The 57,671-nt window shown below is 41.5% G+C and carries 48 protein-coding genes, 1 tRNA gene, 1 pseudogene and 1 riboswitch (2 of these 51 cut by a window edge); of the genes and pseudogenes, 31 read left to right on the forward strand and 19 right to left on the reverse strand.

What is annotated here, in order from left to right; translation table 11 throughout:
* A protein-coding gene (locus OQ279_RS06210) for a M3 family metallopeptidase (protein WP_266068985.1) crosses the window boundary here: on the forward strand, positions 1 to 508 show its end. Its footprint begins 1,679 nt before the window's first position; the window shows 508 of its 2,187 coding nt (coding positions 1,680-2,187); its start codon lies off the left edge, out of view; its stop codon occupies positions 506 to 508.
* Between the two features lie 55 nt (positions 509 to 563).
* On the opposite strand, the gene OQ279_RS06215 is transcribed toward OQ279_RS06210, so the two are convergent.
* The 4 genes from OQ279_RS06215 to OQ279_RS06230 form a co-directional block, all read right to left on the reverse strand.
* Complete coding sequence (locus tag OQ279_RS06215; protein WP_266068986.1) at positions 564 to 1,997, reverse strand: phytoene desaturase family protein; 1,434 nt, start codon at positions 1,995 to 1,997, stop codon at positions 564 to 566.
* Positions 1,997 to 2,866, reverse strand: a complete 870-nt coding sequence (locus OQ279_RS06220) for an SDR family oxidoreductase (RefSeq protein ID WP_266068987.1) — start codon at positions 2,864 to 2,866, stop codon at positions 1,997 to 1,999. The genes OQ279_RS06215 and OQ279_RS06220 overlap by 1 nt, the downstream gene beginning before the upstream one ends.
* A gap of 74 nt (positions 2,867 to 2,940) precedes the next feature.
* Positions 2,941 to 3,159, reverse strand: a complete 219-nt coding sequence (locus OQ279_RS06225; RefSeq protein WP_266068988.1) for a hypothetical protein — start codon at positions 3,157 to 3,159, stop codon at positions 2,941 to 2,943.
* Positions 3,160 to 3,346: 187 nt separating this feature from the next.
* Positions 3,347 to 3,490 (reverse strand): hypothetical protein, encoded by a 144-nt coding sequence (locus tag OQ279_RS06230; RefSeq protein ID WP_266068989.1) that lies wholly within the window; start codon positions 3,488 to 3,490, stop codon positions 3,347 to 3,349.
* Between the two features lie 222 nt (positions 3,491 to 3,712).
* Between OQ279_RS06230 and OQ279_RS06235 the strand changes: the two genes are divergently transcribed.
* The 3 genes from OQ279_RS06235 (at position 3,713) to OQ279_RS06245 (ending at position 6,525) form a co-directional block, all read left to right on the forward strand.
* Positions 3,713 to 5,077: an MATE family efflux transporter gene (locus tag OQ279_RS06235; RefSeq protein ID WP_266068990.1), complete on the forward strand. Its 1,365-nt coding sequence runs from the start codon at positions 3,713 to 3,715 to the stop codon at positions 5,075 to 5,077.
* A gap of 114 nt (positions 5,078 to 5,191) precedes the next feature.
* Positions 5,192 to 5,476 (forward strand): hypothetical protein, encoded by a 285-nt coding sequence (locus OQ279_RS06240; RefSeq protein ID WP_266068991.1) that lies wholly within the window; start codon positions 5,192 to 5,194, stop codon positions 5,474 to 5,476.
* 176 nt (positions 5,477 to 5,652) lie between these two features.
* Positions 5,653 to 6,525, forward strand: a complete 873-nt coding sequence (locus OQ279_RS06245; protein ID WP_266068992.1) for an aldose 1-epimerase family protein — start codon at positions 5,653 to 5,655, stop codon at positions 6,523 to 6,525.
* A gap of 274 nt (positions 6,526 to 6,799) precedes the next feature.
* On the opposite strand, the gene lpdA is transcribed toward OQ279_RS06245, so the two are convergent.
* Complete coding sequence (gene lpdA / locus OQ279_RS06250; RefSeq protein WP_266068993.1) at positions 6,800 to 8,206, reverse strand: dihydrolipoyl dehydrogenase; 1,407 nt, start codon at positions 8,204 to 8,206, stop codon at positions 6,800 to 6,802.
* Positions 8,207 to 8,434: 228 nt separating this feature from the next.
* Positions 8,435 to 8,893, reverse strand: a complete 459-nt coding sequence (locus OQ279_RS06255) for an Lrp/AsnC family transcriptional regulator (RefSeq protein ID WP_266068994.1) — start codon at positions 8,891 to 8,893, stop codon at positions 8,435 to 8,437.
* Positions 8,894 to 9,051: 158 nt separating this feature from the next.
* Here OQ279_RS06255 and OQ279_RS06260 point away from each other — a divergent pair, with 158 nt between their 5' ends.
* The 13 genes from OQ279_RS06260 to ribB all read left to right on the forward strand — a co-directional run bounded on the left by OQ279_RS06260 (position 9,052) and on the right by ribB (position 21,764).
* Positions 9,052 to 10,275, forward strand: a complete 1,224-nt coding sequence (locus OQ279_RS06260; RefSeq protein WP_266068995.1) for an aminotransferase class V-fold PLP-dependent enzyme — start codon at positions 9,052 to 9,054, stop codon at positions 10,273 to 10,275.
* Between the two features lie 235 nt (positions 10,276 to 10,510).
* Positions 10,511 to 11,161 carry a deoxyribose-phosphate aldolase gene (deoC, locus tag OQ279_RS06265; RefSeq protein WP_266069072.1) on the forward strand — a complete coding sequence of 217 codons (651 nt, stop codon included), beginning with the start codon at positions 10,511 to 10,513 and terminating at the stop codon, positions 11,159 to 11,161.
* Positions 11,158 to 11,856, forward strand: a complete 699-nt coding sequence (gene deoD / locus OQ279_RS06270) for a purine-nucleoside phosphorylase (protein WP_266068996.1) — start codon at positions 11,158 to 11,160, stop codon at positions 11,854 to 11,856. The genes deoC and deoD overlap by 4 nt, the downstream gene beginning before the upstream one ends.
* A gap of 204 nt (positions 11,857 to 12,060) precedes the next feature.
* A complete protein-coding gene (gene nhaC / locus OQ279_RS06275) occupies positions 12,061 to 13,542 on the forward strand; it encodes a Na+/H+ antiporter NhaC (RefSeq protein WP_266068997.1) in 1,482 nt (493 codons plus the stop codon).
* 140 nt (positions 13,543 to 13,682) lie between these two features.
* Positions 13,683 to 14,321 carry a peroxiredoxin gene (locus tag OQ279_RS06280; RefSeq protein ID WP_266068998.1) on the forward strand — a complete coding sequence of 213 codons (639 nt, stop codon included), beginning with the start codon at positions 13,683 to 13,685 and terminating at the stop codon, positions 14,319 to 14,321.
* A gap of 13 nt (positions 14,322 to 14,334) precedes the next feature.
* Positions 14,335 to 14,646, forward strand: coding sequence for a thioredoxin family protein (locus OQ279_RS06285; RefSeq protein ID WP_266068999.1), 312 nt, complete (start codon positions 14,335 to 14,337; stop codon positions 14,644 to 14,646).
* On the forward strand, positions 14,627 to 14,875 hold the full coding sequence (locus tag OQ279_RS06290) for a DUF6952 family protein (RefSeq protein ID WP_266069000.1): 249 nt from the start codon (positions 14,627 to 14,629) through the stop codon (positions 14,873 to 14,875). The genes OQ279_RS06285 and OQ279_RS06290 overlap by 20 nt, the downstream gene beginning before the upstream one ends.
* A gap of 129 nt (positions 14,876 to 15,004) precedes the next feature.
* Positions 15,005 to 15,505 carry a thiol peroxidase gene (gene tpx / locus OQ279_RS06295; protein WP_266069001.1) on the forward strand — a complete coding sequence of 167 codons (501 nt, stop codon included), beginning with the start codon at positions 15,005 to 15,007 and terminating at the stop codon, positions 15,503 to 15,505.
* Positions 15,505 to 15,873, forward strand: coding sequence for a diacylglycerol kinase (locus OQ279_RS06300; protein WP_266069002.1), 369 nt, complete (start codon positions 15,505 to 15,507; stop codon positions 15,871 to 15,873). Before tpx ends, OQ279_RS06300 begins: the two co-directional genes overlap by 1 nt.
* A gap of 224 nt (positions 15,874 to 16,097) precedes the next feature.
* Complete coding sequence (locus OQ279_RS06305; RefSeq protein ID WP_266069003.1) at positions 16,098 to 18,479, forward strand: FtsK/SpoIIIE family DNA translocase; 2,382 nt, start codon at positions 16,098 to 16,100, stop codon at positions 18,477 to 18,479.
* Positions 18,480 to 18,496: 17 nt separating this feature from the next.
* Entirely contained in the window at positions 18,497 to 19,141 is a 645-nt protein-coding gene (lolA1, locus tag OQ279_RS06310) for an outer membrane lipoprotein periplasmic chaperone LolA1 (protein WP_266069005.1), read from the forward strand.
* A gap of 4 nt (positions 19,142 to 19,145) precedes the next feature.
* Entirely contained in the window at positions 19,146 to 20,597 is a 1,452-nt protein-coding gene (locus tag OQ279_RS06315) for an LptF/LptG family permease (protein WP_266069006.1), read from the forward strand.
* 30 nt (positions 20,598 to 20,627) lie between these two features.
* Positions 20,628 to 21,764 (forward strand): 3,4-dihydroxy-2-butanone-4-phosphate synthase, encoded by a 1,137-nt coding sequence (ribB, locus tag OQ279_RS06320; protein ID WP_266069007.1) that lies wholly within the window; start codon positions 20,628 to 20,630, stop codon positions 21,762 to 21,764.
* On the opposite strand, the gene OQ279_RS06325 is transcribed toward ribB, so the two are convergent.
* On the reverse strand, positions 21,761 to 22,390 hold the full coding sequence (locus OQ279_RS06325; RefSeq protein ID WP_266069009.1) for an NAD(P)H-dependent oxidoreductase: 630 nt from the start codon (positions 22,388 to 22,390) through the stop codon (positions 21,761 to 21,763). The genes ribB and OQ279_RS06325 overlap by 4 nt on opposite strands.
* A 450-nt stretch (positions 22,391 to 22,840) precedes the next feature.
* On the opposite strand from OQ279_RS06325, the gene OQ279_RS06330 reads away from it, so the two are divergent.
* Complete coding sequence (locus OQ279_RS06330; RefSeq protein WP_266069011.1) at positions 22,841 to 23,908, forward strand: helix-turn-helix domain-containing protein; 1,068 nt, start codon at positions 22,841 to 22,843, stop codon at positions 23,906 to 23,908.
* Here the strand turns inward: OQ279_RS06330 and ligD are convergent.
* Both ligD and ku read right to left on the reverse strand, forming a co-directional pair.
* Positions 23,905 to 26,328 carry a DNA ligase D gene (gene ligD, locus OQ279_RS06335; RefSeq protein ID WP_266069013.1) on the reverse strand — a complete coding sequence of 808 codons (2,424 nt, stop codon included), beginning with the start codon at positions 26,326 to 26,328 and terminating at the stop codon, positions 23,905 to 23,907. The genes OQ279_RS06330 and ligD overlap by 4 nt on opposite strands.
* Positions 26,328 to 27,107 (reverse strand): non-homologous end joining protein Ku, encoded by a 780-nt coding sequence (gene ku, locus OQ279_RS06340; RefSeq protein ID WP_266069015.1) that lies wholly within the window; start codon positions 27,105 to 27,107, stop codon positions 26,328 to 26,330. The genes ligD and ku overlap by 1 nt, the downstream gene beginning before the upstream one ends.
* A gap of 232 nt (positions 27,108 to 27,339) precedes the next feature.
* On the opposite strand from ku, the gene OQ279_RS06345 reads away from it, so the two are divergent.
* From OQ279_RS06345 to OQ279_RS06355, 3 genes are read left to right on the forward strand one after another with little or no spacing between them, the layout of a single operon-like run.
* Positions 27,340 to 28,197 (forward strand): SDR family NAD(P)-dependent oxidoreductase, encoded by an 858-nt coding sequence (locus OQ279_RS06345; protein WP_266069016.1) that lies wholly within the window; start codon positions 27,340 to 27,342, stop codon positions 28,195 to 28,197.
* A 3-nt stretch (positions 28,198 to 28,200) separates the two neighbouring features.
* Complete coding sequence (locus OQ279_RS06350; protein ID WP_266069017.1) at positions 28,201 to 28,860, forward strand: flavodoxin family protein; 660 nt, start codon at positions 28,201 to 28,203, stop codon at positions 28,858 to 28,860.
* Positions 28,861 to 28,893: 33 nt separating this feature from the next.
* Positions 28,894 to 29,250: a phage holin family protein gene (locus tag OQ279_RS06355; protein WP_266069018.1), complete on the forward strand. Its 357-nt coding sequence runs from the start codon at positions 28,894 to 28,896 to the stop codon at positions 29,248 to 29,250.
* Positions 29,251 to 29,470: 220 nt separating this feature from the next.
* On the opposite strand, the gene OQ279_RS06360 is transcribed toward OQ279_RS06355, so the two are convergent.
* Entirely contained in the window at positions 29,471 to 30,553 is a 1,083-nt protein-coding gene (locus tag OQ279_RS06360) for an NADH:flavin oxidoreductase/NADH oxidase (RefSeq protein WP_266069019.1), read from the reverse strand.
* 186 nt (positions 30,554 to 30,739) lie between these two features.
* Between OQ279_RS06360 and xseA the strand changes: the two genes are divergently transcribed.
* The 5 genes and pseudogenes from xseA (at position 30,740) to xth (ending at position 35,626) form a co-directional block, all read left to right on the forward strand.
* Complete coding sequence (gene xseA, locus OQ279_RS06365) at positions 30,740 to 31,990, forward strand: exodeoxyribonuclease VII large subunit (protein ID WP_266069020.1); 1,251 nt, start codon at positions 30,740 to 30,742, stop codon at positions 31,988 to 31,990.
* Complete coding sequence (gene xseB, locus OQ279_RS06370) at positions 31,990 to 32,190, forward strand: exodeoxyribonuclease VII small subunit (protein ID WP_266069021.1); 201 nt, start codon at positions 31,990 to 31,992, stop codon at positions 32,188 to 32,190. The genes xseA and xseB overlap by 1 nt, the downstream gene beginning before the upstream one ends.
* Positions 32,191 to 32,327: 137 nt before the next feature.
* Entirely contained in the window at positions 32,328 to 33,464 is a 1,137-nt protein-coding gene (locus OQ279_RS06375; protein WP_370866506.1) for a GAF domain-containing sensor histidine kinase, read from the forward strand.
* A gap of 415 nt (positions 33,465 to 33,879) precedes the next feature.
* A pseudogene (locus OQ279_RS06380) lies at positions 33,880 to 34,853 on the forward strand (PQQ-dependent sugar dehydrogenase).
* Positions 34,850 to 35,626, forward strand: a complete 777-nt coding sequence (gene xth / locus OQ279_RS06390) for an exodeoxyribonuclease III (protein ID WP_266069024.1) — start codon at positions 34,850 to 34,852, stop codon at positions 35,624 to 35,626. Before OQ279_RS06380 ends, xth begins: the two are co-directional and overlap by 4 nt.
* On the opposite strand, the gene OQ279_RS06395 is transcribed toward xth, so the two are convergent.
* The 4 genes from OQ279_RS06395 to OQ279_RS06410 form a co-directional block, all read right to left on the reverse strand.
* Positions 35,593 to 36,504, reverse strand: coding sequence for a hypothetical protein (locus tag OQ279_RS06395; protein ID WP_266069025.1), 912 nt, complete (start codon positions 36,502 to 36,504; stop codon positions 35,593 to 35,595). The two genes, xth and OQ279_RS06395, sit on opposite strands and share 34 nt — an antisense overlap.
* Before the next feature lie 143 nt (positions 36,505 to 36,647).
* Positions 36,648 to 37,604, reverse strand: coding sequence for a methylenetetrahydrofolate reductase [NAD(P)H] (gene metF, locus OQ279_RS06400; protein ID WP_266069026.1), 957 nt, complete (start codon positions 37,602 to 37,604; stop codon positions 36,648 to 36,650).
* A gap of 41 nt (positions 37,605 to 37,645) precedes the next feature.
* Positions 37,646 to 40,837 carry a vitamin B12 dependent-methionine synthase activation domain-containing protein gene (locus OQ279_RS06405; protein ID WP_266069027.1) on the reverse strand — a complete coding sequence of 1,064 codons (3,192 nt, stop codon included), beginning with the start codon at positions 40,835 to 40,837 and terminating at the stop codon, positions 37,646 to 37,648.
* 3 nt (positions 40,838 to 40,840) lie between these two features.
* Positions 40,841 to 41,860 (reverse strand): homocysteine S-methyltransferase family protein, encoded by a 1,020-nt coding sequence (locus OQ279_RS06410; RefSeq protein ID WP_266069028.1) that lies wholly within the window; start codon positions 41,858 to 41,860, stop codon positions 40,841 to 40,843.
* 49 nt (positions 41,861 to 41,909) lie between these two features.
* Positions 41,910 to 42,011, reverse strand: a riboswitch (SAM riboswitch).
* A gap of 236 nt (positions 42,012 to 42,247) precedes the next feature.
* Here OQ279_RS06410 and OQ279_RS06415 point away from each other — a divergent pair.
* The 5 genes from OQ279_RS06415 to OQ279_RS06435 all read left to right on the forward strand — a co-directional run bounded on the left by OQ279_RS06415 (position 42,248) and on the right by OQ279_RS06435 (position 49,879).
* Positions 42,248 to 42,332, forward strand: a tRNA-Ser gene (locus OQ279_RS06415).
* Between the two features lie 243 nt (positions 42,333 to 42,575).
* Positions 42,576 to 43,814 (forward strand): site-specific integrase, encoded by a 1,239-nt coding sequence (locus tag OQ279_RS06420; protein WP_266069029.1) that lies wholly within the window; start codon positions 42,576 to 42,578, stop codon positions 43,812 to 43,814.
* 146 nt (positions 43,815 to 43,960) lie between these two features.
* Positions 43,961 to 44,272 carry a DUF6660 family protein gene (locus tag OQ279_RS06425; protein WP_266069030.1) on the forward strand — a complete coding sequence of 104 codons (312 nt, stop codon included), beginning with the start codon at positions 43,961 to 43,963 and terminating at the stop codon, positions 44,270 to 44,272.
* Positions 44,273 to 44,352: 80 nt separating this feature from the next.
* Positions 44,353 to 48,699, forward strand: a complete 4,347-nt coding sequence (locus OQ279_RS06430) for a CusA/CzcA family heavy metal efflux RND transporter (protein ID WP_266069031.1) — start codon at positions 44,353 to 44,355, stop codon at positions 48,697 to 48,699.
* 4 nt (positions 48,700 to 48,703) lie between these two features.
* Positions 48,704 to 49,879 (forward strand): efflux RND transporter periplasmic adaptor subunit, encoded by a 1,176-nt coding sequence (locus OQ279_RS06435; protein WP_266069032.1) that lies wholly within the window; start codon positions 48,704 to 48,706, stop codon positions 49,877 to 49,879.
* Between the two features lie 455 nt (positions 49,880 to 50,334).
* Here OQ279_RS06435 and OQ279_RS06440 read toward each other — a convergent pair whose 3' ends face one another.
* From OQ279_RS06440 to OQ279_RS06460, 5 genes are all read right to left on the reverse strand, one after another.
* A complete protein-coding gene (locus OQ279_RS06440; RefSeq protein ID WP_266069033.1) occupies positions 50,335 to 50,976 on the reverse strand; it encodes a M48 family metalloprotease in 642 nt (213 codons plus the stop codon).
* A gap of 67 nt (positions 50,977 to 51,043) precedes the next feature.
* Positions 51,044 to 52,069, reverse strand: coding sequence for an SGBP N-terminal domain-containing protein (locus OQ279_RS06445; RefSeq protein WP_266069034.1), 1,026 nt, complete (start codon positions 52,067 to 52,069; stop codon positions 51,044 to 51,046).
* 84 nt (positions 52,070 to 52,153) lie between these two features.
* The gene (locus tag OQ279_RS06450) at positions 52,154 to 53,470 is read right to left on the reverse strand and encodes a RagB/SusD family nutrient uptake outer membrane protein (protein WP_266069035.1); all 1,317 of its coding nucleotides are present in this window, start codon (positions 53,468 to 53,470) and stop codon (positions 52,154 to 52,156) included.
* 9 nt (positions 53,471 to 53,479) lie between these two features.
* Positions 53,480 to 56,773 carry a SusC/RagA family TonB-linked outer membrane protein gene (locus tag OQ279_RS06455; RefSeq protein WP_266069036.1) on the reverse strand — a complete coding sequence of 1,098 codons (3,294 nt, stop codon included), beginning with the start codon at positions 56,771 to 56,773 and terminating at the stop codon, positions 53,480 to 53,482.
* On the reverse strand, positions 56,774 to 57,671 hold the final stretch of the coding sequence (locus tag OQ279_RS06460; protein ID WP_266069037.1) for a zinc-dependent metalloprotease. Its footprint extends 1,652 nt past the window's final position; 898 of the gene's 2,550 nt are visible here — the last part of the coding sequence; its start codon lies beyond the right edge, outside the window; the stop codon is at positions 56,774 to 56,776.

The raw sequence follows: 57,671 nt of genomic DNA on the forward strand, positions 1-57,671 counted from the left end.
TTTGGTGCATCACGAGACAGGAGAACCTATCCCGCAGGAACTGGTGGAAAAGATCAAAAAAGCTTCCACTTTTAATCAGGGATTTGCAACCACCGAATTCCTTGCTTCTGCTTTGATGGATATGAAGTTGCACACCACAGATCCTTCAGAAATTGATATGGATACTTTCGAAAAAGAGACTCTTGATGAACTCAATATGCCTTCTGAAATTGTAATGAGGCACCGTACGCCCCATTTTGGGCACGTATTCTCGGGCGAAGGTTATGCTACCGGTTATTACGGCTACCTGTGGGCTGATGTTTTAACTTCGGATGCTGCGGAAGCTTTTAGAGAAGCACCGGGCGGATTCTATGATGAAAATGTAGCTGCAAAACTGGTGAAGTATTTATTCGCACCACGTAATGCAATGGATCCGGCTGAAGCTTATCAGCTCTTTAGAGGAAGAGATGCAAATATTGATGCGCTAATGAGAGACAGGGGCTTCCCTGTTCCTTCAACTAAAGAATAGCAACAGGATTTTTCTTAAAAACAAAATAGGCCGGAAATGATTCCGGCCTATTTTATTATAGCAATTCGCTAAAATGATCTTTGAGTGCTTTTTGAGCCGCGTGAAAGCCGCACATACCATGAACGCCACCACCAGGAGGCGTAGATGAAGAACAAATGTACACCCGTGGATCTGGCGTAGCATAAGGAGATATTTTGGCCACAGGCCTCGTGAATAGCTGTGTTATATCCTGTCGTCCTCCATTGATATCCCCTCCCACGAGATTAGGATCAAACTGTTCGAGTGCCACTGTGTTCATCGCCGATCTTTCCAGGATAGTATCTTTAAAACCCGGAGCAGCACGTTCAATTTGATTTTCTATGATCTCTGTATAATCGGTGGTATCGCCGTTGGGGACGTGAATATACGCCCAGGCCGTGTGCTTACCTTCGGGCGCCCGCGTGGAATCAAAAGGGGTATGTTGGGCAACAAGCACATAAGGAGTATCGGTCATTTTTTTGTCGTGAATGCCTTTTTCAGACTCTTCAATTTCCTTCTGAGAAAATCCTAGATGTATAGTTGCGGCTTTTCGGCATTTTTCACTGGTAAAAGGAATAGGTTCACTAAGCGCCCAGTCCATTTTGAAAACACCGGCACCATATTTATAAGCCTCCAGCCGCTTGCGGTAAAGAGAATTAAAATTAAGCCCCTTGATCTTCAGCAGCTGTTTTGGGGTAAGATCAAAGAGATAAGAATACGCATTGGGCAGGTCGCGAATATCGTTTACCAACTGGTCACAGTAGATCTCACCGCCCAGAGATTTATAGTGCTGTACTAGGGCATCAAAGAAATTCCCAGCTCCTCCTTTTGGAAAAGGCCAGTTATATTTATGCGCACTGGTGGTGAGCACCAGTCCAAAAGAAGCCGAGATCAAAGTGTTTAGAGGAAGTGTGGAATGAGCGGCCGAGCCGTAAAAAAACATCTTCGTTTTCTCATTTTTAAAGTATTTATCCGCAATCATTTTTGCTGAAGGCAAAGCTTTGAGTCCGAACTTCATAAATTGCAAAGGATGATCGGGAATGCCCAGTGGCCCCAACAGGTCTTCATTGAGCTTATCCCAATTCTCCAACAAAGGATTGATAAGGTTGAGATAGGCATCCTGATCTTCTCCCAACTGTGCGGCCGTGGCTTGAATATCTTTGTAGCAGGCATAAGCTGTACCATCATCAAAAGGATGAGCATAGGCAACTTCGGGAAAGACCCACTCCAGGCCGTACTGCTGCAGGGGCAGATTCCGGAAGAAAGGAGAGGCCAGCCCCAGGGGCATAATAGCCGAACCTACATCGTGCTTAAAGCCCGGGAGGGTTAACTCCTTTGTTTTAGTGGCACCACCGGGTACCGCTGCCTGCTCAAAAATGGCAGTTTTTAATCCTTTTTGCTGTAATCTTATGGCTGCAGCTATGCCATTGCTTCCGCAACCAATAATTATGGCATCATATTTTTTAGACATTATGGTAAATCTTTTTCCAGGTCGAGGCTGTTGAGATACTCTTCAAAGGTGATTTCACCATTCTTCTCTCCAACCATATCATGAGTAGTTACAAATTTGAAGTAATGAAGTTTAGCCGAAATATCATCATCTACCATTTCGGGAAGAAACATCCCCCATTCAGCGATCTTTTCGGGAACGGGGATCACCTTCCCTCCCACTTTTTCGGCAACCATATCGGCCATTTCCCTGCGGGTATGTATCAAAGGACCTCCCACTTCTTTTAATTCGGGCCCTTCCTGTAAATATTTCACCACAACTTTAGCCAAATCTTTTTGATGGATACTGTTGGTTTTAGCCTCCCCATCACCTACAATGGGAATGACTTTTCTTTTGGCCATTATGGCAAGGTCATGGAGACCCGAATAAAACCCAACCGGTCTTATAATGGTATGATCAAGGCCAGAAGCTTCGAGCGCATCTTCAAACATCTTGTGAGATTTGGCCACTTCATATTCCAGCGCTTTTTCGGCACCTTTAATAGAAACATAAATAAATCGTTTGACACCATTTTTAATGGCATCATCAAGAATATTGGAATTTGCGTAAAAATCATTCTCCACGAATGATTTGCCCCGGTTGGTAAATAAACTAACACTTTTCCCCAGGGTAGAGATCACTATAGAAACATCTTTTGTAATGTCTTTAATCACATCATTACCTTCACTGGCATCGGCTTTCCAAATATCATTCGTATAAGGAGAGACCTCTTCGGCCCCATCTTCAGAATGTACCAGTGCTCTAACATCTTTCCCCTGTTGGTGTAGTAATTTAAGGACTTCAAGCCCCAGGGCACCGGAAGCTCCGGCTAATAGAATTTTCTCCTCCATGACTATAAGCTTTCTTCCTGAAATTACAGGAAATAATCTGAAGAAGGTCCGGAATTTAAAGGATTAACAAAAAATTAGAGCGTTACCCTGCTCGCTTTCTCCCGCTCCATTTCACGCCTGCAAAATACTTTTAGTTGTTCTTTTGCTTTAATAAGTGATAGTTTCTTGCGATGTACACAGGTCACCCGCTCGGGTTTTTTGGAATTGATCAATTTAGAAAGGGTAGCTTTTTCTGAAGAATTCAACAAATCAAGATGAGGCTTCATCAATTTGTAGATAGTAATGGCATCCATAATTGATTTTTTTCTAGCAACTGCTAATAGGTTGTTCCTAAAGGTAATAAAAATTAGGAACATGAGGAAGCACACGCTACAGAGATGCTTCTAAAGAAATAAGAAAAAGAATAATGGTAAGGAAAAATCAGGCACAGAAAACATCACCCTCAAAAGAAGGACCTCTTACACCTTTGTAAATTTTCTATTATCCTGCAATTTCCAAAATGACTAAAACTATGGCGAAAATGGCGATCAAAAAGATCATTCCAAGTACTATAGCAATTATCACCTTTTGGGTAGTAGAAAACTCGACGGTGTAATTATTCCAGATGTTTGTTAGTGCGCTCATAGGTAACGGAGTTTTATAATTCCAAATACAACCTACACATAACTTACTGTGCTTCTTAAATTTACAACAAAAAATTTGCTTTAACAACTAAATATTAAGAAGACGCCAGGTTTAAATATCAGGGATAATTCTCTATCTTTTCCAGGTGCTGTTTTTGAGCTTAAAAGGAATTATTAAAGTTTTAGCATAAAATAGCATCTGCCTGCCGTATTTTTGTAGCACATGAATCAAAAAAGGAAATATACCGAAGGAGGGATCTTTACGTCCCTTTTCCACCTCGCCGTTCCTATAATCCTGGCAAACATACTCCAAACCGCTTACCAGCTAATCGATACCTTTTGGCTGGGTAGACTGGGTGCCAATGCTGTTGCTGCAGTAAGCATCAGTTTCCCCCTGTTATTCCTGGTGTTGTCTCTGGGCTCGGGCTTAACCTTGGCGGGAACCGTGCTGGTCTCTCAATATTATGGTGCCGAAGATCAAAAAAGAGTAGATTTTAATTCATCGCAGACCATTTCCCTTATCTTTTTTATATCTCTATTCCTTTCGGTGTTGAGCTATTTTGCAGCTGCACCGCTCATGAAACTCATTGGTGCAGGCCCTGAAATCCTGGAAGATTCAGTGAGTTACTTTCAGGTCTCATCCATTGGATTTGTGTTTCTCTTTATGTTCTTTTCCTTCCAGTCGCTCATGCGCGGGATAGGAAATGTGATGCTGCCCGTTTATATCGTACTATTTACCGTATTCCTGAACCTTATCCTGGACCCGCTATTTATCTATGGATACGGTCCCATACCCGGATATGGGGTAGCTGGGGCGGCAGTTGCAAGTATTATTACCCAGGCACTTTCAGCAGTCATAGGCCTGTGGATCCTTTTTAGAGGCAGGAGCGGAATCAGGATTCATTTTAACCAGATGAGACCTCATATTTCTACCTTAAAACGGATTGTCAATCTTGGAATTCCTGCCAGTATAGAACAATCTACCAGGGCCCTGGGAATGACCTTTATGGTAGTGCTTGTAACGGGCTTTGGAAGTGAAGTGGTGGCAGCCTACGGGATTGGCGCCCGAATTTTAAGCTTTATCATTATCCCGGCACTGGGGCTCGCCATTGCCACCACCTCTCTCGTAGGACAAAACATTGGGGCCATAAAAATTAAACGGGCAGAGCAGGTTGCAAACTTAAGTAGCAAAATCGCCTTTTTTGGCCTAACAGGCATGGGAGTTCTCATGTACTTCTTTGCTGTTCCCATCACAGCTTTCTTTATTCCAAATGACCCTGAAGTAATTAATGATGCCGCATATTTCATAAAGATTATGGCACCCAGTTTCGGACTTTTAGGCGTACAGCAGGTTTTAAACGGGGTTTTTAATGGTGCAGGATTCACCAAAGCCTCAATGCTCATTTCAATCCTCAATCTCTGGATCATCAGGTTTCCTGTGGCTTTTATGCTTTCGCACAAAACCAACCTTAGCTACGAAGGGATCTGGTGGGCGTTTCCAATTTCGAACCTCATTGCTGCCCTTGCCGCTTTTATTTACTTTAAACGGGGTTACTGGAAACTGAGACTGTATAAGAAGAGAAATTAACAGCAGCCCCGATTCACAAGAGCTTAACAATTATATTTTTTTGCTGTTAAAAGTCTTTTGGTTCCGTTCCAAAAATGAGAATTTAGAGTTATAATCAACTTAAAATCAGCAAACATGGCACAGTCAGATTCTAAGACCACAAAAGATCATAACACCATTAAAAACTGGACCGAAGAAAGAGACGGAAAACCTGCAGTGGTAGAAAGTGCAACCAACAGTAGTGAAGGCGGGGGTTTACTCCGCATCAATTTCCCCGGTTATGCAGAAGATAATCTCAAAAATATCTCGTGGGAAGAGTTCTTCAGGATATTCGACGAAAATGATTTACAATTCCTTTACCAGGAAAAAACCAAAGATGGTGGAGAAAGTAAGTTTTTCAAATTCGTGAGCGACAATTAATAAAAAACTCTGGAAAAGGTCAAAGAGAAAAACCTATTCAGAATTGGATAATTCAGGAACTCAGAAAACCATTTTTTTCTACTGAAGAGAACTTCTGAAGACTTTTACTTCTTAATATAGCACCAATAAGCTAAATTTGATTTTCAATTTTCCTGCTAAGGAATAAGTTACATTTCATGTACAAAATAAAGAACGATCAATTAAGCATAGGTGTACGAAAAACCGGTGCTGAACTCTGCAGCCTGAAAAAGACCGGAAGTGAACTTGAATATCTCTGGCAGGGAACACCCGAAATTTGGGGCGGGCAGGCCCCAAACCTTTTTCCTGTTGTTGGAGGTCTAAAAGAAGATACCTACTTCTTTGAAGGCAGGAAATATTCTTTGCCAAGGCATGGCTTTCTTAGGCTCAATAAAAATTTCAGACTTAAAGAACAGCATGAAAAGCAGCTGGTTTTTGAGCTAAGCTATTCCGAAGAAACCCTGAAAGTATATCCGTTCAAATTTACTTTCGAAATAAGTTTTACCCTCAAAAAAAATAATGTATGTGTTTCTCATCGGGTTCTTAATCTTGATTTGAAGCCGCTCTACTTTTCCCTTGGCGGGCATCCTGCTTTTAATGTCCCGCTCTATGAGGATGAATCTCTGGAAGATTATTTTCTTGAGTTTGATTGTGATATGGACCTTCACAGCTATACCCTCACTAATAAAGGTTTAATCAAAGAGCAGACAGTTGAAGTGCTCAAAAATGATAAAAAGATCCAGCTTCATAAAAACCTTTTTGACCGGGATGCTCTAATTTTTAAAAATATTCCCTCAAAAAGAATCAGCTTAAAAAATAAGTCCGGCAAAAATATTCTTACTGTTGAATATGAAGATTTCAGGCACCTGGGAATATGGGCAAAACCGGCAGCACCTTTTGTTTGCCTGGAACCCTGGCTGGGTTATGCCGATGTTGAAAATACCGATCAGGATTTAAAAAAGAAAGAAGGCATTAACAAATTAATGCCTTCTCAGGAATTTAAAGCTTCTTATTCTATTCAAATAGAATAAAAGGACAAATTATTAATTAGCTTCTGGTCTTCTTTTTGGCGGCTTTAGCGGCACGCTTTTCTTTCAGGCTTAGAACGGGTTCTTTCTTAGCTGAATTCTTTGAAGGCGATTTTTCTTTAGGCATCTTTTTACATATTTAATTTAGTATAAATGTAGTGAAAGAGATGAATCGAAATCAAGCAATTAAAACTTTTTTAATCAGCAGCATATAAAAAAATGATCTCCCAAAAATGGCATTTTTGAGAGATCATTTTGAAAGTTTTGTAAGCTGAATCTATGAATGAATCGGCCTGTTATCGGTAGCTGCAAGGGCAGCTTCTTTAACGGCTTCAGCATAGGTTGGGTGGGCGTGGCTCATTCTTGAAATATCTTCGGCCGAGGCACGAAACTCCATAGCAGTCACAGCTTCAGCAATAAGATCGGCTACCCGGGCTCCTATCATGTGTACGCCAAGTACCTCATCTGTAGCTTCGTCGGAAAGTATCTTCACCATTCCGTCGATATCTCCACTGGCCCTTGATCTTCCCAGGGCACGCATAGGGAATTTTCCTTCCTTATATTTTACGCCTTCTTCTTTTAGTTGTTCTTCGGTCTTACCAACGGCAGCAACTTCAGGCCATGTATAAACCACACCCGGAATTAAGTTGTAATCGATGTGCGGCTTTTGTCCGGCGATAACTTCAGCAACAAGAGTTCCTTCTTCCGAAGCTTTGTGCGCCAGCATTGGGCCTTTGATCACATCGCCTATGGCATAAATGTTCTTTGCTGAAGTTTGTAGCCGGGCATTCACCTCTACCCTTCCGCGGTCGTCAATTTTCACTCCCGCAGCTTCAGCATTAAGTCCTTCGGTATAAGGTTTACGGCCTACAGAAACCAGGCAGTAATCCCCTTTAAATTCTACTTCTTTATCTTTTTTATCCTTGGCTTTAACCACGACTTCATCCCCATTACGCTCTACAGAATTCACCTGGTGCGAAACATAGAACTTCATTCCCTGCTTTTTAAGGCTCCTGGTCAATTCTTTGGCAAGGGCAGCATCCATTGTAGGAATAATACTGTCCATATACTCCACCACCGAAACTTTTGCACCAAGCCTCATATATACCTGCCCAAGTTCCAGACCTATCACTCCGCCACCAATCACTATAAGGTGTTCGGGGATTTCTTTAAGTTCAAGAGCTTCAGTAGAAGTGATGATCTTCTCTTTGTCAAGCTTTATAAATGGAAGGTTGGCAGGCTTTGAACCTGTTGCAATAATGCTGTTTTTTGCTTCAAGAACTTCAGTTTCGCCATCAGATTTTTTGATGTTGATATGAGTTTCATCTTTAAAAGACCCCACACCTTCAAAAACGTCGATATTGTTCTTGTTCATAAGAAACTTTATCCCGTCTACCGTTTGGTTCACCACAGAAAGTTTTCTCTCGATCATTTTTTCCAGGTTCACTTTTACTTCCCCAGGAATTTCAATCCCGTGCTCTTCAAAATGCTTCACGGCATCATCGTAGTGATGTGAAGAATCGAGTAGCGCCTTGCTGGGAATACATCCCACGTTTAAACAGGTGCCTCCAAGACTGGAATACTTTTCTATAAGTGCGGTTTTCATCCCCAATTGCGCGCAACGAATGGCAGCGACATATCCTCCCGGGCCTGAACCTATAACAGCAACATCATATTTGCTCATAAGTAAGTTTTTTGTTGAGTTTTTACAAGAATAACAAAAGTACGACTATTAATGACAAATGAAAAGACTGGATTGTTTTGGGAGATATTAGATGTGAGATATTAGATATTAGATATGAGATATGAGATATTAGATATGAGATGTGAGATAAAGAAAATTTGGCTCCTGAACCTTAAACGTTGAACCTTGAACGTTGAACCTTGAACGTTGAACCTTGAACGTTGAACCTTAAACACTTAACTCGGTGGTGTTTTTAACGGGACTTATAACAAAAGTACTTTGGGTACTGCCAATGTGTTGCAGCGTGGTGAGCTTGTTGAGCATAAACTCCCGGTAAGCCTCCATATCCTTCACCATTACTTTCAGAATATAGTCATATTCACCGCTCACGTGAAAAACCTCCAGCACCTCGGGCAGTTTGGTAACCTGGCTTTCAAAGCCGGTAACATTCCCTTTGGTATGCTGCACCAGTTTGATGTGGCAAAAAGCTGTAAAGGAACGCTCCACTTTTTCGGGTCTTACAAGGGCTACGTATTTGGAAATTACCCCGGCACGTTCCAGTTTCCTTATCCGTTCATAAACAGCAGTAACTGAAAGCCCCAGTTTTCCGGCCAGTTCTTTGTTGGTCTTTTTTGAGTTCTCCTGCAGTAAAGCCAGCAGTTTTTTATCGGTGGGATCGCTAATCATTCCGTAATTTTTTCCTGAAATAATGTATATAAACAAATATATCTGAAATATTATCTAAAAATGTCATTTTTGGCAGATAAATATTCTGTGCAGGAGCATCATCGTTGATTTTATTTCTGAAATTTCTTTTCTTTGGATAGAATAAAAATATAAACATCATGAAATTTAAACCGGCAGATAAGATACAGGACCTGCAGTACTTTGGAGAATTTGGAGGGGTAAACCCGAGTATTTCCGATTCTTCTACTTACACCTTCCTTTCAGCAAAGACAATGTTTGACACCTTTGAAGGTAACGCCGAAGGTTGTTATTTATATTCCCGTCACTCCTCCCCTTCCAATTTATATTTGGGCGAAGCACTTGCGGCTATGGAAGGTACCGAGGCTGCAAACGTGGCAGCTAGTGGAATGGGCGCTATCACCCCGGTTTTACTACAACTGTGCCAGGCAGGAGATCACATTATTTCCAGCCGCACCATTTACGGCGGGACCTACGCCTTCCTCAAGAACTTTGCACCCCGTTTAAACATCACTACTTCTTTTGTTGATATCACCAATTTAGAAAAGGTAGAAGCTGCAATAACCAAAGACACTAAGGTAATTTACTGTGAAGCCGTAAGTAACCCTTTATTGGAAGTAGCCGATCTTAAAGGACTTTCAGAAATAGCAAAAAAACACGGACTTAAATTCGTGGTAGACAACACTTTTTCGCCCCTGGCCATCTCTCCTGCAACCATGGGTGCCGATGTGGTGATTCACAGCCTTACCAAATTCATTAACGGCTCCAGCGATACTGTTGGGGGCGTGGTTTGCGGAACCCAGGAATTTATCAACGAACTTAGAAGTGTGAACGATGGTGCCAGTATGCTGCTGGGCCCAACGATGGATTCTATGCGGGCTGCTTCTATTCTAAAGAACCTGCGTACCCTGCACATCAGGATGAAACAACACAGTCACAATGCCCTTTTTCTTGCCGAAAAATTTGAGCAGGACGGCCTTAGAACCGTATATCCCGGTCTAAAAAGCCATCCGGGGCATGAGATGTACAAAAGCATGATGAATAAGGAGTACGGTTACGGAGGAATGTTGGTTGTAGATGCCGGTTCCCTTGATAAAGCCAATGCCCTTATGGAAATGATGCAGGAAAAAAACCTGGGCTACCTTGCAGTAAGCCTCGGGTTCTACAAAACCCTGTTTAGTGCCCCCGGAACCTCAACTTCTTCTGAAATTCCTGAAGAAGAGCAAAAAGAAATGGGACTTTCAGACGGAATCATAAGATTCTCTATTGGTCTTGACAATGATGTTGAGCGCACTTACAGGATGATGAGGGAATGCATGGAAAAAGTCGGTATCCTGAAACCTTCGGAAGCAGCAACAAACTAAATAGCGCTTTAAAATACTTCCGAAGTAAATATCTTAGGAAATAATATTTCTATATAAGGTTCCAAAAATGCCATTTTTGGAACCTTACATTTTATCAACAATTAGACTTAAAGCGAGTTTGAATCTTTATATTTGTGAGGTTTTGCCGGTGAGACAGGTGACCGCACATACGGTGACCCTCATCATATAATGACCGACATTTTTGTCACATTTTTGTTTTAAATAAATATTCATGATAGAGATTAACAGGTACATAGATCACACTATTCTTAAAGCAACAGCTACCAGTGAGGATATTGTGGAGCTATGTAAAGAAGCTAAAGAGTACAATTTTTTCTCGGTTTGCGTGAACAGCGGTTTTGTGCCTCTTGCTAAAAAAGAACTTGAAGGAACTGATGTAAAAGTTTGTACCGTGGTAGGTTTTCCTTTGGGAGCTATGTCTACTGCCGCCAAAGTATTTGAGACCCAACAAGCTCTCAAAGATGGCGCTGAAGAGGTTGACATGGTGATCAATATTGGGGAACTGAAGTCCAAAAACTTTAAACAAGTAGAAGAAGAGATCGCCGAAATTAAAAAGACCGTAGGCGATAAAGTTCTCAAAGTAATTATTGAGACTTGTTACCTCACTCCCCAGGAAATTGTTTTGGCCAGCGAAATTGCTGTAAAAGCAAAAGCCGATTTTGTAAAAACCTCTACCGGATTTGGCAATGACGGCGCCCGACTCGAAAATATTGAGTTAATGAAAAAAGCTGTTGAAGGGAAGGCAAAATTAAAAGCATCGGGAGGTATAAAGAACCTTGACACCACTTTGTCTTTCATTGAAGCAGGAGTAGAAAGAATAGGAACTTCTTCGGGAATATCAATTGTAAAGGAATTAAAAAAATGAGCATACACATTGGCGCCAAAAAAGGCGATATAGCAGAAACAGTATTATTACCAGGAGATCCATTAAGAGCAAAATGGATTGCAGAAACTTATCTTGAAGACGTAAATTGTTACAACCAGGTACGCAACATGTTTGGGTACACAGGTACTTATAAAGGACGAAAGATTTCGGTTCAGGGAACCGGGATGGGTGTACCTTCAATTTCCATTTATGCTCACGAATTGATCAATGAATTTGGTGTAAAAAACCTCATTAGAGTTGGTAGCGCCGGGTCTTATCAAAAAAGTGTGAAGCTTCGTGATATCGTTATTGCCATGGCGGCTTCATCAACTTCAGGAATTAATCAGTATAGATTTCAGGGAGCCGATTTTGCACCTACTGCAAGTTTCAGTCTCTTTCAGCAGGCTATTGAAAAAGCAAAAGAAAAGAACATCGAGGTAAAGGCAGGGAATGTACTTACCAGCGATGAATTCTACGCCGATGAATTTGAATCTTATCAAATGTGGTCTAATTTCGGGGTGCTTTGTGTAGAAATGGAATCCTCTGGCTTGTATACAATTGCAGCTAAACACGGGGTAAACGCCCTTTCTCTTCTTACCATATCTGACTCTTTGGTGACGAAAGAAAAAACCACTACCGAAGAACGCGAAAGCACTTTTAAAGGAATGGTGGAAATTGCACTTGAATTAGGATAAAATATCTCATATAAATTAAACAAAAGCGGAAATTTCAAATTGAAGTTTCCGCTTTTTTATTTTAACTGCAGATTGTTCAGAAGCTATACAAATTGTTTTTTTCTGTTCAAAAGGGTATTTTCATAGCCAAGTATTGAAGTCTCACCTTTTGACTTTTAACGAAAAATCGTAACATTACGCATTCAAAAATTTACACCCCCTTAAATGGAAGACGAAAAATTCATCAAAGACACAAAAGTTCTTGAAAATCGTGAGTTGAATATTTGGGAAGCATTGTTTCCTGTATTTGCCTTAGTTGGAATGCTGGCGTACAACGTTTTTGTTTATGGAGACGACTCCCTTAGCGGTTCCAACCAGTTCATCCTTCTATTGGGAGCAGCGGTTGCGGCCATAGTTGGAATGTTCAACAAGGTGAAGTTCGACACCATGATTGAGGAGGTGGCCAATAATATTAAATCTACCACCGGTGCAATCCTTATCCTGCTTATGGTAGGCTCTTTGGCAGGCACCTGGCTTATTAGTGGAATTATCCCCACGATGATCTACTACGGATTACAGATACTCAATCCTACCATTTTTCTGGCAGCAACCGTGGTCATTTGTTCGGTGATCTCTGTGGCCACCGGAAGTAGCTGGACCACTTCGGCGACTGTAGGGATTGCATTAATAGGAATTGCCGAAGCTCTGGGTATCTCGGTAGGAATGACTGCCGGTGCGATACTTTCGGGTGCATATTTTGGAGATAAGATGTCGCCCCTTAGTGATACCACTAACCTCGCCCCTGCCATGGCCGGGACAGATCTATTTACTCACATACGATACATGACCCTCACGACGGTACCCACCATCGCGATCACTATTATTGTTTTCATAATTCTTGGATTTACAGTAGAACCATCAGGAACTGCAGATACAAGCGCCATTCTGGCGTCTATTGACAGCGCGTTTAATATCAGCCCCTGGCTGTTTGCAGTACCTGTACTGGTAATCGTACTCATCGTCATGAAAACGTCTCCCCTCATCGCCCTGCTTCTTGGGACGCTGCTGGGTGCTGCTGCAGCATTGATCTTTCAGCCAGAGGTGGTAACTGCAGTATCTGGTTATGAGCACCTTTCGTTTGAAGCGGCTTATGTGGGACTCATGAATTCAATAACCATAGACACTTCAATCACTACAGATAACGCCCAACTCAACGATCTTTTCTCTTCGGGAGGAATGTATGGAATGCTGGGAACCATCTGGCTTATCATCTGCGCCATGGTCTTTGGTGGGATCATGGATGCCATTGGCGCTCTTGCTACTATTAGTAAAGCCCTTCTTAACCTGTTCCACACTACTTTCGGGCTTTTTGCCAGCACCGTCTTTAGCTGTATTACGCTTAACGCCACAGCATCTGACCAGTATTTGGCTATTGTGGTACCGGGAAAAATGTTTGCCAAAGCTTACCGCGATAAAGGCCTGGCACCAGAGAACCTTAGTCGGTCGTTAGAAGATTCGGGTACCGTTACCTCTGTACTTATTCCGTGGAATACCTGTGGCGCCTATCACAGCGGGGTGCTTGGAGTGCCGGTAGCTTCTTACTTTGTTTATGCTATTTTTAACTACCTGAGCCCATTCATGACCTTATTCTATGCAGCTTTCAACATTAAAATACGACAGCTCGCAGACAAAGCAACAGCTCAATAACAATAAGTTATACAACAAGAATATTTGCATTAGAAAAACCTATAACAAAATAAAAAATAAAGATTTGCGGCCTTAGTAAGGCCGCTCTTTGTTTTTATCTTTGCACTCGAATTAAATCAATAATAAAAACTTAAAATACTATGGCATTAGTAGGAAAAAAATTTCCAAACTTAGAAGTAAACGCTATGAACGATATGGGTGATACTTTTAAGATCAACGTATTCGAAGAAGCTAAAAATAACGGAAAAAAAGTTTTGCTTTTTTGGTACCCAAAAGATTTCACCTTTGTTTGCCCTACAGAACTACACGCATTTCAGGAAGCTCTTGCTGAGTTTGAAAAAAGAAATGTAATGGTAATTGGTGCTTCATGTGATACTCCAGAGGTTCACTTTGCCTGGTTAAATACTCCAAAAGACGACGGAGGAATTGAAGGTGTTACCTACCCAATCCTTGCTGACTCTAACAGGAACCTTGCTAACCAACTTGGCATCCTTGACATTACAAACGAGAGCTACAACGAAGAAACCGGTATCTACACTGTAGAAGGTGATAACGTAACTTACCGTGCTACTTACCTTATTGACGAAGAAGGAACAGTATTCCACGAAGGTATTAACCACATGCCACTTGGTAGAAACGTAAAAGAATTCATCCGTTTGATCGATGCTTACACTCACGTACAGGAAAAAGGTGAGGTATGTCCTGCAAACTGGGAAGAAGGAAAAGATGCAATGAGTGCAAACCGTAAGGGAGTAGCATCTTACCTAAGCTCTAACTAAAAAACGCATTACAATGAGAGAATTGACTGAAGATAATTTGGCGGAAGTAGTTGCCGATAATGAAACTGTAGTTGTACAGTACATGGCCGGATGGTGCGGTAACTGCAGGGTAATGAAGCCCAAGTTCAAGAAGCTTGCTGCCGAAAACGAAAATGCAACTTTTCTCCTGGTTGATGCCGAAAAGAATCCTGAATCAAGGAAAATGGCCAAAGTAGACAATTTGCCAACTTTTGCCACTTTTAAAAACGGTGCATTTGTAAACCAGGTGCAAACCAACAAATTTGAACTTTTAAAAGACCTAGTTAATGAAGTTACCAGTAATTAGACACCTGCAAAAGAACAACGATAAAGAAAAGCTTGAAAACACGCTTGAAGTTTTAGAATCGTTCTGCGACCACAGGTCGGTGAGTGAGGAAGAAATGGATGTGATTGGAGAGTTGATCAGCAACATTTGCGGTGCTCTTGAAGTTCAGAATATGATAGATGAAGGAATGCCCGAAAGAGATGCGGCAAACAACTTCATGAAAAAAGTGTTGAGTTCTATAGATAAATAGACCCGCACAATACATAGATAATAAAGGCTGTCTCTCGTTTTTGAGGCAGCCTTTTTGTTTTATGACAATTTTAGTAAAATACCATCCCCAAAATTTTAATTTTAGTAGCTCAACCTAAGAAAAGTCGATATGTCACAAATAACGCATAAAGGAAAACCTATTACTACTTATGGCCACCTGCCCGAAAAAGGGGAAAGAGCTCCGCATTTTGAATTATTAAAATCAGACCTCAGCGTTGCCACCCTTCAGGATTTTAAGGGTAAGCGGGTGATCATGAATATATTCCCAAGTATTGACACCAACGTTTGCGCCACCTCGGTAAATAACTTTAGTGAACGTGCAGCCGATCTTGAGAACGTAGTGGTACTAAATATTTCCCGCGACCTGCCATTTGCCCAGGAGCGGTTCAGGAAAGTCAATGAAATTTCTAACGGAATAAACCTTTCAGACTTCAGGGAACGCAACTTCGGAAAAGATTACGGCCTCGAGATCATAGATGGCCCTATGGAAGGATTATTGTCACGCGTAGTTATTGTGCTCGATGAGAACGGAAAGATTCTCCACACCGAACAGGTAGATAAGATTGAAGATGAGCCTAACTACCTGGAAGCTCTTAAACCCTTGTTATAATGTATAATTTCATCACCGGCCGAATCAAAGGAGGTGGTTATGCAATAAAAGGTGCGTGGCTGCTACTGCGCCATGAACCCAGTATACAGGTGCAGTTTGTTATTGCCGTGATTATGACCATTGCGGGGTTTTTCTTCGGAATTACCCCGACTGAATGGGTCATGCAAATCTTTGCCATTGGGCTGGTAATGGCCACCGAAGGTGTAAACACTGCCATTGAGAACATTGCCGACTTTGTACATGCCGATTATCACGTAAAAATAGGACGCATAAAAGACGTTGCGGCAGGAGCTGTTTTCTTTGCCGCCATAGCAGCCGTGGCCGTTGGGCTCATTATATATATCCCCTATATCTTTTATACCGTCTAGACTTATCGAATTTCATTTAAGCTGAAAGCGCAGGCAATAGATCCCTCACACCCGATACCTTCCAAAAATGGCATTTTTGAGAAACATTTTTTAGAGGGTCGGGATTAAAGCAAAACTTATTCGGTGATCTGCCGCTAACAAAACTTCTTTAAAATAGATTTTACCTTTTCTTTATATTAGCTGGCACTAATTTGTATTTTTGCGCCCAAACCTTCAGTTCTACTATGGCTAAAAGAAAAGCTGTCAAAAAATCTTCTTCAAAATCCTCTTTTTCGAAGTCCTCGTTAAGGCTTTCCCCTAAGGGAAAGGTGCTATTGGGAAGCTTTTTGATCTTTTTTGGCCTTGCGCTGTTAATTGCCTTTACCTCTTTTCTTTTTAACTGGCAGGTAGATCAAAGTACCCTTTCACAGCTAGGCAACCGTGAAGTTGAAACAAAAAACCTTCTCAGCAAGTTTGGGGCCGCTATAAGCAACTTCTTTATTTATGAAGGCTTTGGTATTGCAGCCTTTGCATTTGCTTTTCTCACTATTACCACGGGGATCTACTATTTTATGAGCCTTAACAAAAAAGCTTTGTTCCGGTTTTGGTTCTGGGGCCTTCTGGTGATGATCTGGGTTTCGGTTTTCCTGGGATTCTTTGCTGAATCTAATGCCCTGCTTGGTGGTACCGTGGGTTACGAAATAAATGATTACCTTCAGGATTACCTGGGCTTTACCGGTACAGTACTCCTGCTTTCATTCTTGTTCATCGCATACATGGTGATAAGGCTAAAAATTACTCCCGAAAAGTTGATTTCAGCTTTAAAAAGAACTAAAGAAAATATTTCAGAAGATTTCCAGACGTCTTCTTCTGTTTCTGAAGACTTCGGATCAAAAAATACTTCAGAAGCAACCAAACCGGCACCCCAACACAAACAGGCAGAACAGCCAAAGCCTGCAACGCCTGAAGCAGAAAAACCAACACCTCCACAACCCGCTCCCGAAAAAGTTGTAATCCGTTCAGAAGAAAACCCCGATGACGTGGCGATGGAAGTTGAAACGGCGCACGAGGAAGAAGAACTTGACGATAACCTGAGCCGTAAACTGGTAGAAGATTATGGCGAGTTTGACCCAACTCTTGAACTTAAGAATTACCAGTTCCCTACCATTGAACTTCTCAAAGATCACAACGCCAATGGCGGCGGTATTACCATTAACCAGGAAGAACTTGAGGAGAACAAGAACAGGATTGTTGATACCCTCAAAAATTACAAGATTGATATTGCGCAAATCAAGGCTACTGTTGGCCCTACCGTGACGCTATACGAGATCATCCCCGAGGCAGGAATAAGGATTTCGAAGATCAAGAGCCTTGAAGACGATATTGCACTTTCCCTTTCAGCTTTAGGCATCAGGATCATTGCCCCAATTCCGGGAAAGGGAACTATTGGTATTGAAGTTCCAAATAAGAATTCCACCATGGTTTCCATGAGAAGCGTAATAGCCTCCCCCCGGTTTCAAAATGCCGAAATGGAACTGCCAATGGCTTTGGGTAAAACGATCTCGAACGAGACCTTTGTGGTTGACCTTGCTAAAATGCCTCACCTGCTTATGGCAGGAGCTACAGGCCAGGGTAAATCTGTTGGGCTTAACGCTATTCTTACTTCCCTTCTTTACAGCAAGCATCCTGCAGAGGTGAAGTTTATTCTGGTAGATCCAAAAAAGGTAGAATTAACGCTCTTTAATAAAATAGAAAGACATTACCTCGCGAAGCTTCCCGATACCGACGAAGCTATAATTACAGATAACACCAAGGTGATCAATACCCTCAATTCGTTGTGTATTGAGATGGACAACCGGTACGAGTTGCTTAAAGACGCCATGGTAAGGAATATAAAAGAGTACAATGTAAAGTTCAAGGCTAGAAAACTGAACCCCGAGAACGGCCATAAATTTCTGCCTTATATTGTACTGGTGGTAGACGAATTTGCCGATCTTATTATGACGGCCGGTAAAGAAGTTGAAGCTCCAATAGCAAGACTGGCCCAGTTGGCACGGGCTATTGGTATACATTTGATCATTGCTACCCAGCGGCCTTCGGTGAACGTAATTACGGGGATCATCAAAGCAAACTTCCCTGCCCGTATAGCTTTCAGGGTAACTTCAAAGATAGATTCACGTACTATTCTCGACAGCCAGGGGGCCGATCAACTTATTGGAAAGGGAGATATGCTATTCACCCAGGGCAACACGCTACTCAGGTTACAATGTGCTTTTGTTGACACTCCCGAGGTAGATAAGATCACCGAATTCATTGGATCGCAAAAGGCTTATGCCGATGCTTATCACCTCCCCGAATACAGTGGAGAGGAAAGTGGCACATCTCTTGATATTGACGTAAGCGACCGGGACAACCTCTTCCGCGAAGCTGCCGAAGTCATAGTGATTGCACAACAGGGATCGGCATCTTTACTTCAGAGAAAATTGAAACTGGGGTATAATCGCGCAGGTAGGATCATTGATCAACTGGAGGCAGCCGGAGTCGTGGGATCCTTTGAGGGCAGCAAGGCACGACAAGTACTGGTGCAGGATCTGGAAGGCCTGAACCAGCTGTTAAATGAAGAATAGTATAACCACATAAGAAAATGAAAAAAATAATTTTAGTAGTAGCGGCAATAATGACTTTTATGGCAGGAAATGCCCAATCGTCTAAAGAAGCCAAACAATTGCTCAGCGAAGTTTCCTCGAAGGTAGAATCTTATGAAAACATAGTTATTGAGTTCAAATATGGACTTGAAAATACTGCCGAGAATGTAAAGCACGAAACCCGTGGAGATGTAAGCCTGGAAGGTGAAAAATACCTGCTCAACATTATGGGAACCACCCGGTTATTTGACGGAGCAAAATTGTACACCATCATCCCCGAAGATGAAGAAATCAACATTTCCTCTCATAATCCGGAGGACGACCAGGATATTAGTCCGTCTAAAATGCTGACCTTTTACAACAACGGGTACAAAACAGAAATGGGCCCTGTACAGGATCTTAAGGGACGTAAAATTCAGTATGTGAAGCTTACACCTATAGATTCCAACGCCGAGATTAAAGAAATCCACCTTGGCATTGACAAACAAACAAAGCACATCTATAACATGATCCAAACGCAGGACAATGGCACCAAGATCACTATTACAGTAAACAGTTTCAAGACCAATCAACCCCTGCCCCAGTCATTGTTCCAGTTCAAGGAAAGCAGGTATAAAGATTATTATATTAACCGGTTAGACTAAGTAATTGAAAATACTAGACAGGTACATACTTACCAGCTACCTAAGAACGTTCTTTTCGGTCTTTGTAATACTCATGTTCATATTTGTATTACAAACCATCTGGCTGTACATTGGGGAGCTGGCAGGTAAAGACCTCGATGCCGAGGTCATCTTTAAATTCCTGTTATACTTTAGTCCGAAGCTGGTACCGCTGGTACTGCCGCTTACCATTCTGCTTACTTCCATCATGACCTTTGGGAATTTTGCCGAAAATTATGAATTCGCAGCAATGAAATCGGCAGGAATATCTTTACAGCGGGCAATGCGGCCACTTACTTTTTTCATCTTACTGGTAAGTATTACCGCCTTTTTCTTTTCCAATAATGTGATTCCTGCTGCCGAGTATAAATCTATAAACCTGAGGAGGAACATTGCCCAGTTGAAGCCCGCAATGGCTATTTCTGAAGGAGTATTCAACGACCTGGGGCAGATCAATATTAAAGTTGAAGAAAAATCTGGAGAACGAGGCCAGTATCTTAAAGATGTCATTATTCATAAAAAGAACGAGCGCCGCCCCGGAAATTACACCGTAATAAAAGCTACGGAAGGAGAATTGGTAGGAAGCACAGGCTCAAATGTTTTAAGTTTGATCCTGAAGGATGGTAACTACTACGATGAGATTATTCCCGATTCTCCTCGCGACAGGCAGAAAAAGCCTTTTGCAAAAAGCTATTTTGAAGAGTACGTGATCAACATGGATCTTTCAGGGTTTAACGACATAGACCTTGATGAGGAGAACTACAGCAACTCCCATAATATGCTAAAGATCTCAGAACTCACCCGAACTATAGATTCTTTCTCTACTTCCTATAATGAGGACCTGGAATCTTTTTCAAGAAATATGTACAGCCGCACAGGGGTCGAAAATCTCAAGAGAGAAAACACTGCCACAGAAGATACGGTTATTGAACCCGAAAAAGGAATTCTACCACTCTATGAAACCCATGAGGCCTCGCAGATTGTTAACCTCGCGCTGGGCAATGTAAATGGTGCACTGGTTACGGTGGTTGGTAAGCGAACAGAACTATTACAGGCTTCAAAACGCCTTAATAAATTTGAGATCGCCCTACACGAGAAATATGTGCTTGGCTTTGCCTGTATTGTTCTTTTCTTTGTAGGTGCGCCACTGGGAGCCATCATTAGAAAAGGAGGAATGGGATTGCCCATGGTAATAGCCGTGCTGCTGTTCCTCACCTATCACTTTATTGGGATCTTTGCCAAGAACAGTGCCGAAGAAGGGCAGATTAGTCCATTCCTGGGAACCTGGCTTTCTACCCTTATTATGCTCCCTTTAGGAATATTTCTCACCTATAGAGCAACTACAGACCAGGGATTATTCAGCTTTAGCATTCTCTTTGAGCCTATTAAAAAGTTGCTGAAAAGAACGCACATTATGGGTCGTTCCCAAAAGGATTAATATCTTTACCGGCAATAATACTGCACATCTATGATTACTGAAACTTCCTTTCAACTACATACTATTAAAGAAGCTATTGATGACATTAGAGCCGGTAAGGTGATCATTGTTGTTGACGATGAAGATCGTGAAAATGAAGGAGATTTTCTGGCTGCTGCTTCCAAAGTAACCCCCGAAATGATCAACTTTATGGCTACTCATGGGCGGGGTCTCATTTGCGCCCCTATTACCGAGAAGCGTTGTAAAGAGCTGCAACTTGAAATGATGGTTGGCAACAGCACAGATCCTATGGAAACTGCTTTTACAATTTCTGTAGATCTTAAAGGAAAAGGAGTAACCACAGGAATTTCGGCATCAGACAGAGCAGAGACTGTAAAAGCCCTTATTGATCCCGACACCAAACCTTTCGACCTTAGCCGTCCCGGACATATTTTTCCGCTTAAAGCTAAAGAAGGAGGCGTATTAAGACGTACAGGCCATACCGAAGCTGCTATTGACTTTGCAAGGCTGGCAGGCTTTCCTCCTGCCGGGGTTATTGTAGAGATCATGAATGAAGACGGTTCTATGGCACGGCTACCGCAGCTCCTGGAGGTAGCTAAAAAATTCGACCTTAAGGTAGTGTCTATTGAAGATCTTGTAGCTTATAGGATGCAGCACGATTCTCTTATTACCAAAAAGGAAGATTTTGATATCAACACCCGCTTTGGAACATTTAGGTTAAGAGCTTACCAACAAACCACAAATAAGCAGGTGCATATTGCACTTTCCAAAGGCGCCTGGAAATCTTCAGATCCGGTACTGGTACGCATGAATTCAACGCTCGTCAATAATGACATTTTAGGCACCCTTACAAATGATGCCGACAAGAAGCTAGATTACATGTTCAAGGCAATAAACGAGGAAGGAAAAGGAGCTATTGTCTTTATTAACCAGGAAAGCCAGTCCCTCAATTTACTTAAAAGACTTGGCGAGCTTAAAGACCTTCAAAAAATGGGAGAAATGAAAGCCCCTCCCCTTGTGATGGATTCTAAAGACTTCGGAATTGGAGCCCAGATCCTTCATGATCTTGAAATCCACAAACTCCGTCTCTTATCTAATACAAAACAGACAAAACGCGTGGGAATGATAGGATACGGACTCGAAATTATCGAGTACGTAAAATATTAAATTTCAATAATAGTGTCTTCCAGTGGTCTTCTCACTTTTTTAAGGGAAGCAAAAAGATCATCTTGAGCGCGGTAACCCACAGGTAAGGCAAGTACTGCTTCAAGACCGTATTTTTCAAGCTCAAGGATCTTGTTGTATTCATGCGGTTCAAAACCTTCCATAGGGCAGGAATCGATTTTTTCTACTGCACAAACGGTTAGCAAAGTACCAAGTACAAGATAAGCCTGGTGAGTGGCCCATATTTTTACTTCGCTAACAGGCTTTTGTTCAAAATCTCCTACAAGTGATTCTTTAAAAGGATGCAGTATCTCATCAGGAGTTTTTCGCACATCCTGAACCGTCTTAAAGTAGTTTTCAATAAAAGCTTTGTTCACGGTACGTTCAATGCAAATAACCAGCACATGAGAGGCGGTGTTTACCTGCTTTTGATTATAAGAAGCTTTCATCAGCTTCTCCTGCACATCCTTATTTTGCACCATCACCAATTTAAGAGGCTGGAGCCCGTAAGAGGTAGCAGTCAGGTTAAAAGCATTTTTAAGTATTTCTATCTTCCCGGCCGGAAGTAGTCTTTCAGGATCAAATTTCTTTGCTGCGTATCGCCACTTTAGTGCATCTACACTTTCCATATCTAAAATTTTCACAAAGATACATCCCTCAAACAGAGGCTGCAAATGAAGAGTGTGGTAAGAAAAAAAGGGGAAGAGGTTTTAGAATCAGTCGCGTTTCCGCTCTCTTTTGTCACGGTATAAGTTATAGACCTTTCGAATCAAGAAAGCACTGACCAATAAAACTCCCAGGATCTCGAGTCCCAATATCAAATAAAATAACCCCATATAGTAATGTTTTGTGGAGTCTCGTTGAATCCAAAAAACCAAATGTACCTTAAAGCACTGTTAAAGGTTACCGTTATTAGCACAACCTATACAACTTATAACACAACTTTAAATACATAATTTTAGAAAATCAGGTATTTTTAAGATAAATCCTTTACAATTTTTTGCAGTTTACATTATCCGAAAAGGATTTGTTAGAGTAAATTAAAAATAAACTGAAGACCAAAAAGAAAAAACCATTAAATGGAAATTTTTGTAAAAGCTCTTCCTGTTGAAGAGATTATTGAAAGCTTATCCAAACAATTTAGAACTCCACTTAAAAAAGACGCGGGAGAACTCACCATAGAACTTCCTGAAAAGCTTGGGCAGGGTTTCATTAGAGGAACCAGTTTTGATTCGGGTGTAGGGATCATTGAATACAATGTAACCTTTTACAAGGATATGGAGATCCATTTCACTATTAACCAGACGCACCCTTTAAAGTTCATATTTTGTTCTGAAGGCAGGGTAAACCACGCCTTTGAAGAAAACGAAGACATTCATACCATAGACACCTACCAAAACGTGATCGTATCCAGTAGCGGGTACAACGGCCATGTGCTTTATTTTAAAGCCAATGAGACCTCGCATGTTTTTAGCCTGGAGATCATTCGGGCAGAATTTAATAAAAGAAAGAACTTTGGGTACAAAGATATCAGCCCACGCCTGGAGCAGCTGTTTCAAGATGACGTAGCCCAGGAGCTTTTCTTCTACCAGGGTAATTACAGCATTCAAGCTGCCGATATCGTAGAAGACATCGCTAAAAAAGATCATACCGGCTTTTTGCGTTTCATCTTTTTAGAAGGTAAAGCCTATGAAATGCTTACCAAACAAATAAGCCAGTTCATAGACGATCAGCAAAACGACAACAAATCTACCATGCTTAGAAGAAGCGATGTAGAAAAAGTCAAAAGAGCTGTAGACGTGATCAATCAGGATCTCAATAAGAATTATTCTGTTGATGAGCTGGCCAAAGAAGTAGGAACCAATGTAAATAAATTACAGGAAGGTTTCAGGTACATGTTCAACCTCACTGTGAATAAATATGTACAACAGGTAAAGCTCGAAGCTGCAAAAGAAATGCTTAGTGAATCAGATCAAAACATATCACAAATTGTTGGCCAGATTGGGCTAAACAACCGAAGCTATTTTTCAAAGATATTCAAAGAAAAATATGGTGTAAGCCCCAAGTACTTTCTAAATAACAAATTCAACGAAAGCGAACACAGCACCGAAAATGAGGAAGACGAAGATGAGAATGGTAAAAATTAGCCCGAAAGTGCATCAATGGCCTTTTCTATATCAATGCCCTTTTCAAGTACTGGTTTAAATAGATCAGGTTTTTCCTGAATTCTGGCCGGCATGGTTTTTATAGTAAAATCTTTCATGTCAAGACCAGGTTGCACTTCATGCCACTCAAGCGGTGCCGAAACCGTTGCTCCCGGTTTGGGACGGGCACAATATGGGGCAGCAAGTGTCTGCCCTTTTCTGTTCTGAAGAAAATCCAAATAGATCTTGCCTTGCCGCTTTTTAACATTGCGCTCCATTGAGGTGAGACCAGGAAGTTTCTCCTGAATAAAATAGCACAAAATCTTCGTGAAATCCCGGGCTTCATCATAAGTATATTTCGCGCCCAGCGGAACATAAATGTGGATCCCGCTTGAACCTGAAGTCTTGGGGTAGCCAGGTATTTTGGCCTTATCGAGAATTTCTTTCGCTGCCTGTGCAACTTCTATCACCTGCTCAAAAGTGTTCTTTTCTGAAGGGTCTATGTCAATAACCGTAAAATCTGGGTGAAGCAGGTTCTGCACCCTCGAGTTCCACGGATTGATCTCAATACACCCCAAATTAGCCATGTAAATAAGACTGGCTTCATTCTGGCACAGAATGTACTCCAATTCGCGGTTGTTGTGCTTTGAAAATACTTTGGCAGATTCCAGCCAGTGTGGGAAAATACCCGCTGTATCTTTCTGGTAGAATCCCTCTTCAAGGATGCCGTTGGGATGCCGGTGTAGATTCTGCGGCCTGTCCTTCAAAAATGGCAAAATCGTATCACTTATTTGCAGGTAATATTCTATGAGATCGTATTTTCTCAATCCCGACTTTGGCCAGTAAACCTTATCAAGATTGCTAATGGGCACAGATATGCCCCCAATATCCAGCGTGTTCCCTTCCTTTTTTGATGTGGGCTTATGCTTAGGGACTCCCGCAGTTTTTTCCCTGGTTATCTCCTTCGGAAGTTTATCCATCCGCAGTCCTTTAAAAGAAGGGTGTCGCATATGTCCGCTGCGGGTCCATTCAGAAAAAGTGACTTCACAGATCAATTCCGGAGTAAGCCAGGTGGGCTTTCGTCCTTTTAAGGAAGGCTTCTTCTTAAAAGGCATGGCCTTAGTAACCATCTCCTGGAATTTGTCGAAAAGTTCCTTTTTATCATCTTCACTAAAACCCGTGCCGCAGTTGCCAATATAAACCAGCTCTTCATCTCGGTGCATTCCCAAAATCAGAGATCCAAACGGCCCTCCTTTATCTGAATCTGTATACCCGCAAATCAATGCTTCCTGGCTTTCAAAAGCTTTTATCTTTAGCCATTTATCACTCCTGGAGCCTGGAAGGTACCGGGAATCAGCTTTTTTGGCAATCACACCTTCCATTCCCATTTCCACTGCCTGCTCAAAAAAGGCTTTTCCCATGCTCTCTACATGATCACAGTAATATACCTGCGGAATATCTTCTATCACTTCCTGAATTAAACTTTTTCTTTCGGAAAGTGGCAGGTGCATAACATTGTGCCCGTTAAGGTGCAACAGGTCAAAAACGTAATATCGCAATTCTCCTGAAGGTGCTTTCTGGTAATTCTGAAGTTTTTGAAAAACGGGTTTCCCACCCCCATCGAGCGCCACAATTTCCCCATCAAGCACCGCATCATGCGGAATATTCTTTAGCTGCTCATAAATTTCCCTGAATTTGGCTTTAAACGAAATACCATTCCTGGAATACAGGTCCACTTTCCCTTTTTGGATATTGGCCAAAGCGCGATATCCATCCCACTTTAATTCAAAAATCCAGTTGGCCTTATTAAAGATCTCCTTTGCTTTTGTGGCAAGCATGGGCTTGATCAATTCATTTACTTCAAGCTGTTTTACCTTCTCTTTACTGGCGTGTTCACTAAGGTTTTCGGCATCATAACTTAAATCTGTAGAAAAATCGTCAGCCTTCTTGATAAGCAACCATTGATTGTCTTTTTCACCACCTCGCCCGGTATGCACCAGTGCAAAAGTTCCTTTTATTTTGGTGCCAAAAAAGGTAATTTTAAGGTCCCCCTTTTTCAGCATTTTAAGCAGGTCTTCTTCGCCTCCGCCACCAGATGCCTCATAAGTACCTTCATCCCAAATACTCATCTCCCCTGCTCCATAATTCCCTTTAGGGATTGTTCCTTTAAAAGTGAGGTATTTTATGGGGTGGTCTTCGGTCATGATTGCCAGCCGCTTATCGGCAGGGTTCATAGATGGGCCTTTGGGTACGGCCCAGCTCTTTAGTACGCCTTCCATTTCCAGGCGCAGGTCGTAATGCAGGCGGGTTGCCCTGTGCCGCTGAATCACGAACCTAAACTTCCCTCCATTCTTTTCATAAGCAGCATCGGGTTCGGGAGTTTTCTGAAAATCTCTTTTTTTGATGTACTCGTCAAGTGCCATTAGGAAGCTTTAGTTTTCTTCTTCTTTTTATCAAGACTCGCCTTTAACTGCGCCATAAGATCGGTCGCAGGAGTGGCTTTTGACTCAAATTTTTCGGTTTTGGTTTTCTTACCGCCGCTCTTCGCTTTAATGATCTTTAAGAGTTGATCATTATAGACATCTTTATACTTTTCAAAATCGAATTCTTCAGTATATTGTTCAATGAGCGATTTGGCCATATCAATTTCCTTTTTGGAAACTTTGGTGTCGGGGAGTTTTAGTTCGGTAGGGTCGCGTATCTCATCAGCAAACCTAATCACATGCAACACGAGGGCGTCTTTGTATACCCCAACAAGGCTAAGGTTCTCTTTGGCACGCATTACAAAAGTGGCCACGCCCAGTTTGCCGGTATCCTTCAAAGCAGCTTTTAAAAGATTATATGATTTCTCCCCATCCTTTTGAGGCTCCAGGAAATACGGCTTTTTAAAGAGCACATCGGCCACATCCTTTTCTTCAATGAATTCTTCAATATCTATGGTGCGGGATTTTTTCATATTGGCCTTGTCAAAATCCTCTTTCTCCAGCACAATATAAGAGTCGTCTTTTAAGTAGCCCTTTACAATATCCTTCCACTCCACTTCTTCACCCGTCACTTCATTCACTCGTTTGTATCGTATCCTGGCGTGGTCATTCTTGTCGAGCATATCGAGATCGAGTTTCCTTTCTTCACTGCCCGAGTACATTTTAATAGGGATAGTCACTAAACCAAAACTTATTGAGCCGTTCCAGATTGACCTCATAATTTGAAGATTTTAATTGATATACTACAAGATACCCGATTTTATATTTATACCCGAAGTATTAGCATTGTCTTAACGGGCTACACCCCCGCAAGCCCTCAATGCGTTAAGATTTGAGAAAAAAACAGCTAAAGCTTTCTTAATCATTTTGTTGCAGGCTCAAAAAGAAACTAACTTAGGAATCCACGATTTTAAAACCATTGTAAAAGGCCGTAAAACAAAAGAAACAGAGATGAACAGACTGGAAAAAAAAGTAGCGATTGTAACCGGCGGAGCCACGGGAATTGGGGAAGCCATTTCTAAGAAATTTGCAGCCGAAGGCGCCGAAGTATTTGTGGTGGGTATGCCCCAAGACCCGGTAAAAGAAATGATTAATGACATCAAGAAATCAAAAGGAAAGGCCATAGGTTATTCTGCCGATATTTCTTCGGAAGAAAATGCTAAAGATGCTGTAGAAACCGCCGTTAAACACTTCGGCCGTATCGACATACTCATCAATAACGCCGGGGTTTATCCTGAAGTAAATACAATAGACCAATATTCTCCTGAAGCCTTTGACAACCTTCTGAAGAACAACCTGAGAACGGCATTTTTAATGACCAAATATGCCATCCCACATTTACAGAAGTCGCAGGGCTGCATTGTTTCAGCAGGATCGGAAGCAGGGAAAATTGGTATCCCCAGTGTCACGCCCTACGGTGGCACAAAAGGATTTATGCACGCCTTTATGAAAGGAGTCGCAGCCGAACAGGCAAAGAACGGAATTAGGGCAAACTGTGTTGCTCCCGGCCCTATCGATACCGCGTGGACGCACAAAGAAACTAGTGATATCACCAAAAAAATAGAAAAACAAATGATGAGCGCCACACCCCTTGGCCGCCGTGGCACACCCGAAGAAATTGCCAATGTGTACCTCTTCCTGGCATCCGATGAAGCTTCTTATGTCACCGGCGCCGTTTACTCAGCCGATGGAGGGATCACTATTGGAAAAGGCCCGGTTGGAGATGAAGTACCCTCTAAACTAAAGAAAGAACCTAAAGGAAATCTAAAACTAAAGCACCAAATAAACGGTGCAACAAACATGCGATAAATTATGTCTCTAAAAGCAATATTTTTAAACTGTACCCTCAAAAAATCACCCGAAACCTCCAACACTTCTGCCTTTATCAAACAGGCCGAAAGGATCTTCACCGATCTTGAGGTTGAAACCGAAGAAATAAGGGTCATAGACCACAATATAAAATTCGGAAATACTTCAAATGAAGGGGAAGGCGATGACTGGCCACAAATTCTGAAAAAAATCAAAGAGAGCGACATTATGATTCTCGCTACTCCAATCTGGAGAGGCGATCGAAGTGCTGTGGCAAAATTGGTAGCCGAAAGATTTGATGGCATTTGGAGTGAAGCCGATGAAGAGACGGGACAGTACCCTACCTTCAACAAAGTTGGCGGAGTAATGGTTGACGGTAATGAAGATGGTGCCAAAAAAGCCATTTCCAGCATTTGTTTTGACCTCTCTGAACACGGCTTTACAATTCCTGTAAACGCCTTTAGCTACTACGTAGGCAAGGCAGGCCCGGGTCCTGCTTATATCGAGGCCAAAGGCGACCGGCATTTTTTCACCAACCGCAACCTCTATCACATGGTTCACAACCTGGTGCACGTGGCAAAAGTGCTTAAAGAAAAGCCTTACCAAACCAACGTGAACGAATTAAAAAAGCAAGCTGAAAAAGTAAGCGACACCGATAAATAAATAATCACAAACCCATTCGTAAAACCAACCAATATGTTAAGCTGGCTAATACATATCATCATTGACGCCGCTGTGCTCCTAATCGCAGCAAAAATGTTTCCCAAAGTAGAACTCAAAGGCTGGAAAACTGCCCTTGTAGTCGCACTGCTTATTGGGGTTCTAAGCTTTTTCTTAAGCTGGATTCTTACTGCTGTGCTCAATATCGCCACTTTAGGAATCTTCTATTTCCTCGGATTAGGATTTATTACCAGGATCATCGCCTATGCGATCATCATTGAACTGGCCGATAAACTGAGTACAGGCTTCAAAACCCACGGTTTCATGCCTTCCTTATGGCTGGCAATAATTATAGCTGTAGTGGGCTCTCTTGTAGACTGGATCATTCTATAAAATTGAGGTCTCAAAAATGACAAATCCCGCCGAATTTTTTGGCGGGATTTTTTGTTTGTGGTTATTTGTTTGTGGTTTTATTTGGCCACGAATTCACGAATAGTTTTTTTGGGGTTGATATTATACCCGGGTTGAAACCCTGGGCTAGAAATCTACCGCCCCTACGGAGTTATTAAGTATGATTTTTGGTATCTAGTGCCTGGAATTTAGTACTAAAAAATTATTCCCTTTTCGCTCTAAGGTACTGGTTTGGCCAGGGAGTCTCAGCTTTTAATGCGGCAGCTGCTTCCAGCGGGAAGTAAGGATTCCGAAGTAATTCCCTGCCCAGCAGTATAATATCGGCCTGTTCCTGCTGCAGCACCTCTTCTGCTTCCTGAGGCGTGGTGATCAAACCTACTGCAGCCGCCATGATCCCTGATTCTTTCTTTATCTTTTCTGAAAATGGCACCTGGTATTTCTTTGCTACCGGAATGCTCACCCCGGGCACAAGTCCGCCCGAAGAACAATCTATCACATCAACTCCTTCTTCTTTAAGCCGTTTTGCAAGTTCCACCGATTCCTCTTCATTCCAGCCTCCGGCAGCCCAATCGGTCGCAGAGATCCTCACGAATAGCGGGAGATCATCTGGCCAGTTTTCTTTCACGGCACGTGTAACTTCCAGCAAGAGTCTTATGCGGTTTTCAAAAGATCCGCCGTAGTTATCGGTTCTATGGTTGCTTAACGGAGACAGAAATTGGTGCAGCAAATATCCATGAGCAGCATGAATTTCCAGCACTTTAAAACCTGCCAAAAATGCCCTTTTTGAAGCCTCTTTAAAATCGGAGATCACTTTCTCAACTCCTTCGGAATTCAATGCTTCCGGCTCCGGGTTATCATCATAAAAAGGAATTTCTGAGGGAGCAACCGGTTGCCAGCCACCTTCATTTTCAGAAAGAAACTTCCCGCCCTGCCAGGGGCTGCTGGTAGACGCTTTTCTCCCGGCATGAGCCAGCTGGATGCCCGGAACACTTCCCTGGCCCTCCAAAAATACCGTTATTTCCTTCAGTTTTTCAACGTGTTCATCCTTCCAAATCCCAAGATCATCGGGCGTGATACGGGCTTCGGGAGAAACCGCGGTAGCTTCAGAAATTACAAGTCCTGCCCCGCCGCTTGCACGGGTTCCCAGGTGTACAAGGTGCCAGTTATTGGCAAAACCGTCTTTGCTACTGTACATGCACATGGGAGAAACTCCAATTCGGTTTTTAAATGTTATAGATTTTATTTTGAGTGGCTCAAAGAGCCGGGGAGAATTACTGTTGTTCATATAAAGCTATTTTCCATCAAAAGTAGCAAAAACACTAGCGCAGGGTTAGCTGCTCTTATAGTAAATTAAGATCTATAGATCAGTCAAATTGATACGCTTCAGCAAAAGACCTTCAAAAATGCCATTTTTGAGACAATAGTTTTTAGGATAGATATTTTGCAATATCTTAGCTTGTAAGATTAAGCTATGCCTGCCAAACAAGTTTTCCCGCTGTCCAAGCTTACCGAAGCTATTGAGAATGTGATAAACAGTCATTGCAGCAAGGTGGTATGGGTAAAAGCCGAAATCGTTAAACTGAATCATTACCCCCACACCGGCCACTGCTACCCCGATCTCGTGGAGAAAAAAGACGGAAAGATCATCGCCGAACTCAGAGGTAATATCTGGAAATCTAACTTTGATCTTATCAATAACAAATTCAGAAATGTTTTAAATGAAGATCTTCGCGATGATATGACGGTTGTAGTACAGGCAACGGTCACTTTCCATTCGGTTTACGGGCTGGCGCTGAACATTCTTGACATAGACCCCGAATACACTTTGGGGGAACTGGCCAAACAACGTGCAGAGGCTATAAAAAAACTCATTGCCGAAGACATTTTTGACGCCAATAAACAACAGCCACTGCCTCAACTTCCCAAGACTATTGCAATTATCTCGGTGAACAGCAGTAAAGGTTATCAGGATTTTATCAATGTGATTGAGAACAACCCCTGGGGTTATCAGTTTCAGTATAAACTTTTTCCTGCCATTTTACAGGGAGAAAGGGCTGTGACCACCATTACTGCGCAGTTAGAGAAAATAAAGCATCATAAAAAGCTCTTTGATGCCGTGGCTATTATTAGGGGAGGTGGCGGAGAAATAGGCCTTAGCTGCTACGATAATTACCAGCTGGCAAAGAAAATCGCCCAGTTCCCGATCCCGGTTTTAACCGGCATTGGACATTCCACCAACGAGACCGTTAGTGAACTTGTGAGTTACAAGAGTTTTATTACGCCCACAAAAATAGCTGAATTCCTTCTTCAGGAGTTTCACAATTTCTCCCAGCCCCTCCGGGAAAATATTCAGAAAATAATTGCCGGCGCAAACCTGCTTTTTGAGAGGCAGGAAACACAGCTCTCGCGGGTATCCACCTCCTTCGGTTTCTTGGCGAACAGGATAGTAGACCGGGAGAAGAACAGGCTCGCCTCCTTCAGGCAGACGATTACTTCAGAAAGTAAAGCTGTCATAAAATATGAAGCTGCAAATTTAAAGAACATCACTACTTCAGTAGAACTGCTGTCTCCAAAGAACATCATGAAGCGGGGTTTCAGCATTACCCGGAAAAACGGAAAGATCGTTACCAACTCGGCTGCGGTAGCACCGGGAGATCTTGTAGAAACCGAATTCTTTGAAGGAAAAGCTTCCGCAGAAATAAAAAATACCGAAAGTAAATAATGGGAACAAAGATCACATACACCGAAGCATTTACCGAATTACAGGAGATTGTAGTGGAAATGGAGAATGCCGAAATTGGCATTGACGAGCTCGATGCGAAGGTGAAACGCGCCTCTGCCCTGCTCAAAATTTGCAGGGAAAAACTCTATAAAACCGAACAAAATGTGCTTGAAACACTCAAAGCCATAGACCCGCAATAAACTGATAAATATTTCCACACTGCGTTTTTAAAATTTTATTTGTAATTTGCTAATTGCTTTAGAAATTAAAAAAAAATATACGTATTAAAGTAAATTCTCCTCTCGATTTATCTGGTGATATAGCCGCCATAAATCAAATTTCGGTAGTTCCGCAATTACTGGAAGTTGTTTGTCGTACCACTAAAATGGGTTTTGCTGCCATTGCCAGGGTAACAGATGACCGCTGGGTGACCTGTGCCACACATGACCTTATCTCTTTTGGGCTCACACCCGGAGATGAACTGGACGTTGAAACTACTCTATGCCATGAGGTGCACCAAAACCGAAAGGCTGTGGTTATAGACAACGTGGCTAATGATACAAGCTACTGCAACCATCACACTCCAAAAATTTATGGGTTGCAGAGTTATATTTCGGTGCCGGTGTACAGGAAGAATGGTGAATTTTTTGGAACGCTTTGCGCTATTGATCCCAATCCGCAGGAGATCAATACCCCCGAAATCACCACGATGTTCCAGCTTTATGCCGAGCTTATTTCCTTTCACCTCGATGCCGTAGAAAAAATTAAGCTTAGTGAAGACAATCTAAAGGAAGAGAAGGAAATCGCCCAACTTAGAGATCAATTCATTGCCATTCTTGGGCATGATCTTAAGAACCCTATCGCTACTATGCGAATGAGTGCCGACATTCTCCTTAAAATGTCTAAAGAGGAATTCACCCTTCGCAATGCTGCCCTTATTAAGTCTACTTCTTACAGAATGCAGGCGCTTATTGAAAATATTCTCGATTTTGCCCGCGGGCAAATGGGAGAAGGCATTATTCTGGAGAAAGAGAAGCACAACCATAGCCTGGAAGAAATGCTGAAGCAGGTTATCAAGGAGATGAAAGTACTGGCTCCCGACAGGGAGATCATCTTTAGCTGCAAGCTTGATCATGAGGTGAACTGTGACAAGAACCGCATTGGGCAACTACTGTCAAACCTGCTGGGAAATGCCCATGAACATGGTAATGCCGAAGCCCTGATTAAGGTGGAGGCCAGCACAAATGACCATCACTTCAAATTAAAAGTATCAAACTCGGGAGAAAAAATTTCTGACGAAGCTTTAGCTCACCTTTTTCAGCCTTTCTACCGCGAAGGAGAAGACACCAACAAAAAAGGTTTGGGACTGGGACTTTTTATAGCTTCAGAAATTGCAAAAGCGCACCACGGAGAATTAAAAGTATCTTCAAACGAGCAGGAAACTGCTTTTGTATTAGAGATTCCGCTCGAATAGCTTCCGAAGAAAACAGCCCTTCAAAAATGCCATTTTTGAGGCTGAATATTTTTAGGCCGGCAGTAATTTCTGCTTCAGGCTGCCAGTGTGAATTAGCATACATTTTTCACTCCTCCAGCCAGCAAGATCATAAAAAACTATAAAGCTTCAACATGCTGTGTTAAGTCTTTACTAATCAGCTTGTAAGCAGGCGCAAGTCTTTTTATCTTAGGTAGGTAAAAAAATTGCTATGAGAAAAAATACGAGATCACAGGCTGTTGCAATCCCTCTTGTGGGGCAACAAAAAATTCTAATTTCATTTTTAACTCTTCTACTCTTCAGTCTTACAGCTTTGGCTCAAAAATCTACTGTAAGAACCGATGCAGGTGATGTGCAGGTGCACAAAATAGTTGAAAATCTTGATCACCCCTGGGGAATGGCATTTTTGCCAGATGGCAGGCTCCTGGTTACAGAAAGAGCAGGAACCCTCCGCATCCTGAAAGACAGTACACTTTCAGAGCCACTTATGGGCACGCCTGAAGTTTTTGCGCAGGGACAGGGCGGAATGCTGGATGTTGCCCTTCATCCAAATTTCCAGGAAAATCAATATATCTACCTCTCGTTTGCTGAACCCGGAAACAACGGCACAGCTTCTACTGCCCTTGGTAGAGGAAAACTTGAGGGAAATACAATCAAAGATTTTGAAACCATCTTCCGCATGGAGCCAAAAGTTGAAGGCCCAAATCACTTTGGAGGCCGGATTCTTTTTACTGAAGGAAATGACATTTTTCTCACCCTTGCTGAAAGATTCAAGTTCGAACCGGCTCAGGATCTTTCAAGTCACCTCGGAACCGTGGTAAGACTGGAGGATGATGGAAGTGCTTCTGAAGAGAATCCTACTTTCAAGGATGCTAACGCTCTTGCTGAAATATGGTCTTACGGACATAGAAATATTGAAAGTGCGGCGATTCATCCCGAAACCGGAGCACTTTGGGTAGCCGAAATGGGCCCCATGGGCGGCGACGAACTGCAACCTGCCAAAGCCGGAAAGAATTACGGCTGGCCGGTGGTGAGCTGGGGAGATAATTACGACGGAACTGAAATTCCAAAGCCCACTACCCGTCCCGAATTTGCAGATGCAGTAATTCACTGGACACCCACTATTTCCCCTTCTGGAATGATATTTTACGACGGAGATCTTTTCCCCGAATGGAAGAACAGCATGATGATTGGTGGCTTACTGCTGCCGGAATTGTGCGGGTAGATGTGAACGGTGATAATGCCCAGGAAGTAGAACGCATTCCCCTTACCACCAGAGTGCGTGATGTAGAACAGGGACCCGATGGCAGTATTTGGGTGCTAACAGATGAAGATAATGGGAAGATCCTGCAGCTTAAGCCTCTAAAATGAGGATTGCCACTTACAATGTAAATGGAATTAATGCCCGCCTCCCTGTTCTACTGAAATGGCTGGAGGAAACCAAGCCAGATGTGGCCTGCCTTCAGGAATTAAAAGCACCCGATGAGAAGATTCCGAAACAGGAAATAGAGAATGCCGGATATACGGCTATATGGCACGGTCAAAAACGCTGGAATGGCGTGGCCATTCTCGCTAAAAACGGACTTGAAATTGAGGAAACCGGCCGCGGCCTTGCCGGGGAACCCGAAGATGAACAAAGCAGGTATATCGAAGCTGTGATAAATGATACTACCATTGGCTGCCTCTACCTCCCAAATGGAAATCCGGCACCGGGACCAAAGCTCGACTATAAAATGCGCTGGCTTCAACGTCTCTCAAAAAGAGCAAAAGAGCTACTGGATAGTGACGTTGCTGTAGTTCTCACCGGAGATTATAATGTAATACCTACCGAAAAAGATGTTTATAAACCTGAACGATGGTTTGATGACGCCCTTTTTCGGCCCGAGGTACGGAAGGCTTTTCATGAGCTCGTGGCGCAGGGATGGACAGATGCGATCAGGAAATTATATCCCGAAGAGACCATCTATACCTTCTTTGACTACTTTAGAAATGCCTATCAAAGAAACGCCGGATTGCGCATTGACCATTTCCTGCTAAGTCCTCATCTTACCAACAAGCTCAAAGACGGCGGAGTGGACAATCATGTACGCGGCTGGGAAAAGACCAGTGATCACGCCCCGGTGTGGATCGAGCTGGAAGAGTAAAAGGTGCTTTTCTGTGCTTCAGGTTTAATTTTCTTAAAAAATATTATACTGCATACTACTGCCAGGATCAAGGCCGGGGGCATGATAAAGACCACCGGAATCACATTTACCCCTATTAAAGCCATTGCTATGATCTTGGCTACCAGTGCACTCATTAAGAAACAGAGAAATACAAGAGTAACTGCAGATATAAAATATCCCCACTTTCTATCTTTTATAAACAAATATCCTCCTACAAAGGATAATGGTAGGAGAATGGAAAGATCAAGTCCCTGCACAGTCAAACTGGTATAATGTTCCACAGATGCGGGTATAATACTGCCGTCTATTAGAGGTGCCACTATAATCTGGAGCCAGAGCAGTGCAATAGCTGAAGATAGGAATATTAGGAAACCTCCAATAAATTTCCGTGGAAGTCCCGGCTCGAATCCTGCTTTGAGAGTATCCGGATTTATATTTAGTAGTGTAAGGGCGAGGGCAAAAAAAGAAGTTGAAGTGAGAATAACATACACTATAAAAAGCCCATTATACATCCCCATGTTCATGTAAAATAGATAGGTGATGAAAAAGAACTTTACTAATCCTGCATGGAAAAGTATTTTTTTGAGACCCGGCTTTTTAAGATAAAAGGTAGAAATTAAAAGAACGGGCACCGCGATAAAGAGTATCACGTAATCATGTGCAATCCCCTGCACTGCAACTTCGCTGGACATGTGTTGGTAAAGTCCGCGGCCATAGATCTCTATTTGCTGCCCACGAATGGATTCATAAAAATAAGATTCGCCTCCAGAAGTATAAAAAATCCCGGCAGCCGCTGCAACAGCAGCAAAGATTGCGGTAATAACAGACAGAACTGAAATGATCCTGAAATTTTTCATTTTTGAAGAATATTTAAAAAATAAATTTCAGAATTCTTCAGTATAAAAATATTGATAAAAATCAGGAAATGAATAAGTTATAGCCACAAAATGAGGCTTCAAAAATGACATTTTTGAAGCCTCATGCTATAATTAATTTCTTCCTAAAAAACCTGTGAAGCAATAGCTTTAATATTTGAACTTTTACCCATTGAATAGTAATGCAAAACCGGAATTCCTGCCGCCACCAATTCTTTACTTTGTTCAATACACCACTCAATCCCTACCTGGTGAACCTCTTCATTGTTCTTGCATTTCTCAACCTCTCTGGTAAGGTCGTTGGGCATATCTACATGAAAACGATGCGGTATTAGGGTGAGCTGCTTTTTGGTGGCGATAGGCTTAAGCCCCGGTATTATTGGCACTGTGATCCCACTTTCCCTGCAACTTTTCTCAAATTCAAAAAACTTCTGGTTGTCAAAAAACATCTGGGTCACCACATATTCGGCACCGGCTTCAATTTTCGTCTTTAACCGCTGAATGTCTTTTTCGAGACTGGGGGCTTCCATGTGCTTTTCGGGATATCCTGCAACGCCTGCACAGAAGTCGGTATGATGGCCATTTTCCAAAGCTTCATCTAGGAACTGGCCCCGGTTCATAGCCGAAATTTGCTCTACCAGCTCATTGGCATAGTTGTGACCCTGGGGATCTGGTGTAAAATAGATCTCACTTTTTACAGCATCCCCTCTAAGTGCCATTACGTTCTTGATCCCGAGAAAATCGAGGTCAATCAGGAAGTTTTCGGTGTCTTCTTTCGAGAATCCCCCGCATAAAATATGGGGCACGGCATCTACTTTGTACTTACTCTGTATGGCTGCACAAATACCAACTGTACCTGGCCTTTTTCGCACCACTCTCTTTTCCAGCAGCCCCTTTGCCCGCTCGATATACACATATTCTTCGCGGTGGTAAGTCACATCAATAAAGGGTGGCTTAAACTCCATTAACGGATCTATACCATCAAAAATTGACTGAATATTTTGCCCTTTTAGAGGGGGCAGGATCTCGAAGGAAAAAAGTGTCTTATCTTTGGAAGCACTTAGGTGTTCTGTAATTTTCATTTCTTGTAATTCTTTAATTTCAGGAGATTTCGGATTTCTTTTTATTCATCGGCAATAGCAGGACGCAGCCATTTTTGAGCTTCTTCAAAGGTTATGTTTTTCCTTTCAGCAAAATCGGCTACCTGATCATTGGTGATCTTTCCAACGCCAAAGTAGCGGGCTTCGGGATGCGCAAAATAATATCCACTCACACTGGCTGCAGGCCACATGGCAAGGCTTTCTGTGAGCTTCACCCCTATTCTCTCTTCTACTTCTAAAAGTTCCCAAATGCTTGTCTTTTCCAGATGATCTGGGCAGGCAGGATATCCCGGTGCCGGCCGAATTCCTTTATAGCTCTCTTTTATCAATTCATCATTGCTCAGGTTCTCGTTGGGGGCATAACCCCAATCTTCAGTACGAATTTGCTTGTGCAGATATTCTGCAAAAGCTTCTGCAAGACGGTCAGAAAGGGCTTTAACCATGATGGAATTATACTGGTCGTGCTCTTCTTCGAATTTCTTTGCCAGCTCATCGGTTCCGAAGCCAGTGGTAACACAGAAGCTGCCAATGTAATCCTGAATCCCTGATTCTTTAGGTGCAACAAAATCGGCCAGGGCGAAATTTGGCTTCCCCTCATACTTGCTCAATTGCTGCCGAAGGGTCCTAAAAATGACATTTTTGGCACCCGCTTCTTCAGCCTTAACTTCAATATCGTCATCATTTATAGTATTTGCAGGGAAAAGTCCGTAGACCGCTTTGGCCTTCAGCAATTTATCATCCAGGATCTTAGTGAGCAGTTCGGTAGCATCTTTAAAAAGCGATGTGGCCTGTTCTCCCACCACTTCGTCTGTAAGAATAGCAGGGTACTTTCCGTGTAATTCCCAACTTCGGAAAAATGGCGACCAATCGATAAAAGGCAACAGTTTTTTAAGCTCAAAATCTTCAATCACCTGTACCCCGGGTTTTTTTGGTTTTGAAATGTCATCGGCTTTCCAGGCAATCTGATATTTGTTTTTCCGGGCTTCAGCAATGGTCAAATATTCCTTCACCTTACTTCTTTTTTTAAAATTCTTTCTGAAGGTGTCGTATTCAGCTTTTAATTGAGCTTTATAATGGTCCCGGGTTTTTTCTTTAAGCAGGTCTCCCGCCACTGTGACCGCACGGGAAGCATCATTGACGTGAACCACTGCATTGCTGTACTGAGTATCAATTTTTACTGCCGTATGCGCTTTGGAGGTTGTAGCCCCCCCAATCAACAACGGAATTTTGAATCCCTGTCGTTGCATTTCACTGGCCAAATAAGCCATTTCGTCAAGAGAGGGCGTGATGAGCCCGCTAAGACCAATGGCGTCAACATTTTCGGCTTTGGCGGTTTCGATGATCTTCTCGGGCGGCACCATTACCCCAAGGTCTATGATCTCATAGTTGTTGCAAGCCAGCACCACGCTCACGATATTTTTACCAATGTCATGGACGTCACCTTTAACTGTAGCAAGGAGGATTTTTCCAGCGCTTCCGTGCCCCCCTGCCCCCGAAGGGGGAGCGGAAGCTTCCTCCACTATTGAATGCTGAATTTTCAACTGAGCCAAAATATTTTTTAAAACCTCTTCCAGGTTTTTCTCAACATCTGAATTGCTAAACCTAATTACACTGAAACCCTGCTTATTTAGCCATTTAGTACGTTCTTCATCACTTTTCTTATTTTCTGGGCGCTGATGAATGAGTCCGTCGAGTTCAATGATGAGTCTATGCCTCAAACACAGAAAATCTGCAATGTATGGTCCGATAATATGTTGCCTTCTGAATTTATAGCCTTCCAGCTTCTTATTGCTTAAAGCCTCCCAAAGAATTTGTTCAGCAGGAGTTGCTTTTTCATTCCGCATTTCCCTCGCAAACTTTTTCATGGCAGAATACATCTGTGGATCTGCCGTTTTCCAGTACTCCTCTCCCCTCGGGGAAAGGCCGATCTCCCCCTCTGGGGGTTGGGGAGCAGCGGCCTTTTTCTCCTCCTCAATATACGGCAGCAAATGCGCCACGGCTTTTTTCATAACCCTGGCCGACTTTACTACCTGTGGAAGGAACATTTTTCCGCTTCCGAAGAGATCTCCCACCACATTCATTCCGGTCATTAAAGGTCCTTCTATGACATCTAATGTGCGGGTAGAATTGGCCCTTGCCGCCTCTACATCTTCTACAATATACTCGTCCATACCTTTTACCAGCGCATGGGTAATGCGTTCCTGCAGCGGCTTTTCTCTCCAGGAAAGATCTGTTTTACTTTCTTTTGCTGTACCCACCACGGTTTCGGCGAAGCTTAACAGGCGTTCTGTAGCATCATCCCTACGATCCAGGATCACATCTTCCACATGCTCCAGCAGATCTTTCGGAATATTATCATACACCTCCAGCAGCGCCGGATTCACAATGCCCATGTTCATTCCGGCTTTAATGGCATAATAGAGGAAAACGGAATGCATGGCCTCACGAACCGGATCATTTCCGCGGAAGGAAAAAGACACATTGCTCACTCCGCCACTTAGGCTTGCGTAAGGGAGATTTTCCTTAACCCAGCGCGTAGCTTCTATATAATCTATCGCATTGCGGCGATGCTCTTCCATACCCGTACCTACGGGAAAAATATTGAGATCGAGGATGATATCTTCGGGTGGAAAATTGGCTTTTTTAGTCAGCAGGTCGTAGGAACGCTTTGCGATTTCAATCCGTCGTTCATAATTATCGGCCTGTCCTGTTTCATCAAAGGCCATCACCACCACAGCCGCTCCATAGCGCCTGATCTTCTTTGCATGGTCAAGGAATTCTTCCTCCCCCTCTTTTAAACTTATGGAATTCACCACACATTTTCCCTGCACCACCTGAAGCCCTGCTTCTATGATTTCCCATTTGGAACTATCGATCATGATTGGGATACGGGCAATATCGGGTTCGGCGACAATGAGGTTTAAAAATTTCACCATAGCTTCTTTCCCGTCTATGAGTCCGTCGTCCATATTCACATCAAGGATCTGCGCCCCGCCTTCGACCTGATCTCGTGCAACCGAAAGCGCCTCATCATATTTTTCTTCCTTGATCAACCTCAGGAACTTTTTGGAACCTGCAACATTCGTGCGCTCACCAACGTTGATGAAGTTGGTGTCGGGAGTGACTACCAGTGGCTCCAGGCCCGAAAGTTTTAGATATCGCTCCTGCTTACCTCTCAAAAATGTGCTTTCAGGCGTACTTTTTTCTGCAATCATGATCTATTCGGTTTCAGGTTGAATGAATTCTTTCTGGAATTTTCGTGGTTGGTAATCTTTAGCTACTTCAGCAATAGCTTTAATGTGTTTTGGAGTAGTTCCGCAGCAACCTCCAAGGATATTTACGAGACCACGGGACAGATATTCCTTTATCTGCTCTGCCATTTCACGGGGGCTTTGATCGTACTCCCCAAAAGCATTAGGCAGCCCGGCATTGGGGTAAGCCGAGACTCCAAAATCGCTTTTTCGGGCCAGGACTTCCAGGTGCGGGGTGAGTTGTTTGGCCCCCAATGCACAATTAAAGCCGACGCTGAGTAAGGGAATATGAGAAATGGAAATGAGAAAAGCTTCGGCTGTTTGTCCGCTCAAAGTGCGACCAGAAGCATCGGTAATAGTCCCGCTTATCATCACCGGGATGTCCAGAGAAAGTTCTTCTTTAAGTTCTTCAATGGCGAAAAGGGCTGCTTTGGCGTTAAGGGTATCAAAAACGGTTTCCACCAGCAATACATCCACTCCGCCGTCGATTAGTGCTTTTGCCTGTTCCTTGTAGGCCGCAGATAACTCGGCAAAGGAAATGGCCCTGAATCCCGGATCATTGACATCGGGAGACATGCTGGCAGTTTTGTTTGTAGGACCAATTGCGCCGGCCACAAAACGGGGTTTTTGAGGATCTTTTTTGGTGATCTCCTGTGCCACTTCTTTTGCAATGCGGGCGGACTCATAATTGAGCTCATAAACCAGATCTTGCATCTGATAATCGGCCATGGCGATAGTGGTGCCCGAAAAGGTATTGGTCTCCACAATATCTGCTCCCGCCTCAAAGTATTTCCTATGAATTTCGGCAATAGCTGCGGGTTGAGTGATGGAGAGGAGATCATTATTCCCTTTTAGGGAAACCGGCCAGTTGGCAAAACGTTTTCCGCGGAAATCTTCTTCGGTGAATTTATATTCCTGTAACATGGTACCCATGGCACCGTCGAGGATCAATATTTTTTCTGAAAGCAGGTCTTCAATTTTTGACATTTGTTTGCGCAATAAGGCTATCAAAAAAGAAGACGGGAAAGAATTCTTATTGTTATCTATCCACGTTGCCGTGGTAGAACGTAGCACCTTCTCCAAAGGAGGGTTGCTAAGGTTTCACAGGGTCTAATCCCTCAACCTTTCTTGATAACTCGTTTAGTAAAAAATGAACTATGGCAAAGATATTTATTAATGTGGGAAATCCAAATGCGGCAGGGATAAAACACAATAGACTGCTGCCTCCAAAAAGAGCAAACAGGCTTGAAAATATTTTTTATGTATAAACGACTACTTTTAAGATTGTTAGCCTAACAACTAAAACTTCTTCTTTTAAAAAATAGATTTTCTTGTTTAATATTTAAAAAAGCTTTTTATATTTGCATCCGCTAAGGAGAAATGGCAGAGTGGTCGATTGCGGCAGTCTTGAAAACTGTTGAGGGTAACACCTCCGGGGGTTCGAATCCCTCTTTCTCCGCTGATTAAGTTCCAAATTTTAGTAAAAAGCCCGAAAACACTGAGTTTTCGGGCTTTTTCATTTTCAATAATTTCAAATTATATCATCTAAAATGAATCTATTCGGTTACAAATTCGGTTACACTTAAATTTCTATTTTTTAGTGTAACCAAAGTAGGAATTATCTTTCAAATGAAAACTTAATGCCTTACAAGCGTGCATTTTATGTTGTATATTGAAGCATTCAAATCAATAACTAAAAGATATGAAAACTTCATTTTCTTACCTTTTTTACCTGCGTAAAAACGTAACTAAGGAAAATGCCGGAACAATTTACCTCCGGGTTACTGTCAACGGAAAACGAGCAGTATCTACAACTGGTCGGGAAGTACCAATTTCAATTTGGAACACAAATGCTGGCAAAGCTCTTGGCTCCTCCTCACAAGCGAAATTAATTAATAGGTCTCTCAGCAAAGTAGAAAATGATATTTATGCTGCTTATCAAAGGCTTTTGGATAGAGGAGAATCTTTTTCTTCAAGAGATATCATTGACATCTATTTAGGAAAAGACAAGGATAAGGAAAAGGATGGAAAAATGCTTCTTGATATTTTTCAGGAACATAATGATCGTGTAAATAAGCTCATAGGAAAGGACTTTGCTGCCGGAACGGCTGAAAGATACAGAACCGCGAAAAAGCATGTTGAAGATTATATTAAGAAGGAATATAAGGCTTCGGATATTCCCGTAAAGGATGTTGATCACAAATTCATCTCAGGATTGGAATATTATTTAAAGACGGAAAGGAATTGTGCTCACAATTCAGCAATAAAATATATTACCAATTTTAAAAAGATTATCAGGATTGCCTATGCCAACGAATGGATTAGTAGAGACCCATTCAACAACTGGAAGGGAAGACTAAAAATCGTTGACCGGGAATTTCTTACAAAAGATGAACTTCAGGTCATGATAGAAAAAGAAATTAACAACGATAGATTAAGCTTGGTAAAAGATATATTCCTGTTCTGCTGTTTTACAGGACTGGCCTATGCCGATGTAAAGAAACTTTCAGAAAAAGAGGTAGTAGTGGGAATTGACGGAAACAAGTGGATAAAAATAAACCGCACAAAGACGAAAACCCGAAGTAGCATTCCAATCCTTCCTACTGCAGAAGCCATCCTGGAGAAATATTCCTCCCATCACGATGTCAATCATAAAAGGCTACTCCCAGTGTTAAGTAATCAAAAGATGAATGCGTACATCAAAGAAATCGGAGATCTTTGTGGTATTAATAAGAATCTTACATTTCATCTGGCCAGACATACTTTTGCCACAACTGTAACCTTATCCAACGGGGTACCTATAGAAAGTGTAAGTAAGATGCTTGGTCACAAAAACCTCCAGACCACTCAGCACTATGCAAAAATTTTAGATAGAAAAATCAGTGATGACATGGCTGCTTTGAGAGAAAGGTTAGGCTCCAACTTACAGACCATGAATTAATTATCTGAAGGTTTTAATATTGAGGAACCTCCCCAAAAAATAAATCTCGATCCCCTCTGAAGAGCATGAAGCTTTTTGGAAGACATCTTTTTAATGTACCTAAGCCTTTTGCTTATCTTTTTTTATACTTTTGAAAAGTGAATATTTTGGCAATCATATTATCTGTCTATTTCCTGGGGCTAAATTTCATACCCTGTGATGACACAGCTGTATCCGAAAGTCGGGATACTATCTCCGTGAGTGTGGAAGTAGACCAGGATCAGCAAGGAGATCAGCATGGAACTTCTGACGAATGTCCTCCTTTTTGCCAATGTCACTGCTGCCATGTGCATGTGGTGAGATTCGAAACAGATACCTTCGAAGTATTTGAGCCCAATATACCTTTTTTGACTCCTCTATTTGGCGAGAGTGCAGGCAAGGAAATTGCCTTTTCTCACTTCCAGCCTCCCCGTATTTAATTCAGTTTTAGGATAGCTATATCCTGTTGTCACTGGCTCCGGCCAGAGAATTTATTACAAACTGAATTAAATTATCCTGTATGATTAATAAGATCATTGATTTTTCGATCAATAATAAATTCATTATTGGTCTCTTAACAGTGGTGCTCATTGGTGCAGGGATCTGGAGCGTTTTTCAGGTTCCGGTAGATGCCCAACCAGACATCACAAATAACCAGGTGCAGGTGATCACCCAGGCACCTAATTTAGGAACTGAAGACATCGAGCAGTTCGTCACCTACCCCGTGGAAATCGCTATGAGTAATTTGCCGGGCGTTACAGAAATACGCTCAGTTTCCAGGTTCGGACTTTCCGTAGTAACTATTGTCTTTGAAGATGACATGGGTACTTATCTCCCCAGGCAGTTAGTAGGTGAAAAACTGAATGCTGTAAAAGATGAAATTCCCGAAGGTTTTGGACAACCTTCTATGGGACCTATTTCTACGGGACTGGGGGAAATTTATCAGTATACCCTCGAAGTAGAAGAGGAATTCAGGGATGACTACTCCCCTACTGAGCTGAGAACGATTCAGGATTGGATTGTACGCCGACAAATGGCCATGGTACCAGGAGTTGTTGAGGTGAATGGTGTTGGCGGAAGGATAAAGCAATATGAAGTTGCTGTAGATCCGGACGAACTAAAAGCTATTGGACTTTCCATTTCTGATGTTTTTATCGCCCTTAAAAACAACAATCAGAATACCGGTGGGGCTTATATTGAAAAGAATCATCAGGCAAACTTCATTCGGGCCGAGGGACTTGCCAGAAGTGTGGAGGATTTGAAGAAGATTGTCGTTACCACTTCCGGTGGAGTGCCTATAACCGTTTCAGATGTTGCTGATGTTCGAATAGGAAGTGCCGTTCGTTATGGAGCACTGACAAAAAATGGACAGGGAGAAGCCGTTGGCGGAATGGTCATGATGCTGAAAGGAGCCAATTCCAATGAGGTAATTGACAATGTAAAAGACAGGATTGAACAGATTCAGAAATCCCTTCCTGAAGGTATTTCCATAAAGCCATTTTTGGATAGAAGTGAACTTATTAGTGACACAACTTCCACAGTTACAAATAACCTGCTCGAAGGAGGGTTAATCGTGATCTTTGTCTTGGTGCTGCTCCTGGGGAACTGGCGGGGAGGATTAATTGTGGCTTCTACAATTCCCCTCTCCCTCCTGTTTGCTTTCATTCTTATGAACCTTTTCGACGTCTGGGCAAACCTGATGAGCCTGGGGGCAATAGATTTTGGGATCATTGTCGACGGAGCCGTAATCATTGTAGAAAGTACCGTTTTTACAATTCATCAGCACATGAAGAAAAAAGGCGAATTAAATAAATCTGAAAGAAATTCCATCGCCTCCTCTTCTGCAAAAAAGATGATGAATTCTGCCTTTTTTGGGCAGCTTATAATACTCATTGTTTTTCTGCCAATACTGGCCCTTGAAGGAGTTGAAGGGAAGATGTTCAGGCCAATGGCACTCACCTTCATTTTTGCCATGCTGGGTGCGATGATCTTGTGCTTGACTTATGTTCCTATGATCTCTGCTCTCTTTCTTAAGGAGAGTAAAAAACGTAAAAAATCCTATGGTGACAAATTTGTGGTTTGGGTTCAGGATAAATATGAACCCTTATTAAATAAATCCCTGAAAAGAGGTAAGATTATTTTGGGCATTGCCATAGCCCTATTTGCTTTGGCTGCGTTCATGTTCACAAAAATGGGAGGAGAATTTATTCCGCAGCTCGATGAAGGGGATATAGCTTTTCACATTATCCTTAAACCGGGAAGTTCTCTTGATGAAGGAATCGCAACCTCTACAAGAATAGAACAGCTTCTCCTGGACGAGTATCCGGAAATAGAACAGGTAGTCACTCGTTTCGGAGTTTCTGATGTGCCAACAGATCCTATGCCAATGGATATTGGAGACAGCTTTATTATTCTAAAGGATAAAGATGAGTGGACCTCTGCCGATTCAAAAGATGAACTTATTGCAAAGATTAAAGAAACAATAGAAATTATTCCCGGAGTTAGCTATGAATTCACCCAACCTGTCGAAATGAGGTTCAACGAACTTCTTACAGGAGTGCGGGAAGATGTTGCAGTTAAACTATATGGTGAAGATTTGGATGTCCTGGCAAGAAAAGCGCAGGAGATGGGCAATATAATTTCTACAGTAGAAGGAGTTGCCGATATGAAAGTAGAGGCTACAGCGGGTTTACCTCAAATTACAGTCAACTATAACAGGAATAAAACTGCCCAATACGGTTTACAAATCAAGGAGTTGAATTCCCTTATCCAATCCGCTTTTGCAGGCGGGGATGCAGGAGTCATTTTTGAAGGAGAAAGGCGGTTTGACCTGGTAGTACGATTACAGGAAGAGGAGAGAACAAGCATTGAAAATATTAGGAATCTCTATGTCACCCTGCCTTCAGGTAGCCAGATCCCGCTGAAAGAAGTGGCTAAAATAAGTTATCAGCCCGGCCCGATGCAGATCAGTAGAGATAACACGAACCGCCGTACTTATGTGGGAGTTAATATCCGGAATCGTGATGTAAAGTCTGTAGTGGAAGATATACAAACCAAACTGGATGCTGAGTTTGAACTACCACCCGGCTACTACATTCGCTATGGCGGAGCCTTTGAAAATTTTGAAAGAGCAAGTAAGAGACTTCAAATTGTTGTCCCTATTGCCTTGCTCCTCATCTTCATCCTGATCTATTTTGCTTTAAAATCGTTTAAACAAACCACCATGATCTACATAGCCATTCCACTTGCAGCTATTGGCGGGATATTTTCTTTATGGCTGCGGGATATGCCTTTTAGCATATCTGCCGGGGTAGGTTTCATCGTCTTATTTGGAGTGGCAGTCTTAAATGGTCTTGTACTTATTAGCAGTTTCAATGAATTAAAAGAAGAAGGTGTGAAAAATCTAAATGAAAGAATCAGTCTTGGAACAAGAAGCAGAATCCGACCTATTTTGCTTACGGCTCTTACCGATGTGCTTGGTTTCCTGCCTATGGCTATCTCCAGCTCTGCCGGAGCAGAAGTGCAACGACCGCTGGCAACTGTAGTTATAGGGGGATTGATCACTTCTACCCTGCTCACATTGTTTATTCTGCCTATTCTCTATAAATGGGTCGAATCCAGGTCAGGCAGGATGAAATTTAAACCCACAACAGGTGGTTCTTTTGCATTAATTCTTGTCCTGTTGCTTTTACCTTCCGGTTTGAATGCTCAGACAACTGAATGGTCTCCGCAGGTAAGTCAGGAGGAAGCCGTTGCCCTGGCTCTTCAGAATTACCCACTTCTAAAAAATGAAAGGTTGAGAATTAACCAGGAGCAGGCAATGAAAAGATCCGCATGGGATCTCGGGGAAACCGAAGTATTTACAGGTGGAGAAGAGCTTGGAGAAGCCGGCGGAATATACACCATGATAGGCGTTCAACAGATAGGGATAGATTTACTGGGCATACCTTCTAAAAATAAGCTCTACAATAAAAGGATCGCGCTTGCCGAAGAAGCCTATGAGCTGTCTCAACTTCAGGTGGCACAGGAGGTGAAAATTGCCTGGAGTCGGACCTTTTCAGCAAAACAGCAGTATCTGTTATTCCAGGAACTGGATTCCCTGTACAAAAAGTTAGACCAGGCAGTGAATCTTCGGTATGAGGTAGAGGCAATTTCAAGATTAGAGATGCTGACAGCCAAAAATAGGATCAGCCAAATAACAATTGATTTGCGACAGGCTGAAATGGAGTATTTGACAGCACTGCAAAAGCTGAACCTTTGGCTGGGAGGTGAAGAAGCTTATGATGTTCCGGATGATTTAAATGACCTTTGGGAGGATGAAATTTTACTTACCGGAGATCTGCCTGCGGATCATCCTCTTCTAACAATTTCTAAAAAGAAGATTGCAGTAGCAGAAGCTGCTTATGCTGCAGAAAAGGCTAATTTCCTTCCTGATTTTAGTGTTCAGTACGGACTTCAAAAAGTAAATGGAGCAACCGGTTTTTATAATTATCAGGCCGGGATATCTATTCCAATTCTTTCCGGAGCTACCCATGGTGAAGCTAAAACGGCAAAAATAGAAAAGGAAATTGCACAAAGGACTGCCGATTTTCAGAAAGACCAGATAAAATCTGATTTTGAAGTTGCCTTGAGAAACTATAAGCGATGGAAATCTTCCTGGCTGTTTTACAGGGATGAAGTCCTTCCCCTGCTGAAGGAACAACGGGAGGGTTCATTACTTGCCTTTAATGAAGGTGCCATAGAATATGTGGCTTTTATTCAGAATTTAGACAGTGCAATGGAGTCAGAGATTAAAGCAATTGAGGCTTTTGAGAATTACCTGATAGCCCTTGCAGAATTACAATTTTACCTAAAAGAAAAAAACTAAAAAAATGAAATTTCAAACAACATATATACTTCCGTTTCTCCTCCTATTGTCTTGCGGGGAAAATGCTGAAAAAGAGGGGAATCAGAAAGAAGAAGCCGGTGAACCTGCTAAAACAGAAGCCGTCAAGGAAGCTATGCTTTCACAGCAACAATTCGATGTACTGGATATGCAAATTGACAGCCTCACAACCAGGTTAATGAGCGGTTATGTACAAGCAAATGGAGAGCTGGAAGTCCCACCTCAGAGTGAAGCCACAGTTACTCCGGTAATTGGAGGTAACGTATCGTCAATAACAGTGATCGAAGGAGATGAAGTTGAGCGTGGAGATGTACTGGCATACATTGAACACCCGGAGATCATTGAGGTCCAAACGCAGTATATCAATGCCTTAAACAGTCTGAATTATCAGGAAAAAGAATTCCAAAGACAAAAGAAATTGTATGAAGCCGGAGTAGGTTCCGGGCAAATTTTCCAACGTGCCGAGGCAGAACTGGAAAGTCTTAAAGGACAGGTGGCAGGGCTTAAGGCCCAACTGCAACAATTAAATATTAATCCTGAAACTATTCGAAATGGAAATATTCAGCAAAGGATCCCGGTAAGAAGCCCCATAGATGGTGCTGTACAAGCGGTCAACATCAAAACAGGTCAATTTGTACAGTCGCAGATTGAAATGTTCCATATCATCAATACGAAAGATGTTCATGTAGACCTCATGGTCTTTGAAAAAGATGTTGCCAAAGTAGAGAAAGGACAGAAAGTATTTTTTACAATCGAATCATTACCCGGAACTGAATTAACTGCGGAAATCATTTCTGTAAGCAAGAACTTTGAACAGGAACCCAAAGCCGTGCATGTACATGCAGAAATCATCGACAGGCCAGAAAACCTAGTGCCGGGAATGTATGTAAGAGGACGAATTGCGGTCGACAACCAACAAACAACTGCATTACCCGAATCTGCCATAGTTAGAGAAGGAGGTAAATTTTATGCTTTTACGGCAGAAGAGGAAGGAGATATATGGAGCTTTAGACCTGTAGAAGTTACTACAGGCTCTGATAAAGGTGAATGGGTTGAAATAACATTATTACAAGATCTGCCGGGAGACACGAGATTTGCCCATAATAACGCGTATTATCTCATGGCTGAAATGCAGAAAGGCGAAGGCGGGCACGCCCATTGATTATGAGAGCTATAGAAATCTTTTAGAAGAAGAACAGGTAAGGCCAACCGGGATGCGTATGTCACTTTTAAGTTTTTGACACAAAAGCAAGTGGCCTTAACTTTGGCTGATATGCTCTTTTTATCGTTTTAAAATCTAATTTAGAAAGGCCTTAAAAAAAGAATTTTTCTTTTTCGATAATATTAAATTATATCATCAAAATGAATCTATTCGGTGTCAAATTCGGTTACACCTGATGTTCAATTTTTTAGTGTAACCAAAGCAAGTATTTTCTGTAAAAATAAAGCTTAACACCTTACACACGTGTGCTTTATGCTGTATATTGAAGAAGTCAAACCAATAACAACAAGATATGAAATCTTCATTCCTCATATTTTTTACCTTGAAAAATTTCTTTCTTCCTCTAAATACGAATAAGGAATTCTCTCATTCTTCTCTTAATCTGGCTAATATCATTATTGCATCTCCCAAATATGAATAAATCTGTTTCGGAATGAGATGTTCTCATTTCCTTTTCTGATATTTTTTACATATTTTTTTATTGAATCTATTCTTTCTTTACCGGATGGATGCGTAAAACTTGCAGCACCAAGTATTTCCTGTAAATAACAAAAGTTTGAATCTAAGAGATCAAAAACTTCGGGATAATTTGTTTTAATTAAATATATAGCTATTAAATCAGATAAATATTCAACTTTTTTATAATCATTAATCTTGCTCCCTTTGGGTAGTTCACTTTGTATCCCAAGAATTTGCTTTTGTTCCAGAATAGCTAAATGGGAAATTTCATGCGCAAGGACAAATATCTGGATTGGCTCATTTTCTAAATTAATTAAGCCCCTACTCACTTCAATATAATCAAAGGCTGCACCTGCGTTTATGCTTAAATCCTTTTGATCTACCTGAAAGTTGATTGGGATACTTAAATTCTCTAAATCTTCAAAAAAAGGTACTACAGTTTCAGAGTATAGCTCTCTGAGTCTTTCCTCTTTGTTTTTAATTTTTTCCCCGGGTAGATCTATTTCTTGCCTATTAAAATTTGTTGTAATGCATCCACAAAAAAAACAGGTAAGCACAAGCAATTGGATATTTTTCATTTTGAATTATAAAAAAAGGCACTTAATTAAAAGTGCCTGTTCCATTAAAAAGAGGTTTAAATAAACCTTATTCAGTAAAATAGGTGAAGGTCTTATTAACCGTCGCCAGGTTATCAAAATAGGTATATGATGAACTTACCGGATAACCGTCTTCATTATATTCATAAGAAATAACATCATCTGCCATGGTGCCAGAAATTGGATTGTTTACATTCACAGCCTGTATTCCTGCATTTATTGCAGCATAAGCTGCAGGATACAACCCTATAAACGGATTATTTTTATCATCGTAAGTTGCAACATATACCTCGCCGTATCTGTTTTCTTCTGTGACGTTTCCATTTTCTATAACAAATTTTATCTCATCTATTGCATCTTCATCGGCATGGTTGGTACGCTTTTCAGAAAGAATTTCTCCAGCTTCGTTATAGGTATAATTGTAAGTGTAAACTACAGTACCGTCCTCGGAATATACGGCTTTTACAATTTTATCATCTCCATAAGTGTATAGGGTTTCTTCCTTAGTCGCTTCCACTCTTTTAGCGATGATCTGATTCTTATCATTATATTCAAAAGTGGTAACAGAAGTTGTTACTACGCCCCAATCATCAACTTCCCGCATAATCTCTTCTACAAAATTTGCCTCATTATATGAATAGGTACTTGAAGAATTCTCTCCATAAAGGTCAGCAATGGTGTATGTTTTCAATTTAGAGCCACTACCTACTTCACCCCGAACATTCACAGTAACCGTATATTCTTTCTTTGTACCATCTTCTGCAGTTACGGTAAAAACTTTGGGTGCTCCATCTTCAAAGGTTACTGGCGCACCAGATGCAGGAGAAACAGTAGCGTTTTCAGATGTTGTAACAGTAGGAACCACAGCTGTTAAATCTGTACCAAAAGGAACATGTACATTAATGTTTGTTCCAAGGTCATAATCAACATCTTCTTCATTTAAACCTTTAAAATCGAGTGAAAAGCTTGTAATCTCTGCTAAAGAGGATTGTTGAATTGCATCATCATCACTTGAACAGGAAACAGTAAGTGCAACTGCAATAATTGATAAAAAAATAGAAATGGACTTCTTCATAATTGTGAAATTTTTGATTTTAATTTTATCTTTTAGTTATTATTGAAAAACGCAAGATAACAACGGCTTTCAAGGGGTTAATTTTTATAAATCTGGATTGTTTATTACAGCATCTCTTGGAAAAGGAATTACATAGCGCTCATCATTTTTCTTTAAGGTATAGCTCTTCCCATCATATACTTTTGTAATCTCCGGTTGAGTAGTTCTTCGCAGATCATTCCAGCGATGGCCTTCTATGGCAAATTCTCTTCTACGTTCTTCTATGATTTCCGTAATTAACTCATCAGGGGTCAGGCCAGAAACTTTAAGGGTGTAGGCCTCAAAGCCTTCGGGAGTATATCGTTGTTTCACCAACGCCAGCAAAGCTTCTTTTGCTAAATCTGGTTTTTGTAACCGGGCAAGTGCTTCGGCACGTATAAGATACATCTCAGAAGTTCTGTAGCTTACTTTAAATCTGGTCTCTTCACGTTTATTTGAACGATAGCGACCGTCAGAATTCTTACTAAAATAGAGTTCAAATCGTAGATCCTCCTCCTGATTATAAATTGATAATAGTCCATCGGAAATAGATGCATTGTTTACAAGGTCAAAAGTAGCCACAGTTTCCAGTGCCAAAATAGATTCTACAGAATTATATTCTGAAGGCATGATGTTTACATCTGAATTTAGATCCTGCAGTTCTGAACCTATAGCCAACGCTGCATCGGCATAATCTATGGCCTTTTGCCACTCCTGCCTGTAAAGGTAAACACGTGCTTTAAAAGCATGTAAGGCCCACTGAGAAAACCTGTAATTCAATCCCGGCGTTTGTTGGTCAATATTAATTAGAGTTTCCGCCTCTTCCAGGTCACTTAAGATCAATCGATAAACTTCTTCAACAGTTTCTACAGGATAATCCACTTCTGTTTCATAAATAGTAGTTACTGGTACTCCAGCATCTGTAGCTGCTGTGGACGAATTGTAAGGTTTTGCATATAAATTGATGAGTTCAAAATATTGCATGGCCCTAAGGGCATAAGCTTCCCCTACCAACTGTTCAATAGCTTCCTGATTACCTTCTATGTTAGCCTGACTATTAATAATGTGATTGGTGTAAAAAATTATGTTATAAAAGCTGGCATAAGGATAAGCCTTCATCAGCGGACTTGGATTTAAATCATTCCAAATAAAAATATCTTCGTACTGTTCTACTCCCGTAGCTTGAGAAGATAATGCTAGCTCATCACTACGGAAGGAGGTGAGGACTTTACTTGAAGTTGTTATTGAATATGCCGAAGTTAGAAAACTTCTGTAATCCTCTACCGTAGTAGGTATCACCTGCCCCACCGGTTTTATATCAAGGTAATCATCACAGGAAAGACAGCTTAATACTGTGATAATGAGAAGTAATAGTTTTTTCATAGTTGCTGTTTAAAAGGAAAGATTAAAACCTGCAGAAATAATTCTGGGAATAGGCTGTGCATATAAACTTCCGAAGGTTTCCGGATCAAAATATCCGTCGTAGTCACTGCCTAGTACAAACAAATTGCGTCCTTCAATATTAAAATTCAAACCTGAAAGATGTAAATTTTTAAGGGTCGCTGTTGGTAATGTATAGCTCAGCCTGATACTACTTATGCGTATATATGAAATATCCTTTACCCAAATATCAAGATCCTTATACGTGTTACCTACATCATATGAGTTGTACCAACTGTAAACAAGGTCTGTGTCAAATCCAGGAGAGTTGAATCCTATAAGTGCAGGTAAATCACCTGTACCTGCTTTTAGTATTTCTGTACTATAGTTATTTCCAGGTTGTGCAATTGTAGGATAATAAGCCGGCTCAGTTTTTACAGTTTGTTTGATATTAAAATTACTCAACACCCTCAATTCAAACTGTTTGTATCGAAAAGTATTTCTAAATCCACCACTAAATTTCGGCATTTCGTCGCCCACGTATGAATATAGATTTCTATGCTCCTCACGTATTAACTGGCTTCCGTCGGTTCCCTCTTCCAAATTGTAAAAATCAACGGCAGTAATTTTTTTTCCGTTCCTCCAAAAAAGCGGTAAACCATTGCTATCAAGACCTGCCGTTTTAATTGCGAATACGGCACTTACACTACGTCCCTCCAGAGAGGGTTTAAAATTTTCATCTCTAATCTCAATTTTGTCAACAATACTCTTGTTGTGAGAGATATTAAAACCACTGGTCCATGAAAAGCTGGGAGTCACAATGTTGGTGGTATTGATAGCTAATTCAAACCCTCTGTTACTTACCGTGGCCCAGTTGGTATTAATAAAATTGTAACCAGATTCTAAAGGCACTGCTTTTAATCCTATTAAATCGGTACTTTTTCTGTAGTAATAATCACCTGTAAAATAGATCCTGTTATTGAATATCCCAACATCTACACCAAGGTTGGAGGTCGTCGTTTCTTCCCATCTCAAATCGGGGTTTGGTGCATTTAATGCTCTTATGATTTCTTCACTTAATCCTGGAAGGATGGAGGTATTGTCATATTCTCCCATTACAAAAGGTGAAGTAGATTTATCAATATTCCCCTGTACTCCGTAAGAAGCTCTTAATTTCAAATCGCTGATAAATTTAACATCGTACATGAAATTTTCATTATAAGCATTCCATGAACCCGCCACAGACCATATGGGCAAATACCTGTATTTTGGGTTGACCCCAAATAAATTTGATCCGTCGTATCTCAAACTTGAAAATAAGGTATACTTCTTATTATAAGTGTAAGAGGCAGTACCAAAAAACGAAGCATAAGCATTCTCATTAAATGTTTTCCCATAAGTGTCAAACAAAGAGTTGCTTAACGCACGCTCATCTGTAATGGGTATTGTAGTTAAGGTATTAGAGTTAAAACCAAAACCTTTTGTATGGATTTCCGTAGTTTTGTTTCTTCGGAATTCTGTTCCAAGCATCACATCCAGCTCATGCAGGTCACTAAAAAAAGTTTTGTAATTCCCTGTAGTTTTCCAGTTGTATTGAAAAACATCAGCATTCCAATTTTGAATGATTCCCCCTTGAGGCATATAGTAATCATCGCCATCGGGTGTATTATATTGGGATTTTTGTCTGTATTTTCTGGTAAAATAGCTGTTTGCTCCACTAAATTTTTCAGTCTGATTAAAGTCAAACTGTAAGCCCAATTGTGTATTGAAATGAATTTCTTCATTCAATTCGTAGTCACCATTGAAAATAGATTTCAATGAATTGGCAACCAATTCATAGTCGGTATTTTCCCTCTCCTCTAAAACATTATAATTGAGATTAAGATCAGATCTTTCCACCAGGTCTGGATCATAGACATAATCTCCATCTTCGTCTATCAGTTTCAAATAAGGATTAGCATTCCTCGCATAATACGAAGGATTCGTATAAGCATCTGCCCCCGTTATATAGGAAGAGGTTTTATTCTGACTTCCAAACAAGCTCACCCCAATGTTTAGTTTATCAGTTATTTGAAATTTATCTTTTAATGTAATATTATACCGCTTTTGCCCCGTACCTTTTGTTGTTCCTTTTTCATCGTAGAGTCCAACAGAAAAATAATAATTGTTCGTATCATTACCTCCCGAAATATTTAAGCTATACTGCTGGTTAATAGCTATTTGATACAGTTCATCTTCCCAACTGGTATTAATATTTCTCAATTCATTTATGGCATCTTGAGCTCCTGAAGAAATCCCCGAAAACCCCTCTTTCTGAAATAGGGTATATTCTCCATATTTGTTAAGAATTCGTGCCACTTCTCCTCTGTCTTGCTGATATTTTAAATCTGAACGACCTGCCAGGTACAATTCAAAATCTACTTTTTGCGAAGAACTCATTAAGTTTAATTTACTTAAATCAGGTTTTTGGGTTACAAATACATTGGCATTTGGATTGATGCGCATGCTTCCTTTTTTGCCGCTTTTACTTGTAATGACAATGACTCCGTTAGCAGCCCTTGCTCCATATATGGAAGTAGCCGAGGCATCTTTTAAGACGGTTATACTTTCTATGTCATCTGGATTAAGACCCGCAATAGGATAGGACTGAAGGTTATCAATGTTATCTTTATCTCTGTAATCCTGCGGAATATCACTGCCTTCTAAAGGGATACCATCTAAAACCCATAGTGGGTCTGAAGAACCGTTTAAAGTGGCTGTTCCTCGAATAGAAACTTTTGAAGGAGCTCCAGGTGCCCCACTAGTTGGCTGCACAAGCACCCCCGACAACTGTCCCTTTAAAAGCTGGTCTACAGTGGCCACCCCGGCCTGTTGAATTTCAGAAATATCTATTTTACCATAAGCAGAAGTTACTTTACGCTTTTCTATTTTTTGGTAGCCTGTGATCATAATCTCTTCCAGACTCTCTGAACTCTCTTTTAATTTAATAATCAAATTTTTAGCAGGGTTGGTAACGTCAACTTTTTGAGTTTCAAATCCCATAAATGAGACTAGAATATATTGAGTGTCGTGAGCAACTTTAAATTCAAAATTGCCGTCAAAATCTGTAGTAGTTCCTAACATTGCACCTTCCAACACCCCTTCTTCCCGAGTCTGGTTTCCTACCAGGGATGAAGAAATATAAACTGATGCTCCCAAAACTGGCATGTTTGTAGATGCCTCTACTATTTTGCCTTTCACTATCTTCTGATGCTGAGCAGTAAGTATAGAAGGAATAAGAATCAACAGGTAAATTAATTTATTCATTTAGTTATTAAGATTATATTCAATTCTGGATATAAGGTCTCTATAGTGCGCCTTAGTCTCGCGATCTCCTCTATTTTTCCGTTTGTTTAGAAGATCAAGAACATCTTCCAGTGCCGCCCGTTTGGTAGTAGCTATATCCGAAACCCTTGGTAAATAAGAGAAGTGGATATTTTTAAAGTACAAATCACTTTCAGCGACGGTTTTTTCTTTCGTTTTTTCCAGTAATTTATTTCTATCTACAGTAAGTACGTCGACATAATTTTTTTGAGAAATCCGGTCAAACATGTCCAATGATTCCCCTTTTTTTGTTTTTTTGAAAATCGCATCAAACAGTGTATCAAATAGATATTGCTCCCTAAAAACGTCTTGATTATCTTTTTCCAGAACCTCGTTCTCAGCAATCCTCATCAGTCGTTCAGTCTTTACCAGTTTATAAATAACATTGGTTTGGTAAATTCGAAACATAGATACTGGTGAATAGTAGCGTTCGCCATCAGGAGCATCTCTTACAGCAAACACCTTATCAATAGTTTCCGGAGTAAAAAGCCACCTTTGAGGCTCCACGGCATTCTTGATCAGATAATCCAGTGCGCTTTTCTGCATCGCTGCAGGAACAGGCTCATAAGTATCTTTACCATCCCCGTACACTGTATTGTTAATATAAACCCCACCTATATTGGCCATCACATGATTATTATACAATTCCCACTGGTCTATCAAAGCTTTGTATAATTTCGCTGCCTTATAGTAATCCTGTCCTTCTTCTTCTGTCCATTCCAATATATTTGGCATGATCCGCTTGAGGTTTTTTAGCCCGTATTCGCTTGCTTTTACTGCGTTATCTCCTAAATCTTCACTTTGTGATCTTGGATCCACGATTGAACCACTCTGTTGAGGG

This window comes from Salinimicrobium profundisediminis, from assembly GCF_026241755.1.
In the GTDB taxonomy this organism is placed as follows: Bacteria; Bacteroidota; Bacteroidia; order Flavobacteriales; family Flavobacteriaceae; genus Salinimicrobium; species Salinimicrobium profundisediminis.

Excerpts from the sequence above, each read along its gene's own strand:
- OQ279_RS06395 (WP_266069025.1), bottom strand. The coding sequence starts at position 36,504 with ATGAAAAATTTCAGGATCATTTCAGTTCTGTCTGTTATTACCGCAATC.
- lpdA (WP_266068993.1), bottom strand. The coding sequence starts at position 8,206 with ATGAGCAAATATGATGTTGCTGTTATAGGTTCAGGCCCGGGAGGATAT.
- OQ279_RS06230 (WP_266068989.1), bottom strand. The coding sequence starts at position 3,490 with ATGAGCGCACTAACAAACATCTGGAATAATTACACCGTCGAGTTTTCT.
- OQ279_RS06360 (WP_266069019.1), bottom strand. The coding sequence starts at position 30,553 with ATGAACAACAGTAATTCTCCCCGGCTCTTTGAGCCACTCAAAATAAAA.
- OQ279_RS06350 (WP_266069017.1), top strand. The coding sequence starts at position 28,201 with ATGTCTCTAAAAGCAATATTTTTAAACTGTACCCTCAAAAAATCACCC.
- nhaC (WP_266068997.1), top strand. The coding sequence starts at position 12,061 with ATGGAAGACGAAAAATTCATCAAAGACACAAAAGTTCTTGAAAATCGT.
- OQ279_RS06405 (WP_266069027.1), bottom strand. The coding sequence starts at position 40,837 with ATGATTGCAGAAAAAAGTACGCCTGAAAGCACATTTTTGAGAGGTAAG.
- OQ279_RS06455 (WP_266069036.1), bottom strand. The coding sequence starts at position 56,773 with ATGAATAAATTAATTTACCTGTTGATTCTTATTCCTTCTATACTTACT.
- OQ279_RS06440 (WP_266069033.1), bottom strand. The coding sequence starts at position 50,976 with ATGAAAAATATCCAATTGCTTGTGCTTACCTGTTTTTTTTGTGGATGC.
- OQ279_RS06445 (WP_266069034.1), bottom strand. The coding sequence starts at position 52,069 with ATGAAGAAGTCCATTTCTATTTTTTTATCAATTATTGCAGTTGCACTT.
- OQ279_RS06235 (WP_266068990.1), top strand. The coding sequence starts at position 3,713 with ATGAATCAAAAAAGGAAATATACCGAAGGAGGGATCTTTACGTCCCTT.
- OQ279_RS06305 (WP_266069003.1), top strand. The coding sequence starts at position 16,098 with ATGGCTAAAAGAAAAGCTGTCAAAAAATCTTCTTCAAAATCCTCTTTT.
- metF (WP_266069026.1), bottom strand. The coding sequence starts at position 37,604 with ATGAAAATTACAGAACACCTAAGTGCTTCCAAAGATAAGACACTTTTT.
- OQ279_RS06240 (WP_266068991.1), top strand. The coding sequence starts at position 5,192 with ATGGCACAGTCAGATTCTAAGACCACAAAAGATCATAACACCATTAAA.
- OQ279_RS06355 (WP_266069018.1), top strand. The coding sequence starts at position 28,894 with ATGTTAAGCTGGCTAATACATATCATCATTGACGCCGCTGTGCTCCTA.
- OQ279_RS06325 (WP_266069009.1), bottom strand. The coding sequence starts at position 22,390 with ATGGAAAGTGTAGATGCACTAAAGTGGCGATACGCAGCAAAGAAATTT.
- xth (WP_266069024.1), top strand. The coding sequence starts at position 34,850 with ATGAGGATTGCCACTTACAATGTAAATGGAATTAATGCCCGCCTCCCT.
- OQ279_RS06225 (WP_266068988.1), bottom strand. The coding sequence starts at position 3,159 with ATGGATGCCATTACTATCTACAAATTGATGAAGCCTCATCTTGATTTG.
- ku (WP_266069015.1), bottom strand. The coding sequence starts at position 27,107 with ATGAGGTCAATCTGGAACGGCTCAATAAGTTTTGGTTTAGTGACTATC.
- OQ279_RS06285 (WP_266068999.1), top strand. The coding sequence starts at position 14,335 with ATGAGAGAATTGACTGAAGATAATTTGGCGGAAGTAGTTGCCGATAAT.
- OQ279_RS06300 (WP_266069002.1), top strand. The coding sequence starts at position 15,505 with ATGTATAATTTCATCACCGGCCGAATCAAAGGAGGTGGTTATGCAATA.
- OQ279_RS06215 (WP_266068986.1), bottom strand. The coding sequence starts at position 1,997 with ATGTCTAAAAAATATGATGCCATAATTATTGGTTGCGGAAGCAATGGC.
- OQ279_RS06260 (WP_266068995.1), top strand. The coding sequence starts at position 9,052 with ATGAAATTTAAACCGGCAGATAAGATACAGGACCTGCAGTACTTTGGA.
- OQ279_RS06220 (WP_266068987.1), bottom strand. The coding sequence starts at position 2,866 with ATGGAGGAGAAAATTCTATTAGCCGGAGCTTCCGGTGCCCTGGGGCTT.
- tpx (WP_266069001.1), top strand. The coding sequence starts at position 15,005 with ATGTCACAAATAACGCATAAAGGAAAACCTATTACTACTTATGGCCAC.
- OQ279_RS06280 (WP_266068998.1), top strand. The coding sequence starts at position 13,683 with ATGGCATTAGTAGGAAAAAAATTTCCAAACTTAGAAGTAAACGCTATG.
- OQ279_RS06435 (WP_266069032.1), top strand. The coding sequence starts at position 48,704 with ATGAAATTTCAAACAACATATATACTTCCGTTTCTCCTCCTATTGTCT.
- OQ279_RS06330 (WP_266069011.1), top strand. The coding sequence starts at position 22,841 with ATGGAAATTTTTGTAAAAGCTCTTCCTGTTGAAGAGATTATTGAAAGC.
- OQ279_RS06245 (WP_266068992.1), top strand. The coding sequence starts at position 5,653 with ATGTACAAAATAAAGAACGATCAATTAAGCATAGGTGTACGAAAAACC.
- OQ279_RS06290 (WP_266069000.1), top strand. The coding sequence starts at position 14,627 with ATGAAGTTACCAGTAATTAGACACCTGCAAAAGAACAACGATAAAGAA.
- xseB (WP_266069021.1), top strand. The coding sequence starts at position 31,990 with ATGGGAACAAAGATCACATACACCGAAGCATTTACCGAATTACAGGAG.
- OQ279_RS06450 (WP_266069035.1), bottom strand. The coding sequence starts at position 53,470 with ATGAAAAAACTATTACTTCTCATTATCACAGTATTAAGCTGTCTTTCC.
- OQ279_RS06345 (WP_266069016.1), top strand. The coding sequence starts at position 27,340 with ATGAACAGACTGGAAAAAAAAGTAGCGATTGTAACCGGCGGAGCCACG.
- xseA (WP_266069020.1), top strand. The coding sequence starts at position 30,740 with ATGCCTGCCAAACAAGTTTTCCCGCTGTCCAAGCTTACCGAAGCTATT.
- deoD (WP_266068996.1), top strand. The coding sequence starts at position 11,158 with ATGAGCATACACATTGGCGCCAAAAAAGGCGATATAGCAGAAACAGTA.
- OQ279_RS06420 (WP_266069029.1), top strand. The coding sequence starts at position 42,576 with ATGAAAACTTCATTTTCTTACCTTTTTTACCTGCGTAAAAACGTAACT.
- ligD (WP_266069013.1), bottom strand. The coding sequence starts at position 26,328 with ATGGCACTTGACGAGTACATCAAAAAAAGAGATTTTCAGAAAACTCCC.
- ribB (WP_266069007.1), top strand. The coding sequence starts at position 20,628 with ATGATTACTGAAACTTCCTTTCAACTACATACTATTAAAGAAGCTATT.
- lolA1 (WP_266069005.1), top strand. The coding sequence starts at position 18,497 with ATGAAAAAAATAATTTTAGTAGTAGCGGCAATAATGACTTTTATGGCA.
- OQ279_RS06430 (WP_266069031.1), top strand. The coding sequence starts at position 44,353 with ATGATTAATAAGATCATTGATTTTTCGATCAATAATAAATTCATTATT.
- OQ279_RS06410 (WP_266069028.1), bottom strand. The coding sequence starts at position 41,860 with ATGTCAAAAATTGAAGACCTGCTTTCAGAAAAAATATTGATCCTCGAC.
- OQ279_RS06255 (WP_266068994.1), bottom strand. The coding sequence starts at position 8,893 with ATGATTAGCGATCCCACCGATAAAAAACTGCTGGCTTTACTGCAGGAG.